59 protein-coding genes, 1 tRNA gene and 1 riboswitch (2 of these 61 cut by a window edge) are annotated in these 55,103 nt (G+C 57.7%); of the genes, 25 read left to right on the forward strand and 35 right to left on the reverse strand.

Annotated features, from left to right (window positions below; genetic code table 11):
• On the reverse strand, positions 1-181 hold the beginning of the coding sequence (locus tag ACJ5NV_RS08865) for a cache domain-containing protein (protein ID WP_411643307.1). 1,259 nt of this gene lie to the left of the window's left edge; 181 of the gene's 1,440 nt are visible here — the first part of the coding sequence; it begins with the start codon at positions 179-181; the stop codon falls past the left edge of the window.
• A gap of 244 nt (positions 182-425) precedes the next feature.
• Between ACJ5NV_RS08865 and ACJ5NV_RS08870 the strand changes: the two genes are divergently transcribed.
• The 6 genes from ACJ5NV_RS08870 to ACJ5NV_RS08895 all read left to right on the forward strand — a co-directional run bounded on the left by ACJ5NV_RS08870 (position 426) and on the right by ACJ5NV_RS08895 (position 7,198).
• Complete coding sequence (locus tag ACJ5NV_RS08870) at positions 426-1,508, forward strand: TRAP transporter substrate-binding protein (RefSeq protein ID WP_411643308.1); 1,083 nt, start codon at positions 426-428, stop codon at positions 1,506-1,508.
• A 115-nt stretch (positions 1,509-1,623) separates the two neighbouring features.
• On the forward strand, positions 1,624-2,628 hold the full coding sequence (locus tag ACJ5NV_RS08875) for a TRAP transporter small permease subunit (protein ID WP_411643309.1): 1,005 nt from the start codon (positions 1,624-1,626) through the stop codon (positions 2,626-2,628).
• 18 nt (positions 2,629-2,646) lie between these two features.
• The gene (locus tag ACJ5NV_RS08880) at positions 2,647-5,001 is read left to right on the forward strand and encodes a TRAP transporter large permease (protein WP_411643310.1); all 2,355 of its coding nucleotides are present in this window, start codon (positions 2,647-2,649) and stop codon (positions 4,999-5,001) included.
• Between the two features lie 140 nt (positions 5,002-5,141).
• The gene (locus tag ACJ5NV_RS08885; protein WP_411643311.1) at positions 5,142-5,834 is read left to right on the forward strand and encodes a phosphatidylserine decarboxylase; all 693 of its coding nucleotides are present in this window, start codon (positions 5,142-5,144) and stop codon (positions 5,832-5,834) included.
• Positions 5,835-5,837: 3 nt separating this feature from the next.
• Complete coding sequence (gene pssA / locus ACJ5NV_RS08890) at positions 5,838-6,575, forward strand: CDP-diacylglycerol--serine O-phosphatidyltransferase (RefSeq protein WP_411643312.1); 738 nt, start codon at positions 5,838-5,840, stop codon at positions 6,573-6,575.
• A 2-nt stretch (positions 6,576-6,577) separates the two neighbouring features.
• Entirely contained in the window at positions 6,578-7,198 is a 621-nt protein-coding gene (locus tag ACJ5NV_RS08895) for a class I SAM-dependent methyltransferase (RefSeq protein WP_411643313.1), read from the forward strand.
• Here ACJ5NV_RS08895 and ACJ5NV_RS08900 read toward each other — a convergent pair.
• From ACJ5NV_RS08900 to ACJ5NV_RS08915, 4 genes are all read right to left on the reverse strand, one after another.
• Positions 7,195-8,001, reverse strand: a complete 807-nt coding sequence (locus tag ACJ5NV_RS08900) for an arginyltransferase (protein ID WP_411643314.1) — start codon at positions 7,999-8,001, stop codon at positions 7,195-7,197. The genes ACJ5NV_RS08895 and ACJ5NV_RS08900 overlap by 4 nt on opposite strands.
• 161 nt (positions 8,002-8,162) lie before the next feature.
• Positions 8,163-8,615, reverse strand: coding sequence for a DUF2852 domain-containing protein (locus ACJ5NV_RS08905; protein WP_411643315.1), 453 nt, complete (start codon positions 8,613-8,615; stop codon positions 8,163-8,165).
• A gap of 57 nt (positions 8,616-8,672) precedes the next feature.
• Positions 8,673-9,110: a DUF2852 domain-containing protein gene (locus ACJ5NV_RS08910; RefSeq protein ID WP_411643316.1), complete on the reverse strand. Its 438-nt coding sequence runs from the start codon at positions 9,108-9,110 to the stop codon at positions 8,673-8,675.
• Between the two features lie 107 nt (positions 9,111-9,217).
• Positions 9,218-9,691, reverse strand: coding sequence for a YbaK/EbsC family protein (locus tag ACJ5NV_RS08915; protein ID WP_411643317.1), 474 nt, complete (start codon positions 9,689-9,691; stop codon positions 9,218-9,220).
• A gap of 74 nt (positions 9,692-9,765) precedes the next feature.
• Between ACJ5NV_RS08915 and ACJ5NV_RS08920 the strand changes: the two genes are divergently transcribed.
• Positions 9,766-12,546: a [protein-PII] uridylyltransferase family protein gene (locus ACJ5NV_RS08920; RefSeq protein ID WP_411643318.1), complete on the forward strand. Its 2,781-nt coding sequence runs from the start codon at positions 9,766-9,768 to the stop codon at positions 12,544-12,546.
• Positions 12,527-12,796, forward strand: a complete 270-nt coding sequence (locus ACJ5NV_RS08925; protein ID WP_411643319.1) for a hypothetical protein — start codon at positions 12,527-12,529, stop codon at positions 12,794-12,796. Before ACJ5NV_RS08920 ends, ACJ5NV_RS08925 begins: the two co-directional genes overlap by 20 nt.
• A gap of 213 nt (positions 12,797-13,009) precedes the next feature.
• Here the strand turns inward: ACJ5NV_RS08925 and ACJ5NV_RS08930 are convergent, their stop codons facing one another.
• The 3 genes from ACJ5NV_RS08930 to edd all read right to left on the reverse strand — a co-directional run bounded on the left by ACJ5NV_RS08930 (position 13,010) and on the right by edd (position 17,859).
• Positions 13,010-15,286, reverse strand: coding sequence for a methyl-accepting chemotaxis protein (locus ACJ5NV_RS08930; protein ID WP_411643320.1), 2,277 nt, complete (start codon positions 15,284-15,286; stop codon positions 13,010-13,012).
• A gap of 91 nt (positions 15,287-15,377) precedes the next feature.
• A complete protein-coding gene (eda, locus tag ACJ5NV_RS08935; protein ID WP_411643321.1) occupies positions 15,378-16,022 on the reverse strand; it encodes a bifunctional 4-hydroxy-2-oxoglutarate aldolase/2-dehydro-3-deoxy-phosphogluconate aldolase in 645 nt (214 codons plus the stop codon).
• A gap of 31 nt (positions 16,023-16,053) precedes the next feature.
• Positions 16,054-17,859: a phosphogluconate dehydratase gene (edd, locus tag ACJ5NV_RS08940; RefSeq protein ID WP_411643322.1), complete on the reverse strand. Its 1,806-nt coding sequence runs from the start codon at positions 17,857-17,859 to the stop codon at positions 16,054-16,056.
• 174 nt (positions 17,860-18,033) lie between these two features.
• On the opposite strand from edd, the gene ACJ5NV_RS08945 reads away from it, so the two are divergent.
• From ACJ5NV_RS08945 to ACJ5NV_RS08955, 3 genes are read left to right on the forward strand one after another with little or no spacing between them, the layout of a single operon-like run.
• The gene (locus tag ACJ5NV_RS08945; protein ID WP_411643323.1) at positions 18,034-18,591 is read left to right on the forward strand and encodes a DUF6778 family protein; all 558 of its coding nucleotides are present in this window, start codon (positions 18,034-18,036) and stop codon (positions 18,589-18,591) included.
• A 44-nt stretch (positions 18,592-18,635) separates the two neighbouring features.
• Positions 18,636-19,838, forward strand: a complete 1,203-nt coding sequence (locus ACJ5NV_RS08950) for an RSP_2647 family RNA methyltransferase (protein WP_411643324.1) — start codon at positions 18,636-18,638, stop codon at positions 19,836-19,838.
• Positions 19,835-20,380: an RSP_2648 family PIN domain-containing protein gene (locus ACJ5NV_RS08955; protein WP_411643325.1), complete on the forward strand. Its 546-nt coding sequence runs from the start codon at positions 19,835-19,837 to the stop codon at positions 20,378-20,380. The genes ACJ5NV_RS08950 and ACJ5NV_RS08955 overlap by 4 nt, the downstream gene beginning before the upstream one ends.
• Before the next feature lie 27 nt (positions 20,381-20,407).
• On the opposite strand, the gene ACJ5NV_RS08960 is transcribed toward ACJ5NV_RS08955, so the two are convergent.
• The 10 genes from ACJ5NV_RS08960 to ACJ5NV_RS09005 form a co-directional block, all read right to left on the reverse strand.
• The gene (locus ACJ5NV_RS08960) at positions 20,408-21,163 is read right to left on the reverse strand and encodes a calcium-binding protein (RefSeq protein ID WP_411643326.1); all 756 of its coding nucleotides are present in this window, start codon (positions 21,161-21,163) and stop codon (positions 20,408-20,410) included.
• Positions 21,164-21,348: 185 nt separating this feature from the next.
• Positions 21,349-22,035, reverse strand: a complete 687-nt coding sequence (locus tag ACJ5NV_RS08965) for a M48 family metallopeptidase (protein ID WP_411643327.1) — start codon at positions 22,033-22,035, stop codon at positions 21,349-21,351.
• Between the two features lie 3 nt (positions 22,036-22,038).
• On the reverse strand, positions 22,039-22,659 hold the full coding sequence (locus tag ACJ5NV_RS08970) for a DedA family protein (protein ID WP_411643328.1): 621 nt from the start codon (positions 22,657-22,659) through the stop codon (positions 22,039-22,041).
• The gene (locus ACJ5NV_RS08975) at positions 22,652-23,017 is read right to left on the reverse strand and encodes a hypothetical protein (RefSeq protein WP_411643329.1); all 366 of its coding nucleotides are present in this window, start codon (positions 23,015-23,017) and stop codon (positions 22,652-22,654) included. The genes ACJ5NV_RS08970 and ACJ5NV_RS08975 overlap by 8 nt, the downstream gene beginning before the upstream one ends.
• 61 nt (positions 23,018-23,078) lie before the next feature.
• Positions 23,079-23,735 (reverse strand): MOSC domain-containing protein, encoded by a 657-nt coding sequence (locus ACJ5NV_RS08980; RefSeq protein WP_411643330.1) that lies wholly within the window; start codon positions 23,733-23,735, stop codon positions 23,079-23,081.
• A complete protein-coding gene (locus ACJ5NV_RS08985) occupies positions 23,732-24,916 on the reverse strand; it encodes a vWA domain-containing protein (RefSeq protein ID WP_411643331.1) in 1,185 nt (394 codons plus the stop codon). The genes ACJ5NV_RS08980 and ACJ5NV_RS08985 overlap by 4 nt, the downstream gene beginning before the upstream one ends.
• Before the next feature lie 4 nt (positions 24,917-24,920).
• Complete coding sequence (locus tag ACJ5NV_RS08990) at positions 24,921-25,091, reverse strand: hypothetical protein (protein WP_411643332.1); 171 nt, start codon at positions 25,089-25,091, stop codon at positions 24,921-24,923.
• 13 nt (positions 25,092-25,104) lie between these two features.
• The gene (locus ACJ5NV_RS08995) at positions 25,105-26,451 is read right to left on the reverse strand and encodes a DUF2927 domain-containing protein (RefSeq protein WP_411643333.1); all 1,347 of its coding nucleotides are present in this window, start codon (positions 26,449-26,451) and stop codon (positions 25,105-25,107) included.
• Positions 26,448-26,906, reverse strand: a complete 459-nt coding sequence (locus ACJ5NV_RS09000) for a GNAT family N-acetyltransferase (RefSeq protein ID WP_411643334.1) — start codon at positions 26,904-26,906, stop codon at positions 26,448-26,450. Before ACJ5NV_RS09000 ends, ACJ5NV_RS08995 begins: the two co-directional genes overlap by 4 nt.
• Before the next feature lie 94 nt (positions 26,907-27,000).
• On the reverse strand, positions 27,001-27,837 hold the full coding sequence (locus ACJ5NV_RS09005) for an AAA family ATPase (protein WP_411643335.1): 837 nt from the start codon (positions 27,835-27,837) through the stop codon (positions 27,001-27,003).
• Positions 27,838-28,017: 180 nt separating this feature from the next.
• On the opposite strand from ACJ5NV_RS09005, the gene dksA reads away from it, so the two are divergent.
• Entirely contained in the window at positions 28,018-28,440 is a 423-nt protein-coding gene (gene dksA, locus ACJ5NV_RS09010; protein ID WP_411643336.1) for an RNA polymerase-binding protein DksA, read from the forward strand.
• Positions 28,388-29,584 carry an FAD-dependent monooxygenase gene (locus ACJ5NV_RS09015; protein WP_411643337.1) on the forward strand — a complete coding sequence of 399 codons (1,197 nt, stop codon included), beginning with the start codon at positions 28,388-28,390 and terminating at the stop codon, positions 29,582-29,584. Before dksA ends, ACJ5NV_RS09015 begins: the two co-directional genes overlap by 53 nt.
• 1 nt (position 29,585) lies before the next feature.
• On the opposite strand, the gene ACJ5NV_RS09020 is transcribed toward ACJ5NV_RS09015, so the two are convergent.
• From ACJ5NV_RS09020 to ACJ5NV_RS09040, 5 genes are all read right to left on the reverse strand, one after another.
• Positions 29,586-29,975, reverse strand: coding sequence for a hypothetical protein (locus ACJ5NV_RS09020; protein WP_411643338.1), 390 nt, complete (start codon positions 29,973-29,975; stop codon positions 29,586-29,588).
• A gap of 67 nt (positions 29,976-30,042) precedes the next feature.
• Positions 30,043-30,843, reverse strand: a complete 801-nt coding sequence (gene xth, locus ACJ5NV_RS09025; RefSeq protein ID WP_411643339.1) for an exodeoxyribonuclease III — start codon at positions 30,841-30,843, stop codon at positions 30,043-30,045.
• A gap of 57 nt (positions 30,844-30,900) precedes the next feature.
• Complete coding sequence (locus ACJ5NV_RS09030; RefSeq protein WP_411643340.1) at positions 30,901-31,095, reverse strand: hypothetical protein; 195 nt, start codon at positions 31,093-31,095, stop codon at positions 30,901-30,903.
• A 61-nt stretch (positions 31,096-31,156) separates the two neighbouring features.
• Positions 31,157-31,627 carry a hypothetical protein gene (locus ACJ5NV_RS09035; RefSeq protein WP_411643341.1) on the reverse strand — a complete coding sequence of 157 codons (471 nt, stop codon included), beginning with the start codon at positions 31,625-31,627 and terminating at the stop codon, positions 31,157-31,159.
• Between the two features lie 32 nt (positions 31,628-31,659).
• Positions 31,660-31,986 (reverse strand): HesB/IscA family protein, encoded by a 327-nt coding sequence (locus tag ACJ5NV_RS09040; protein WP_411643342.1) that lies wholly within the window; start codon positions 31,984-31,986, stop codon positions 31,660-31,662.
• A gap of 73 nt (positions 31,987-32,059) precedes the next feature.
• Between ACJ5NV_RS09040 and ACJ5NV_RS09045 the strand changes: the two genes are divergently transcribed.
• Positions 32,060-33,232 (forward strand): deoxyguanosinetriphosphate triphosphohydrolase, encoded by a 1,173-nt coding sequence (locus ACJ5NV_RS09045; RefSeq protein WP_411643343.1) that lies wholly within the window; start codon positions 32,060-32,062, stop codon positions 33,230-33,232.
• Positions 33,222-35,057, forward strand: a complete 1,836-nt coding sequence (locus tag ACJ5NV_RS09050; RefSeq protein ID WP_411643344.1) for a cation:proton antiporter — start codon at positions 33,222-33,224, stop codon at positions 35,055-35,057. The genes ACJ5NV_RS09045 and ACJ5NV_RS09050 overlap by 11 nt, the downstream gene beginning before the upstream one ends.
• Positions 35,058-35,146: 89 nt before the next feature.
• Here ACJ5NV_RS09050 and ACJ5NV_RS09055 read toward each other — a convergent pair whose 3' ends face one another.
• Positions 35,147-35,839: a class I SAM-dependent DNA methyltransferase gene (locus ACJ5NV_RS09055; protein ID WP_411643345.1), complete on the reverse strand. Its 693-nt coding sequence runs from the start codon at positions 35,837-35,839 to the stop codon at positions 35,147-35,149.
• A gap of 178 nt (positions 35,840-36,017) precedes the next feature.
• Between ACJ5NV_RS09055 and argS the strand changes: the two genes are divergently transcribed.
• The 7 genes from argS to ACJ5NV_RS09090 all read left to right on the forward strand — a co-directional run bounded on the left by argS (position 36,018) and on the right by ACJ5NV_RS09090 (position 45,057).
• Positions 36,018-37,757: an arginine--tRNA ligase gene (gene argS / locus ACJ5NV_RS09060; RefSeq protein ID WP_411643395.1), complete on the forward strand. Its 1,740-nt coding sequence runs from the start codon at positions 36,018-36,020 to the stop codon at positions 37,755-37,757.
• 72 nt (positions 37,758-37,829) lie between these two features.
• Positions 37,830-38,723: an SPOR domain-containing protein gene (locus ACJ5NV_RS09065; protein WP_411643346.1), complete on the forward strand. Its 894-nt coding sequence runs from the start codon at positions 37,830-37,832 to the stop codon at positions 38,721-38,723.
• Entirely contained in the window at positions 38,724-39,713 is a 990-nt protein-coding gene (locus ACJ5NV_RS09070) for a glycoside hydrolase family 3 N-terminal domain-containing protein (protein WP_411643347.1), read from the forward strand.
• Between the two features lie 6 nt (positions 39,714-39,719).
• Positions 39,720-40,514 (forward strand): segregation and condensation protein A, encoded by a 795-nt coding sequence (locus ACJ5NV_RS09075; protein ID WP_411643348.1) that lies wholly within the window; start codon positions 39,720-39,722, stop codon positions 40,512-40,514.
• Positions 40,507-41,154, forward strand: a complete 648-nt coding sequence (scpB, locus tag ACJ5NV_RS09080; RefSeq protein WP_411643349.1) for an SMC-Scp complex subunit ScpB — start codon at positions 40,507-40,509, stop codon at positions 41,152-41,154. Before ACJ5NV_RS09075 ends, scpB begins: the two co-directional genes overlap by 8 nt.
• Positions 41,155-41,584: 430 nt before the next feature.
• Positions 41,585-43,096 (forward strand): GGDEF domain-containing protein, encoded by a 1,512-nt coding sequence (locus tag ACJ5NV_RS09085; protein WP_411643350.1) that lies wholly within the window; start codon positions 41,585-41,587, stop codon positions 43,094-43,096.
• Between the two features lie 506 nt (positions 43,097-43,602).
• Positions 43,603-45,057 carry a GGDEF domain-containing protein gene (locus ACJ5NV_RS09090; RefSeq protein ID WP_411643351.1) on the forward strand — a complete coding sequence of 485 codons (1,455 nt, stop codon included), beginning with the start codon at positions 43,603-43,605 and terminating at the stop codon, positions 45,055-45,057.
• 48 nt (positions 45,058-45,105) lie between these two features.
• On the opposite strand, the gene ACJ5NV_RS09095 is transcribed toward ACJ5NV_RS09090, so the two are convergent.
• The 8 genes from ACJ5NV_RS09095 to ACJ5NV_RS09130 form a co-directional block, all read right to left on the reverse strand.
• Positions 45,106-46,188 carry a 2'-deoxycytidine 5'-triphosphate deaminase gene (locus tag ACJ5NV_RS09095; RefSeq protein ID WP_411643352.1) on the reverse strand — a complete coding sequence of 361 codons (1,083 nt, stop codon included), beginning with the start codon at positions 46,186-46,188 and terminating at the stop codon, positions 45,106-45,108.
• A 62-nt stretch (positions 46,189-46,250) separates the two neighbouring features.
• A tRNA-Pro gene (locus ACJ5NV_RS09100) sits at positions 46,251-46,327 on the reverse strand.
• A 58-nt stretch (positions 46,328-46,385) separates the two neighbouring features.
• A complete protein-coding gene (locus ACJ5NV_RS09105; RefSeq protein ID WP_411643353.1) occupies positions 46,386-47,015 on the reverse strand; it encodes a MerR family transcriptional regulator in 630 nt (209 codons plus the stop codon).
• 2 nt (positions 47,016-47,017) lie between these two features.
• Positions 47,018-47,320 (reverse strand): integration host factor subunit alpha, encoded by a 303-nt coding sequence (gene ihfA, locus ACJ5NV_RS09110; protein WP_411643354.1) that lies wholly within the window; start codon positions 47,318-47,320, stop codon positions 47,018-47,020.
• 96 nt (positions 47,321-47,416) lie between these two features.
• Positions 47,417-48,388, reverse strand: coding sequence for a beta-ketoacyl-ACP synthase III (locus tag ACJ5NV_RS09115; RefSeq protein ID WP_411643355.1), 972 nt, complete (start codon positions 48,386-48,388; stop codon positions 47,417-47,419).
• A gap of 6 nt (positions 48,389-48,394) precedes the next feature.
• Positions 48,395-49,504, reverse strand: coding sequence for a phosphate acyltransferase PlsX (plsX, locus tag ACJ5NV_RS09120; protein WP_411643356.1), 1,110 nt, complete (start codon positions 49,502-49,504; stop codon positions 48,395-48,397).
• A gap of 23 nt (positions 49,505-49,527) precedes the next feature.
• Positions 49,528-49,734: a 50S ribosomal protein L32 gene (gene rpmF, locus ACJ5NV_RS09125; RefSeq protein WP_411643357.1), complete on the reverse strand. Its 207-nt coding sequence runs from the start codon at positions 49,732-49,734 to the stop codon at positions 49,528-49,530.
• 162 nt (positions 49,735-49,896) lie between these two features.
• Positions 49,897-50,442: a YceD family protein gene (locus tag ACJ5NV_RS09130; RefSeq protein WP_411643358.1), complete on the reverse strand. Its 546-nt coding sequence runs from the start codon at positions 50,440-50,442 to the stop codon at positions 49,897-49,899.
• 80 nt (positions 50,443-50,522) lie between these two features.
• Between ACJ5NV_RS09130 and ACJ5NV_RS09135 the strand changes: the two genes are divergently transcribed.
• Positions 50,523-51,008, forward strand: a complete 486-nt coding sequence (locus ACJ5NV_RS09135) for an outer membrane protein assembly factor BamE (protein WP_411643359.1) — start codon at positions 50,523-50,525, stop codon at positions 51,006-51,008.
• A gap of 210 nt (positions 51,009-51,218) precedes the next feature.
• Here the strand turns inward: ACJ5NV_RS09135 and ACJ5NV_RS09140 are convergent, their stop codons facing one another.
• Positions 51,219-51,674 carry a carboxymuconolactone decarboxylase family protein gene (locus ACJ5NV_RS09140; RefSeq protein ID WP_411643360.1) on the reverse strand — a complete coding sequence of 152 codons (456 nt, stop codon included), beginning with the start codon at positions 51,672-51,674 and terminating at the stop codon, positions 51,219-51,221.
• A complete protein-coding gene (locus tag ACJ5NV_RS09145) occupies positions 51,671-52,198 on the reverse strand; it encodes an RrF2 family transcriptional regulator (protein WP_411643361.1) in 528 nt (175 codons plus the stop codon). The genes ACJ5NV_RS09140 and ACJ5NV_RS09145 overlap by 4 nt, the downstream gene beginning before the upstream one ends.
• A 151-nt stretch (positions 52,199-52,349) precedes the next feature.
• Positions 52,350-52,496: riboswitch (FMN riboswitch) on the forward strand.
• 77 nt (positions 52,497-52,573) lie between these two features.
• Here ACJ5NV_RS09145 and ACJ5NV_RS09150 point away from each other — a divergent pair.
• Positions 52,574-53,434 (forward strand): DMT family transporter, encoded by an 861-nt coding sequence (locus ACJ5NV_RS09150; RefSeq protein ID WP_411643362.1) that lies wholly within the window; start codon positions 52,574-52,576, stop codon positions 53,432-53,434.
• Between the two features lie 244 nt (positions 53,435-53,678).
• Here ACJ5NV_RS09150 and ACJ5NV_RS09155 read toward each other — a convergent pair whose 3' ends face one another.
• Positions 53,679-54,215, reverse strand: coding sequence for an SRPBCC family protein (locus tag ACJ5NV_RS09155; protein ID WP_411643363.1), 537 nt, complete (start codon positions 54,213-54,215; stop codon positions 53,679-53,681).
• Positions 54,216-54,406: 191 nt separating this feature from the next.
• Between ACJ5NV_RS09155 and ACJ5NV_RS09160 the strand changes: the two genes are divergently transcribed.
• Positions 54,407-55,103: the 5' portion of an ABC transporter substrate-binding protein gene (locus tag ACJ5NV_RS09160; RefSeq protein ID WP_411643364.1), read on the forward strand. It continues 491 nt past the right edge of the window; 697 of the gene's 1,188 nt are visible here — the first part of the coding sequence; the start codon lies at positions 54,407-54,409; the stop codon falls past the right edge of the window.

The following is a 55,103-nucleotide window of genomic DNA, read 5'->3' on the forward strand; positions in this document are numbered from 1 at the left end:
CGTCTATCAACTGCCGTTCCAGCGCCAGAATTTCCCGTTCGGCGAGTTGACGCGATTGATTGCTGACAACCAGAAAGATTAGGAACACAGCCACGACGAGAGGCAGCGTTGCCAAAAGAAACACCTTCTGTCCGTAACTAATTGATAACATATCGCGCACACGCACAAGAAACGTTGTCATTGGACGGACCGATACGCGGTAATCGCTTGCGAATCAAATCTTAACGGGGTGATGTCTGCAAGTATCTAAAAAGTACCCGCGCATAAAGCTGCGCACTGATTGGTAAAAAATCTCACAATCCACGGTTTATACGCAGTATTGCGTATTTCCCGGGGATAATCTGCGGGCTAGTGTGCGCGCATAAAACCGATCTATCCTTTGCTCACATTGTGCATCGGGGACTAAATAACTGGGAGGTTACTCTATGGATCGTCGTTCTTTTTTGAGAAATTCAGCACTTGGTGGCAGCGCTGCTGCTGCGACTGCGCTTGCCGCACCGGCCTATGCGCAGGGCAACCGGACGCTGACAATGGTAACCACCTGGGGCCGTGGCCTGGCCGGTGTACATGATGCTGCACAGCATGTTGCAGACAACATCACCGCAATGTCTGGTGGGTCGCTGACCATCGACCTGAAAGCCGCAGGCGAGCTTGTTGGCGCGTTCGAAGTGTTTGACGCTGTCACATCCGGTCAGGCGGATATGTACCACGGTGCGGATTATTACTTTGTGAACCAGCACCCTGCCTATGCTTATTTTGCCTCTGTCCCGTTCGGTATGACCGCACAGGAACTGGCGAACTGGTATTACCACGGTGAAGGTCAGGCATTCCACGATGAGCTGGGCCAGATCTTTGGCCTGAAATCATTCTTTGCTGGCAACACGGGCCCACAGTCAGGTGGTTGGTTCGCGAAAGAGATCACTGGCCCGGAAGACTTCCAGGGCTTGCGTTTCCGTATGCCGGGTCTGGGTGGTCAGGCGCTGGGCAAAATGGGTGCCTCAGTGCAGAACCTGCCCGGTGCAGAAGTGTACCAGGCACTGGCATCCGGCGCGATTGACGGCACAGAGTGGATCGGCCCTTGGGCGGATGAGAAAGCTGGTTTTCAGGAAATCACTAAGTTCTACTATACCGCTGGTATGCACGAGCCGGGTCCTGGCCTGACGCTGGCCACGAACTTGGATGTCTGGGATAGCCTGAGCGCTGAGCACAAGAAAATCGTCGAAGTTGCATCTGGTGAAGCGAACCAGTGGAACCTGTCCTTGTTCATGAACAATAATGCTGCTGCGCTGCAACGTTTGCAGGCTGGTGGTGTGAAGGTGCTGGAATTCCCTGACGCCGTCTGGGACGCGATGGGCGATGCCGCACGCGAAACGCTGGACCAATATGCTGGCGACGACATCTTTGACCGTCTGCGCGCGAGCTATGAAGCGTCCATGCAGTCTTCGTCTGGGTGGATCACCCGGTCTGAGGGTGCTTACCGGCTTCAGCGTGACCGGATCATGGGCTAACCCCCATTTATCCAAATCGGAAACGGGCCTACGCAATGCATAGGCCCGTTTCCGGGCGTTTCTGACGCGGTGCGGACCTGATTGGCAGTGGTCCCCGCGTGACGGGAGAATTCCAATGGAAGAAGAAGTGGCATGTGCGGGCTTTTTCAAAGCAACCGCTGACGGCGCGCTGAGCTGTCTTGATGCGTTTCAGGCGAGCGGCTGGGTCCAATTCTTCATCGGCAATCTGATCGAGGCGATCTACAATCTGGGCTATCTGCTTTCGCACCCCGGCGTGTGGCTGTCTTGGGTGCCCTATATCAACGGTCAGATGCCCGATGCAGAGATCAAAGAGGCGCTGGCGCGTTTCATCTATTACGGTGCCTCGGTCGAGCTGTTCTTTGTGGCCCTTCTGATCTTTTTGATTTTCACGATCATCGGTCTGATCCGCAACCGGTTCATGTGGGGCTGTGTGCGGGTGCTGGAAGGGTTCGCCAACAGGGTGGGCCGGTTCTTTGCCTGGGCCGGGCTGTTGATGGTTTTGCAGCAGATCGTGATCATTTTTATGCAGCGGGTGTTTGCGGTGTCTGAAATCAGCGTGGGGTTCGGGGTGTCCTTTACCCGCGATCTGAGCTGGTGGTCCGAAGAGCTGAAGCTTTATAACGCGATGATTGTTTGCCTTTGCGCGACTTATACCTTTGTGCAAGGCGGCCACGTGCGGGTGGATCTTGTTTATTCGGCAGTCAGCTATCGCACCAAAAAGACAATCGACATGATCGGGGCGCTGCTGTTCATGGTCCCTGCGGCGATCCTTGTCTGGCTTTATGGTTGGTTCTTTTTGTGGCGGCATCTGGTTGTCCCGAACCCTTCAGCGTCGGACAGTTTGGAGCGGTTGGTGACCAAGGCCCGCGCGCTGCGCTGGAATGTCGAAACCATCGGGTTTTCGCCCAACGGGTTTGACGCCTATTTCCTGTTCAAGCTTTTGCTCGTCAGTTTCACCGCAATGGTTTTGTTGCAGGCGGTGGCGTTCTTCTATCGCTCTTATCTGGAGCTGAAAGAAGGGCCCAAGAGCGATGGCAAATATCTCGACAAGGACAAGATTGGCGATGCGACCGCCGAGCTTGTTGCTGACATTCACTAATCTGAGGCGATAAACGATATGCTTTTTGGACTTGATGGCGTCGAGATAGGCATCATTATCGTCTTCCTGACGCTGTTTGCAGGGATTTTATCCGGGTTTCCGGTGGCCTTTGCGATCAGCGGTGCGGCGGTGATTTCCTTTGCGATTATTGCGGCGCTGGATAGTTCCGGCCTGCTGATCCACGCTGCTGTGGATACCGGCTCAGACCCGTATAATGCGCTGATCAGCCAAGGCGTCAGGCCGGATGCGATTTCAGTTTTCAACTATCCTGATCTGCCCCGATACGAACATGTCCTGTTCCCGGATGGTTGGGAAACGGCACTGGATCGCAATCTGAGCTTTATGGTCAACCGCATGAACGAGCGTGTGCTGGCCGGGCAGTCGATCGAGACGCTGCTGGCTGTGCTGATGTTCGTGATGATGGGGATCGTGCTGGAACGTTCCCGGATCGCGGATGAGCTGCTGACGACGATGGCCAAGGTGTTTGGTCCGTTGCCCGGCGGTCTGGCCGTGTCCATCGTGATTGTTGGTGCCTTCCTTGCGGCCTCTACCGGGATTGTCGGTGCGACGGTTGTGACGATGGGCCTGCTGGCGCTGCCGACGATGCTGAAGAACGGCTATTCACCGGAGCTGTCCACAGGTGTCATCGCTGCGTCGGGTACATTGGGCCAAATCATTCCGCCCTCTATCGTGATCGTGCTGTTGGGGACATTGGCAGGTGATCTTTATTCCGCCGCACAGGAAGAGCGTGCGCAATTGGTGGGCTGCGGGGATGCGCTGACATTTCTGGGCGAGCCTGCGGTTGTATCCGTGGGCACGCTGTTTCAGGCGGCGATGCTGCCGGGTATCCTGCTGGCCTTGCTATACGCGGGCTATTCATTTGTGTTTGCGCTGCTCAACCCGTCCAAGGCACCGGCGGTGCCGATGGACAATGTGTCCGGCAAGCAGGCTGCACCGGCCGGCAATGCATTTACGTGGTTTCTGGCTGTGCCCATCGTCATGATCGGCCTGTTCATTGGGATGGGGCAAGCCGGGCTTGTCGGCACTCAATCCGTGATCGTCGACAGCTTTACGGATGCAGGCCAGACCGCATCGCTGCGGACCAATGTCAGCGCGGAGTGTCAGGCGGCGATGATTGACCTACATGGCCAAGACGCCTGGGATCAGGCTGCGGCTGAGCAGACGGCGATCAATGACGCAGGCGGTGTGGCACAGGCCCGTGAACTGTCGCCCGAAGAACGTGCAGAGCTGGTGCAAGCCCGTGTTGTGAACGCAGCGCCCATCGGTCCGGGCATTGCCATCACGGCGCTGCTGCTGGGGCTGGCGCTTGCTGTAGCGCGGGGTGTCGCGCCACGTGAAAGCAAGGCACCGCTTTATATCGCAACCGCTGGCGTTGTCCTGCTGCTGCTGGCCGATATCCTGCTGATCGGGCCGTTGACGACGCCGGGCACCACCACCTTGATTATCGCGCTACCGCTTTTGGTGATCTTCATCGGGATGCGCGGCGCGGCACGTTACCTTGCTGCGAATGAGATCTTGCGCGTGGTGTTTCCGCCGTTGGTTCTGATTATCGCGGTGCTTGGGTCGATCCTTGGCGGGATCACGAACCCCACACCGGCGGCGGCGCTGGGTGCGGGTGGTGCGATCCTGCTGGCGGCTTATCGCAAGCTGCATGATCAGGGGCGGTCGGGGCGCATGGTGTTTTTGACCTCGGGTGCGATTGTGCTGATGCTGATTATCGGCGTGAACTTCGACTTACGCATGGGGCAATCGGAGGTTCGGTTTGAAAATCGGCTGGCCTATGTGGCGGCGTTCGCTTGCTTTCTGTTCGCGATCTTTGGGTTGCTTTGGTCCTGCGGGGTGCTGCTGGTCGGTGGCGTGCTGTCTCCTGTGGTCCGCGAGACGGCCAAGGTCACATCAATGGTCTTTACCATCCTGATCGGGTCGCAGCTGTTGAACCTTGTGCTGATCTCTTTTGGTGGCGAGCATTATATCCAGCAGTTCCTGCGGTCTTTCGATGATGAATGGACGGTGTTCCTGCTGGTGATGCTGGTGCTGTTTATATTGGGCTTTGTGCTCGATTTCCTTGAAATCATCTATATTGTGATCCCGATAGTCGGGCCGGTGATCTATGGTGGTTCGTTCGATCCTAAATGGGTCACCATCATGATCGCGGTGAACCTACAGACGTCTTTCCTGACGCCGCCCTTTGGCTTTGCGCTGTTCTATCTGCGCGGTGTGGCGCCACGATCAATCACGACGGGTATGATCTATCGTGGCGTGATCCCGTTTATTGGCATTCAGGTGACGGGGCTCGTGCTGCTTGCGCTGTTCCCGGGCGTTGTCACGATTGTGCCAAATCTGTTGAATTGACAGCTGTTTTAGGATTGTAAGACGGGGCGGTATCAGTGGTATCGCCCCTTTTTTGGTAGAGCGTGAAGGTTTATCGCGCTGAGTTTTTGCTAGTTCTAGGTTGAGAAACATCAATTCAGCAAAAGCGCGGATAGAATATCATGACTATGCTTGGCACGTTCATCAAACCGATGCACCCAGAGGGGCTGCGGTTCGTTGGTATCTTTGCCGTCGCAACGCTCGCCTTGTTTTGGGTGCTGTCGGTGTTGGGTTGGATCGGCGTCGGGCTGACGGTCTGGTGCTACTATTTCTTTCGCGATCCCGTCCGCACCACGCCAGAGCGTGCCGGGCTGATCATCAGCCCTGCTGATGGTGTGGTCTCGCTGATCCAAAAGGCCGTGCCGCCCGCAGAGCTGGGTATGGCCGACGCGCCGTTGACCCGTGTCAGCGTGTTTATGAATGTGTTCAATTGCCATGTGAACCGGATGCCCGTTGGTGGTCGGATTGCTGCGGTTGCTTATCGGCCGGGCAAGTTTTTCAACGCTTCGCTTGATAAGGCAAGCGCTGACAATGAACGTAATTCGCTGGCTATCGAGATGGCGGATGGTCGCCAGATCGCCGTGGTGCAAATTGCAGGGTTGGTTGCGCGCCGTATTGTCTGTTTCGTCGCCCCGGACGCGCATCTTGCCACGGGTGACCGGTTTGGATTGATCCGCTTCGGGTCCCGTGTGGATGTCTATCTGCCTGACGGTGTTGCGCCGCTGGTCGCAGTGGGGCAGGGGATGATCGCGGGGGAGACTGTGCTGGCTGATCTGAACGCGACTGAGCCCGCGCGTACCGGGCGCACGGCGTAGATCATGGCACAGGATGTGCCAAAGCGCACTGAGCTTCCAATTATCGCGCTTTTACCGAACCTTGTGACGCTGGCGGCCATCTGTGCCGGGCTGACGGCGATCCGTTTCGGGTTTCACGGCCATTACGAACGTGCGGTGTTGCTGATCCTTTTGGCCTGTGTTTTCGACGCGGTTGATGGCCGGTTGGCCCGTCTTTTGAAAAGCGAAAGCAAGATGGGGGCGGAGTTGGATTCGCTGGCTGATTTCCTGAATTTCGGGGTTGCCGCGCCGCTTTTGCTGTATCTTTTTGCCCTGCAGGATATGCGCAACGCGGGCTGGATCGCGGCATTGATCTTTGCGCTGTGCTGTGTAATCCGGCTGGCCCGGTTCAACGTGCAAAGCAAGGCCGAGACGGACGACCGGGCCGGACGACATTTTGTTGGGGTCCCTGCACCTGCCGGGGCGATAATTGTGATGTTGCCGATGTTTATGTCTTTTCTTGTCGCAGAAGAGCCTGTCATTCCCGCCACCGCGATTGCCGTCTGGATGGTGATCGTCGGTTTGCTGATGATCAGCACGATCCGCACCTATTCTTTTAAGATGCTGACGATTTCCCGCTCAAATGCGCGGTTCTATCTTTTGGGTGCAATGGTTTTACTGGCTGCCGTGTTAACCTATATTTGGATGACACTTGTCTTGCTTGCTCTGGTTTACATCATCGGCGTTTTCTGGGCCTGGGGAGCAGGCCGAAGGGGGGAATAACCATGGATATCAACGCAGTCAGCACGTCCTATGCCCGGTGGGCACCGGTCTATGACAGAACGTTTGGCCAAGTCACAAATACGGGCCGTCGCCGTACGGTAGATTACATCAATGGCCATGGTCCAAAAGTGCTGGAAGTCGGGGTGGGAACTGGCCTTGCCTTGCGTGAATACAATGCGGATATGGAGGTCACGGGCATTGATTTCAGCGCAGAGATGCTGGCCAAAGCCCGCGCCAAGGTTTCGCAAGAAGCGCTGGGTCATGTGAAAGAACTGCGCCAGATGGACGCGCGGGCGCTGGATTTCCCCGATAATAGTTTCGATACGGTTACGGCGATGCATATTGTGTCGGTGGTGCCGGAGCCTGAAAAGGTTGTCGCGGAAATGGCGCGTGTCTGTAAGCCTGGCGGCAAGGTGGTGATCACCAATCACTTTGCCCGTGACAAAGGTTTTCTGGCATTGGTCGAACGGCTGACCGCACCCTTTGAGAACCTTCTTGGCTGGCATTCAGATTTTGCGAAATCCCGCGTTCTGGGTGAGCAGAGCTTGACGGTGACCGAAGAACGCCGCTTTCCCCCGCTGGGCATGATGACATTTTTGGTGCTGACGAAGTCAGACGCTTAATTGCGTCCATCCGGCAGGTTGATCCGCGCCACCTGTTCGGCGATGGGATCAGTCGAAAGCGGGTGCATATCGGCGTCATAGGCATCCGGGTCATGTAGGGCGGTCCATGTGCCGTCGCGATAGACCTCTAACCCTTTGAAATTGGCTTTATAGCCCATTTTCGGGCTCCCGGGCACCCAATAGCCAAGGTAGACATAAGGCAGGCCAAGGTCGCGGGCGATCATGATGTGATCAAGAATGATATAGGTGCCAAGCGACAGTTTTTCGAATTCCGGATCAAAGAAGGAATAGACCATCGACAGCCCGTCATCGAGAATATCGGTGAGACAGACGGCAATTAGTTTGTCTTCGAGATTATATTCAATGAGGCGGGACCGGATCGGCGTTTCTTCGACCATGGCGGCAAATTCGAACATATCCATATCGGCCATGCCGCCGCTGGCATGCCGCCCATCCAGATATTGACGGAAAAGCGCATATTGTTCTTCGGTCGCCCAGGGTGAGGTCGCCTGACGGTGCAAATGATCGGCCCGTTTCAGAACACGACGCTGGCTGCGGCTGGGGCTGAACATGGATACGTCAATCCGCGCAGACATACAGGCCGAGCATTCTGCACAGGAGGGACGATAGAGCACGTTCTGGCTGCGACGAAAGCCTTGCTTTGACAGGGAGTCGTTCAATTTGGTGGCGATATCACCTTGCAAAGCTGTAAACAATTTCCGTTCCATCCGCCCCTCAAGATAGGGGCAGGGCTGCGGCGCAGTCACATAAAACTGCGGGGCAATGGGGAGCGTGTGGCGCATCGTTTGGTCCGATTGGTTTCCCAAACTTTAACAACCGATTCTCATCAGGCCAAGCCTTTGTGTTCATCATCAGTTAAGCTTTGAATTTTAGGTAAATATCCGCTCGTAGAGCTGGTCATTTTGCGGGCAGTTCTATGCGATCCGCCCGCATTGATCAGATTTTATTGTTCCTGACGCTTTGCTTCGCGTGTGGTACGCATCCGATCTGTCATGAATTTATCGAATTCACCCTTGTCTTTGGCATCGCGCAGGCGGTTCAGAAAGCTTTCGAATTTGGTTTGTTCCTGCTCTAACCGTTGAAGCGTGTTGCTGCGATAGGCGTCGAAACTAGTATTGCCGCTGCTGCGCGCCTGCGCCTCGGGCGAGCGGGGGGCAAGCGTGGCCAGTGATGGGGTGTGACCGCCGTGCCACTGCCCCGGTGCGAAACCGCCGCGCCAGCCCAGAACAAGGGCCACGATCAGCCCTGCGATCCAAGATGCATTGAACGCGAAAATAATAGCGAGAATACCGAATACGCCGAACAATAGCGTCGAAAGAAGCTGCACGGAAACGGGCAGGGGTTTTTCGGTTTTGTGGCGGGGAGGCGTCTGCGTCCCCATGTCTGTGTTTGTCATAATATGTTCCTTCAATATGAAGACGGGCCCCCTGATATCGGGGACCCGCTGGTAACATCAGGCATTGCCGGTGCTGCTTGACTCTGATGCGTCATCGTCTCGGGCCGTTTTGGCGCGTTCATCCATGAACTGGTCAAATTCGGCTTTGTCCTTGGCGTCGCGCAGCCGCTTGAGGAAGGCCTCAAAGTTATCCTGTTCTTCTTCCAGCCGACGCAGCGTTTCGTTTTTATATGAGTCAAACGCACTGTTACCGCTTGATTTATGCATGTGTCGGGTCCGGGTTACGCCGGTGCAGGACGCTTTGAACATACGTTTACTCCATATCATATAGGCAAGAAGGGCAAGGCCGACGGGCCAGATGAAAATGAAACCGAGAAGCATCGCGGCAATCCATGCGCCCTTGCCCTGTTCATCAAGCCAAGCTTCTGCACGGGCGAAAAACCCCGGCTGCCGTGCAGCGCCGTTCATCGGGTAATGGGTTGTGGCAGTGTTCATGTGCGGGCTCCTTCACTGGGTTTATGTAAATGCTGTTTACATGAATAGATATCGGAGGCCGGGTGCTCTGCTTCAAGGGTGAATGTGAATGTTTTTTACATATCTAGCTAAAGTGAAATAAAATCAGCCACTTCCGCACTGTAAATCTGTGCCAGCACCTGCGGATCAATCGAAAAAATATGGCGCGGTGTCCCTGCAGCGGCGTAAACCACCGCAAACGCCAACAGCCGCGGATCGAAAAATGTCCGGATCGGATTGAGATGACCGACGGGAGCCACACCGCCGATTGCAAAGCCTGTTTGACTGCGGATCAGCGTTGCATCTGCCTTGCCTAGCGGCTGGCCTGCCAACACCGTTGCCTTGCTTTGGTCCACGGCGTTACCGCCTGCGGTGATGAACAGAAACAATGCACTTGAAGTCTCGCCTGCGAAAATGATCGACTTGGCAATCTGATCGACGTTGCAATTTACGGCATCCGCCGCCTGCTGGGCAGTCCGGGTCTGCACCGCCATTTCATGCGGGGTGATATCATGCCCGGCGGCCTGTAATACACCGACGACCCGTTTCAGGCTTTTGCTCATAAATCGTGCGCCCCTTCGTTCTGCATGCATTGTTATGATTGACGCTGACCGCTGACAACCGCACTGTGCCGCGCATGTCGTTTACGTCTCGCCTATCCCGCTCGCCCCGCCCTTATGATCCTGACCGGGGCGCTGATGCCGTGGCCGAGCTGCCGGGGCTAGCGCAAGATATTCACTCGCTTATCGCCGGGGCGGCGGGGTGCAGCCCTTATCTGGCCGGGCTGATCAAGAGCGAGGCAGACTGGTTGCCAGAAGCGTTAGAGACGCCGGAGCAGGCTGTCGATGCGTTGATGGCGAAGCTACCCGAAATCGCGCTGGACCGTCTGCCCGCCCATCTGCGCCAGACAAAACGCCGGATTGCGCTCCTGACGGCTTTGGCCGATCTGGGCGGTGTCTGGCCGCTGGAGCAGGTGACGCAGGTTCTGACAGATTTTGCAGATGGTGCTGTTTCGGCCTGCGTCACACGGCTTGTTGCGGCAGAGGTTGCGCGTGGAAAGCTGACCGGCGATGGCGATCCGCATGATGCGGCGGGCATGGTGGTGCTGGCCATGGGCAAGATGGGCGCGCATGAGCTGAATTATTCGTCGGATATTGACCTGATCTGCCTGTTTGATGAAACGCGCTATGATCCCGATGATTATCATGATGTGCGCGCGGCGCTGATCCGCGTGACCCGGCGCATGGCTGCGATCATGTCGGATGTCAAAGAAGGCGGCTATGTCTTTCGGACCGACCTACGGCTGCGCCCGGATGCCTCTGTCACGCCGGTGTGTTTGTCGATGGAGGCGGCAGAGCGCTATTATGAAAGTGTCGGGCGCACCTGGGAACGCGCCGCCTATATCAAGGCGCGCATTTGTGCGGGGGATCAGACGGCTGGTGCGCGGTTTCTTGACACTTTGCGCCCCTTTGTCTGGCGCAAGCATCTGGATTTTGTCGCCATTCAGGACGCCCACGACATGCGCCTGAAAATCCGCGATCACAAGGGGCTGCATGGCAATCTTGTGCTGGAAGACCACAACATGAAGCTGGGCCGTGGCGGCATCCGCGAGATCGAGTTTTTCACGCAAACCCGGCAGTTGATCGCGGGTGGGCGCGACCCGTCATTGCGGGTGCGTGGCACAGGGAACGGGCTGGATCGGCTGGCTGCGGCAGGCTGGATTCCCGTTGAAAGTGCTGCCCAGCTTTATGACCATTACCGACATCACCGCGAGGTGGAGCATCGCTTGCAGATGATCAATGACGCGCAGACGCACCAATTACCCAGCGATGCAGAGGGGTTTGAACGGCTGGCGGCCTTCATGGGGACCGACGTTGCGACGCTTCGCAACGATTTGACCACACGGGTCGAAGCGGTGCATGCCTTGACCGAAGGGTTCTTTGCCCCGGATGCCGCAGCACCTGCGCCACAATCGGATTGGGGCGCGGATGTGCTGGCCCGCTGGCCAAGCTACCCGGCGCTGCGGTCTGCCCGCGCAACCGAGATTTTTGCGCGCCTCCGTCCGGAAATCATGACCCGACTTGCCGAGGCAGCGAAACCGGACGAGGCATTATCACAGTTTGATGGGTTCCTAGCGGGGTTGCCTGCTGGGGTGCAGCTGTTTTCGCTGTTTGAGGCGAACCCGCAGTTAACCCAATTGATCGTCGATATCGCGGCCACGGCCCCGGCGTTGGCGCAATATCTGTCGCGCAATGCGGGGGTGCTGGATGCTGTGATCGCGGGTGAATTCTTTGCCCCATGGCCGGGTGTTGTTGGACTGCGCGAGAAACTGGCGGCGGTTCTGGCTGCGCAGGGTGACTATGAAGCGCAATTGATCGCGGCGCGTCGCTGGGCCAAGGAATGGCATTTCCGTATTGGCGTACATCATCTGCGGGGCCTGATCGATGCAGAGTCCAGCGGTCGCCAATATGCGGATCTGGCAGAGGCGGTGGTCTCGGCGTTGTGGCCGGTGGTTGCGGCAGAGTTCGCGCAGAAATATGGGCCGATGCCGGGCCGGGGCGTTGTGGTGCTGGGCATGGGGTCGCTGGGGGCAGGGCGGTTGAATGCCGCATCCGATCTGGACCTGATCGTGATCTACGATGCAGAAGGTGTGGATCGTTCGGACGGGCCGCGCCCCTTGGAAACGCGCACCTATTTCGCCCGGTTGACCCAGGCTTTGGTAACCGCGTTGAGCGCGCCCATGTCGCAAGGTCGGCTTTATGAGGTCGACATGCGCTTGCGCCCTTCTGGAAAACAGGGGCCGGTGGCGACCTCTTTCGCAGCGTTCAGTAATTATCAGCGCGACGAAGCCTGGACATGGGAACATCTGGCGCTGACTCGCGCCCGTCCGGTTGCTGGGAGTACCGGTCTGTCTGCTGAGATTGAGGCATTCCGCAGGGCGCTTCTGTCCGAAAAGGCGCAAGGTCCGACCGTTTTGTCCGATGTGGCCGAAATGCGCGACCGGATTGCACGTTCAAAGCCGTCGCAAGGAGAATGGGACGCAAAGATCGGTCCGGGACGTTTGCAGGATATTGAGTTATTTGCCCAGACGGCGGCCTTGCGCAGTGGCGCGCCGGCCCATGATCTGAAGGGGCAGTTGCAGGCCGGTGTGGAGAGTGGCTGGGTTGATACGGCCGATGCACATACGGTTGCTGCAACTGCCGGACTTTTGTGGCAGGTGCAGGCCAGTGCCCGATTGCTGACCGGTGGTGTGTTTGACCCGGATGCGCTGGGCGAAGGGGGGCGTCGAATGATATTGCGCGAGACCGGTTGCGATGACATTGATGCGCTCAATACCCGCATGGTGGCGGCGCGGGTGCAGGCCGCTGAAGTGATCAAAAGGTTGTTGGAGAGCGTAGATGGAGAAAGATCCAAATGATCCGCGCGGGCTGATCCGCGAGTCTTTTCGGATTGACGGGATCACGGCTGAAGAGTGTCGGACAATCTTTCTTGATTGGGTGCTGACCATGCCAGCGGAGGCCGATATCAAAACCGTCGTGCGGGCGTTGCTGGCAACTTATGCCGACGCAAACGACTCGCATCCGATGACCGCTACACTGCAAGATGCCTTAGCACAGGTTAATCCTGCCCGCCGACGTGGTGGACGCCGGGCAAGGTTTGAGAACTGACCTGTGGTTGGCTGAGCTGAGGTCACATCGCCCAAGTTAGATAAGCTTCTCGGCTTTTTACGGGTGAATGTTTGAAGTTGACGATGGGTGCGTATCGGATCGGTGCGCGAATTTTGATTTCCACTGCAACCTACGGATAATCTGTCGGGTGAGTTGAGTGACTGCCGTATTTCCCTTACTCAACCGGTTGCAGGTCCGTGACGGTTTCTGAGGTTAGAAATCCTCCCACATCTGGTCGCTGTTATCGCCGTTTGCCACCAGTTTTGCGGGCGCTAAGGGTGGTTCAGGCCGCGCGCTCTCTGCCCAGTTGATATCGGATACATCAGCCGCACTTGTGCTGAAACCTTGTTCAGGTTGCTGGAAGCTGTGGGTGCTGGCAATTGCGGTCGAGAGCGGGTCACTGTCCATCATATTGGTCTGTCTGGCCGCCGGGTAGTTGTCGCCGATTTTGAACGTGGCAACCAATTCAGACAGGTTTTTCACCTCGGTGGCCATGCTTCCCCCGCGATTGCTGGCCTCTTGCACCATGGCGGCATTTTGCTGGGTGACCTGATCGAGTTGGTTCACGCCGGAATTGATTTCCGACAGGCCGATTGATTGTTCAGCCGCGCCACTTGCGATTTGCGAAGTCATCGTCGCGATTTCGTTGACCTGCGCACTGATTGAAGCCAGTGCCTTGCCAGCGTTCCCCACCAGGCGCGTACCGTTTTCAACGTGTTTTCCGCTGTTGGAGATAAGTTCTGATATCTCTTTTGCGGCCTCGGCTGACCGTTGTGCCAGCGCACGTACCTCTGAGGCGACCACGGCAAATCCGCGCCCGGATTCGCCTGCGCGGGCGGCTTCGACCCCGGCATTCAGAGCAAGTAGGTTGGTTTGAAAGGCGATGTCTTCGATCACGTTGATCACCCGGCTGATATGCTTGGACGATTCTGCGATCGATTCCATGGCACTGATCGCGTCAGCGACAACGGTTTCATTTTTCACCGCTTCTGATTTGGCCTTGGTGACCGTGCTATCGACCGATTTGATATGCTCTGCGCCGGTGCGTACGCTTGTGGTGAGTTCATCGAGGGCGGCTGCGGTTTCTTCTAGCGCTGCGGCCTGGTTTTCAGTCCGTTGCGAGAGCGCAGATGTTGCGCTGTTATTTTCGACGGTGCCCGTGCGAATGATTTCTGTGGTTTCGGACACCTGCGCGATCACTGCTTGCAGCGCTTGGACCGTGCGGTTGAAATTCCTGCGCATTTCTTCGTATTGCTGTTCAAACGGCTGGGCGATTTCAATTGTCAGGTCGCCATCTGCTAGGCGCGACAGCTCTGATTGCATGGTCTGCACCACTTGCGCCTGCGCTTCTTGTAATTTGGCGCGCTCCTGTTCCGCATGCGCCCGTTCGACCTGTGCATCGCGGAAGACGCCAAGTGCACGGGCAACCTGACCTAATTCATGCTGATGCGCGGTACCTGTGATTTCGACCGCATTATCACCTTCTGAAAGTCGGGTTGTGACTTTGGCCAATTGCGCGAGCGAGCTGGAAATGGATTTGCTGATGACAAAAGCCAATACAATTGCGGCAAGTGTCGCGATGGCGCTGACCGCTGGCAGGCTGACATTCATGTTTTGGATAATGGACATGCCATCCTCGGCCAAAATTGACTGGCGCGCGATAATCGCGTCTACGATTTCGTCAAAACGGTCCTGCGCTTCGAGTCCGCTGGAGGCCAGCGTATCGTACAGCAGCGTGTCGATCGCTTCTGAAACCTCGCGATGGCTGTTCAAATCTGCTTCAAAGCCGCCTTCCAGCGCTTCGATTTGGGTCAGTAACCTGCCGATTTCGCCACCGGCGAGCACAGATGGCAGGGAGGCGATTTCTGCCCTGAATTCAGCGAAGAGCGTCTGCGCGGTTTCCAGATCCGCCGCCGTGTTTGAACCAAAATAAACCTCAATCGCGACCTGTGAGCGCAGGAATGCCTCTTGTACGAGTCCTGCGATATTGGCGAGTTCCGGGTCAGACCGGCTTAGGCTGGTTTGAAACAGATCACTGGAAAGCTGTTCTAGTGACAGCAATTTGTCCCGAATGGCCGTTTCCAGACCTGTCGCCGTTTCCGTCATTGTGACCATGCGCTCGAAATCTGTTTGATACGCAGTGGTCAGCTGTAAGAGCGCGGAAATCTCGGTCACGCTTGCCGGATCGTCGGCGAATATGTTCCGGTAATCCACGTCGTATAAAATTTCGTTGATATTTTGCAGCACGAAATCACGTGCCGTGTCTGACTGTTCAGCGCCGTATTCGAGCGTGCCGAGCCGTACCTGATAGAGGTCTTCCACGAAGGCATTCACAGCAATCGATTGCTCTGTGTTCTGGTGGTAATCTGTGTAATCCGTGCTGAGCCGCTGCACAGACAGGATGGCCATCGTCGCGAGCGCTATGACCACCAGCGTCACGACCGAAAAACCAATGCCAATACGGCGCGCGACAGACCAACTTTCGAACATTTACTGACTCCATGTATGCACGGAGCCAAGTCCTTAAGCCTGAAATGCTAAGCCTGCGTAAAGAAGCCTGCGAGAGACCGTCGTTAAGGGCTTAACCCTTGCCGAGCTGTGATGCCTCTTGTGCCAGCGCGGTAATCTCGTCCCAGTCCTTTGCGGTCACCTTATCCTGCGGCGCGACCCAAGACCCGCCAACGCAGAGCGTATTGCCCAGTGACAGGTAGTCCATCGCGTTGCCCAGGCTGACGCCGCCGGTGGGGCAGAATTTGACCTGTGGAATTGGCGCGCCGATTGCCTTGAGCGCCTTGGCACCACCATTGGCTTCGGCGGGGAAGAATTTTTGCACGGTGTAACCCCGTTCCAAAAGCCGCATCGCTTCGGACGCGGTGGCTGCGCCAGGTAGCAGGGGCAGCTCATTCGCCTCGCAGGCGTCAAGCAGCACGTCGGTGGCCCCGGGGGAGACACCGAAAGTCGCGCCTGCGGCTTTTGCGGCTTCGACATCTTTCGGCGTCAACAGGGTTCCGGCCCCGACGACGCCACCTGAAACGCTTGCCATTTCACGAATCGCGTCCAGCGCGGCGGGTGTTCGCAGCGTGACCTCGAGTGCGGGCAACCCGCCTGCGACAAGCGCCCGGGCGAGATCGGCAGCAATACTGGCATCGTCAATCACCAGTACCGGTACGACCGGTGCAAGTTGGCAGACGCGGGCGGCAGCGGCAGAGGCTTCTTGAGGTGTCATAAAATCACTTTCCGAAAGTTTTATAGAAGTTTTAAACAACAACGCCCGCGCCGTCGACCGCAAGGCCGACATTCTTGCGAAATGCGTCAAAGAGTTCACGGCCAACGCCTGTACCATTCCCACTGAGATCGGCGATGGCCGGGCTGCGGCTGCTCAGGTCCACGTCCAGCACCTCTAGCGCGCCTTTGGTGGCGTCCATGCGGATCATGTCGCCGTCGCGGATCAGGCTGATCGGGCCGTCATCGGCCGCTTCCGGGCAAACATGGATAGCGGCGGGCACCTTGCCGGATGCGCCGGACATCCGCCCGTCGGTGACCAATGCAACCCGCAGCCCGCGATCCTGCAGGACGGCGAGAGTAGGCGTCAGCCCGTGCAGTTCAGGCATGCCATTGGATTTCGGCCCCTGAAAGCGGACAACGATCACCGTGTCAGATGTGAATTCACCGGCCTTGAACGCGGCTTTCACCGCATCCTGATCGTGGAACACGCGGGCAGGGGCCTGAATGATGTGCCGCTCTTCCGCGACGGCAGAGGTTTTAATCACGCCCCGGCCCAGATTGCCGGACAGTTGAGTCAACCCGCCATGGCTGTTGAAGGGGGTGCTGGCAGGACGCAGGATTTTTTCGTTCAGCGTATGCCCGGCCCCCGGCACATAGGTGATGCGCCCGTCCTTGACCTGCGGTTCTTGCGCATAGCGTTCCAGCCCGTCGCCGGCGACGGTTTTGGTGTCATCATGCAGCAGCCCTGCATTGAGCAGTTCCCCGATCATGAACCCCAGCCCGCCTGCGGCGTGGAAGTGGTTCACATCGGCCAGCCCGTTGGGATAGACCTTGGCCATCAGCGGTGTGACCTCTGACAGGTCACTGAAGTCTTCAAGATCAAGGATGACACCCGCGGCCCGCGCCATCGCGGGCAGGTGCAGCACCAGATTGGTGGAACCGCCCGTTGCCATCAGGCCGACAATGCCGTTCACAAAGGCTTTTTCATCAAGAATGTCGCATACAGGTCTGTAATCATTACCAAGCGCGGTGATGTTCAGCGCCCGTTCGACACCTGCAACGGTCAGCGCATCGCGCAGCGGCGTGCCGGGATTGATGAACGAGGATCCGGGCAGGTGCAGCCCCATGAATTCCATCAGCATCTGGTTGGTGTTGGCTGTGCCGTAGAATGTGCAGGTGCCCGGACCGTGGTAAGAGGCCATCTCGGCCTCCATCAGTTTGTTGCGGCCGACTTCGCCGGTGGCGAATTGCTGGCGGACTTTGGCCTTTTCGTCATTTGGCAGGCCGGTTGTCATCGGTCCCGCAGGGATGAACAGACCGGGGATATAGCCAAAGGTTGCTGCGGCAATCACGAGGCCGGGCACGATCTTGTCGCAGACCCCCAGATAGAGCGCTGCGTCAAAGACGTTGTGCGACAGCCCAACACCTGCGGCTAGCGCGATTACATCGCGCGAAAAGAGCGACAGTTCCATCCCGGTTTGGCCTTGGGTCACGCCGTCACACATGGCGGGCACACCGCCCGCGACCTGTGCTGTGCCACCTGCCGCGCGCGCCGCCGCACGTATCAGATCGGGGTAGCGTTCAAATGGCTGATGCGCCGATAGCATGTCATTGTAAGCGGTGATGATGCCGATGTTGGGCCGCTGCGCCTCGGTCAGTTTATCTTTGTCCCCCCCCATTGCGGCATAGGCATGGGCCTGATTGCCACAGGTCAAATGCGCACGCCGTGGTCCTTCAGCGGCGGCCCGTGTCATGGTGTCCAAGTATTTGGTGCGCGGCCCTTCTGAGCGGGCGCGAATACGGTCGGTGACGGCTGCGATAGTCGGGTGAAGCGGCATAATCATCCTCGTGGCTTGGTCAATTACAGTCTAACACATAATGTTAGCGCTAACAAGGCGGCAATGTTGCCATCAAAACAGCGCGTAACGTATGATTTATTAACGCATTGTTGTCACTCTCACGCAAATGTGCGCAGATGGCGAAATCTGATCCTTAGCAAGGTACCCACCGTGATGTTGAAAGCTTGTCTGTATTTTGTTGCTCTGTTTTTGAGCCTGTCCGCCTGTAGTGGTCCGACATCGGAATACCGCGCCAGCACCCAGGCGCAGATTGTACGGTCTTATGACCTGCGCAGCTTTTCTTTCACTGTGCCGGATGATCTGAGTGTATCAGAAATCGACGGTTATTACCCGATCGCCAATATTGTCTGGCGAGGCGACCCGCGTGGTGATCGCAAGGCGCAAATTACCGAGATGTTTGAGACGGCTGCTGCCCGAAATCAGTCTGTGATTGATGGTCAGGTCCCGGTCGCCGTACATGTGCAACTGAGCCGTTTTCATGGTGTCACGGACAAGACCCGCTATTCTGTGGGCGGCGTCTATAACATCGTCTTTCTGATCACCGTCCGGAATGACCAAACTGGTGAGGTAATCGAACCGACACGGCGTGTGGCGGCCAATCTGGACGCACCGGGCGGAAGCCGGGCCGTCGAGCTGGAACAAAGCGGGCAAACACAAAAGGTGCGGGTGACTGACTTCCTGACCAAAGTGCTGCGCGAAGAACTAACCTAGCTTGCATCTTTCAAGCGGCGCAAAACATAGATAGGAGGGCGGTCATGACAGAGATCGCCCCCACCCGCCCCGTTGTCCGCCTGACCCCCAAAGCAGAAGCCCGCGCCATCCGGCACGGCTTTCCTTGGGTCTATGCCAATGAACTTGTGCTTGACCGTCGGACCAAGGCGCTCGCGCCGGGGACCCTTGCGCAGTTGGAAGACTCAAATCGCACGGCGATGGGGGTGGTTGCCGTCAATCCGGGATCAAAGATCACTTGCCGGATGCTCGACCGCGATCCGGAAGCAGTCATTGATCAGGATTGGTTCGCGGCCAAATTGAACCGTGCGCTGGAGCACCGTGCACGGTTATACGATGCGCCATTCTACCGACTAGTGCACGCAGAGGCGGATGGCCTGCCGGGTGTTGTCATCGACCGCTTTGGTGATGTCGCCGTGGTCCAGCCGAATGCAGCATGGGCAGATCAGTTGATCACGCCGCTGGTCGCCGCATTGCAACAGGTTACCGAGGTTGCAACCGTCATTATGAACGGCACCGGCCGCGCGCGCAGCCTTGAAGGTCTTGATGAACGTACCGAGGTATTGGCAGGCGACGCGCCCGAAGCACCGCTGGCCGTGCCGATGAATGGTGCACACTACATGGCTGATGTCATGGGTGGGCAGAAGACCGGGCTGTTTTTCGATCAGCGTCCGAACCACGCTTTTGCAGCCAGCCTGACAAAGGGTGCGCGGGTGTTGGACATGTTTTCGCACGTCGGCGGCTTCGGGCTGGCCGCATTGGCGGGCGGTGCGGCATCGGTGCTGGCCGTCGATGGCTCTGCCCCGGCACTAGAACTGGCCGCACAGGGTGCGGATGTTATGGGCGTGTCGGACAGGCTTCAGACCCGCAAAGGCGACGCCTTTGATGTGTTGACGGCACTGGCCGAGGAAGGGGCGCAATTTGATGTGATCATTTGCGACCCGCCTGCCTTTGCCCCTTCGCGGAACGCGTTGGAAGCCGGGCTGCGCGCCTATGAGCGGATCGCGCGACTGGCGGCACCGTTGGTGGCCGAGGGCGGGTATCTGGGGTTATGTTCCTGTTCCCATGCGGCTGATCTGACCCGTTTTCGCAATGCATCAGCCCGTGGTATCGGGCGCGCCGGGCGGCGGGGGCAGATCATCCACACCGGTTTTGCCGGACCGGATCACCCGTTGATGCCGCATCTTGCTGAAAGCGGCTATCTGAAGGCGGTGTTCTTTCGCCTATGAGGGTGATGGTCGACGCTTGTGTGCTTTACCCCACGGTGATGCGCGAGATCGTGCTGGGCGTGGCGGGGCAGGGGCTGTTTGAGCCGCGTTGGTCGCCGCGTATTTTAGAAGAATGGGCGCGGGCCACGATCAAGCTGGGGCCGGAGCAAGAGGTGTTCGCGCGGGGGGAGATCGCCGCGTTGCAAGTGCGCTTTCCTAAAGCGTCTGTGAGTTATGATACCGGGATTGAGGCGCGGTTTTGGCTGCCCGATGCGGCGGACGTCCATGTGCTAACCGCAGCGGTGATCGGATCATGCGATGCGATCCTGACAATGAATGCCAAGGATTTCCCGCGAAATATCCTGGCCGAAGAGGGATTGGCCCGGCTTGATCCGGACGGGTTTTTATGCGGGCTGTGTGATGAGGCCCCGGAGCAGGTCCGGAGCGTCGCCGCGCGCGTTTTGGACGAAGCGTGCAGGCTGTCAGGTGAAGGCTGGAGCATGCGGGCCCTGATGAAAAAGGCGCGGTTGCCGCGGTTCGGGAAGATGTTGCGCGACATCTGAAGACGCCGCACAACGCTACTATTGGGTTCAGAACAGGAAGTCGCTCTGGTCCAGTTCCACACCACCTGCATTTTCGATTGCAATAGTGCCGAGACCATCCCCGCTGTCTCGGTCAAAGTATATGTATGTGATGGAGTCACGTCCAAGGGCCAGGGCAATACCCAAATCAATGTCAGCAAAAGCAGTTAGGTCGATCTTATCTGTCCCACGCTTAAAATCAGTCACAACATCATCGCCGAACCCGCTTGTAAATATAAACGTATCTGCCCCTGCGCCACCGGTGAGTATGTCATTGCCTGCCTCACCGATGAGTACGTCATTTCCGCGGCCGCCCTGAAGCGTGTCATTGCCCGATCCACCATAAAGTACATCGTTCCCTACGCCGCCCTTAAGCGTGTCGTTGCCAGCACCACCATCGAGAAAGTCTGAGCCGGTCTGGCCTAGCAACTCATCATGTCCGGTACCGCCATAGAGACGGTCGTTGCCGCCATCGCCGACGAGCTTGTCACTGCCTGAGTCTCCGAACAGCCAGTCATTGCCGGTGCCGCCTTCAGCCTTATCGTCACCAGTGCCGCCCAATAGGACGTCACTCCCGGTATTGCCAAATAGGTTGTCGTTGCCACCATTGCCATAAATGATGTCATTTCCGAGCAAACCACGTTTGGTGTTACCGTTATTGTTAAGTTCGATGATATCGACGTTGCCTCCTGCATTTATTGTGGAATTGATCGCGTCATTGCGTGAAGCATTGTAGCGTTCGGTTTCGTCTGGGATGGTGGACATATGAGTGGTTCCTTAGTTTTTCGATGTTTTCGAAAACAGGTAACTCATTACACTGATTGATTTATTGTCTTGATCTTCGCTGTCAGCAATCAGTGCATTTCAGGGCCGGCAGGATCCCGCCCATCAAGCTGTACAGCTGTGATGGGCAGCCTATTTGGCTAAGGTGATGCGGCTGCGGCTTATGTTTAGGCGCGATCCCACTTTGCTTCATTCGCTTCGATTGCGGCAATCCGTTGCGCTGTTTTCGGATGGCTGAGTAACCAAGCAGGGGTACCGCCACCGGCATCGCCTGTCAGCTTGGGCAATTTATCAAACAGTGATTTCTGGCCATTTGTCCCGATCCCGGATTTCACCAGCAGGGCAGAGGCATAGGCGTCTGCCTCAAATTCATCCTTGCGCGACATGCGGGCCGCCAGAAGTGTCATCAGCCCGTTCGCGATCCAAGGCCCGATCACCGGCAGGATCCTGTTCAGGATCATCCCAAGTGTCATACGCATGGCGTTCTGTCCGGAAAAGTCGATCATCCGGCGGCGCGAATGCCCCAGTGCCACATGCCCCAACTCATGGGCGATCACGCTGGCCATCTCGTCGGCGCTGACCTCACCCTGCCGGTATTTGTCGAAAAAACCGCGCGTGATAAAAATGCGTCCATCGGGGGCGGCGAGCCCGTTGATTGGCGCGATTTCGTATATGTGCACCTTGATCTGTTCAATATCCAGCGCCTGCGCCATCTGGTTGGTCAGAACGCGCAAGACAGGGTCAGCTAGCTCTGTCGATTTTTGATCCAGTTCGCGTGCGGTGCGCCAGACCGAAAACCGGTACATCGCGAAACCGTATAGCAGTGCAAGCAGAATGGGGAGAAACTTGATCATCTGTCAGATATGGGGTGCGGGTGCTGTTTTGCCAGACCGTGCGTCACTGGCGCGCAACAGCCACCTGCCCAGCAGGGCCGCAACAACAGCAGCAGCGAGAAAGCCTGACAGATTGGCAAGCAGGTTGCCAATAAGGGTCATTTGGTCCGCGAATGTATAGCCAAGGCCCACATAAAGCCCGACCCAGACGATTTCACCTGCCAGCCCCCAGAGCGCAAAACGGAGCCAGGAAAATTTGCTCAGCCCACTGACGTAGTTCATGTAGGGGCCCAAAGGGGCGACCAGCCAGCAAGAGAAAAATACGCTCGACCCGCCCCAGCGCTGCATGAAAGCGCGGGAGCGTGTCATCAGCTTGGCCCGTTTGGGCGCGGCGTTCAGCCAGTTTGCCAGCCTGTCCCCCAAGCCCCGCGCGATCCAATAGCCTGTGTTGTCGCCCAGAACCGCACCGCAATACGCGGCGGCGGCGACAGCGATCAGCGACAGATCACCGGTGGCCGCAAAACCACCGCAAGCCAGCATCAGCAGGGATGACGGCACCGGCAAGGCAAGACAGCTGAGAAATGTGACGCAGAAAAGCAGTGCAATACCGTAGTCGGCGGCGAGGGTTAGCACCAACTCAGTCATTGGTACGTTCCCCACCTGCGCGCCAGTCTGTCACAGCGGCGTCAATGCGTACCTGTAGATCGTTGATCGAGACGTTTTGCTCTGCCGCGATTGCGTCCAGCGATATCCGGCGCGGCGGTGCATCCGGGGTCAGAAACAGCGCCGGGCCTGCCACATGGGGTGGGATGTCATAGGATCGGGCCACATAGCGGGGCGTCATCCAACCGTCGAGCGGCTGATCCTGATGCATGGGGTCCGACCAATAGATTGCCTGTCTGACCGTGTGAAACCCGAAGAACCCGGCAATCCCTGTGACCGCGACAAAGGCTATCAGGGCCAGCCGTTGTCGTCGCCACAGATAGGACAGTCGGCGCCGCATCGTGTTTTTCCTTGTCACATTTGCCCGGTCAGAAACCATAAATCGGGCGGTTGATCTTTACTTATACGCTGGTCGGCCCGGTTTCCGGTGCGTGTTTTGAAAGACGTTCCTGTGCCAGCGCGCGCAATTTGTGATGCGCGGGCACCGTCAGCACGCGCGCTAGGAAGTCGGGATCGTCAAAATGGCGCAGATAGTGCCGCGTGCTTTCAATAATGAGGATGCGGTCACCGTTATAAGATGTGAACTCTACCGGTTGCCCCGCAGTGATCTGGACTGTTTGCAGGACCCGCGCATAAGCACCGGGCCGGGCCGCGCGGTAGAATTGTTTGATCGCCTGCGGATCCCCGATATGGGCGGCATAGGTGGCGCAAGGAATGCGCGGTGCCGTGATTTCCAACATGACGTTGCCGATGGTGAGCTTATCACCGACGGCAAGATCGGCACTGAGCAGGTCTGATATCAAAAGGTTTTCGCCAAAGAAACCGGCAGGCAGCTCGCGCCCAAGTTCAGTTTGCCACCACACCCGATCCGGTTCGCCAAACAGGTAGACAGCCTGATCAACGCCGCCGTGGTTATCCAGATCACAGATCGTATCACCCGACAGGCCCAACGGTCCGATTTGCACGGGGCCGGTGACGGGCTTTTTAAAATGGCCGGTCAGGCCGGATTTTGCAGGGGTGGGTTCAGGCTTGCCTGTCTGGATGCTCAGCACGTTCATTTCAGCACCTTCATCCCCCGGCTGATCCCGTCCAGTGTCATTGGCACCATGCGATCTGTGCCGAAAATCTCTTGGATCATCTGGATTGATTGTGTGTAGGGCCAATAGCGTTCATCCAGTGGGTTGATCCACAGGTGATTGGGCCATTGATCGCGGGCGCGTTCAAGCCAAGTCTGGCCTGACTCTTCGTTCCAATGCTCGTTCGCCCCGCCCTTAAAAGCAATTTCATAGGGTGACATGCTCGCATCGCCCACGAAAATGCATTTGTAATCCGGACCATAGGTGCGCAGGATTTCCCATGTGGGGGTCTGGGCGTTCCAGCGGCGGCGGTTGTCCTTCCACACGCCTTCGTAAAGGCAGTTGTGAAAGTAGAAATGCTCAAAGTGTTTGAATTCGGCTTTGGCGGCGCTGAACAGTTCCTCGACCACTTTGATATGCGGGTCCATAGAGCCGCCGATATCAAGAAATAACAGCACCTTGACCGCATTACGCCGTTCGGGGCGGGTCTGCACATCAAGATAGCCATGTTCGGCGGTGGCGCGAATCGTGCCGTTCAGGTCCAATTCGTCGGCCGCCCCGTCGCGTGCCCATTTCCGCAGCCGTTTTAAAGCGACCTTGATGTTGCGGGTGCCCAGTTCGACGCTGTCATCAAGATTGCGGAATTCGCGCTTGTCCCAGACTTTGACCGCGCGCTGGTGACGGCTTTCTTTTTGCCCGATGCGCACGCCTTCGGGGTTATAGCCATAGGCCCCAAAAGGGGAGGTGCCGGCCGTGCCCACCCATTTGCTGCCGCCCTGATGGCGGCTTTTTTGTTCTTCGAGCCGCTTCTTCAACGTCTCCATCAGCTTGTCGAAGCCGCCCATGGCGTCGATTTCGGCTTTCTCGGCCTCGGTCAGGTGCTTTTCGGCCAGTTTTTCCAGCCAGTCGGCGGGGATGTCGACGGCGTTGAGCACCGCCTCTGCCGGGATCGCATCGAGCCCTTCGAAGGTGGTGGCAAAGGCGCGGTCAAACTTATCCAGATGCCGCTCATCCTTGACCATGATCGTGCGGGCCAGAAAATAGAATGCTTCGACGTCGTATGTCGCCAGCCCTGCCTTCATGCCTTCGAGAAACGACAGGAACTCGCGCAGGGAAACCGGGACCCCGGCGCTGCGCAAATTGTCGAAAAAGGGCAGAAACATCGCGCTACACGTAGCTGCGTTCGATAGCGATCAGGATGAACAGACCAATCAGACCAAAGATGATCGCAAAGACCGCGCCCCATTGCAAAAGGTCAAACAGCTTGCCCCCGCGCATCTTTGCGCGCAAAGCCCCAAAAATCGCCCCGAGCAGAAGTCCCGACAGTGGATAGATCATGGTAAGGCCCTTGTCAGCTTGGCGTTTCCTGCGGTGGCAGCGATGCGATTTCGTTCAGCCTGTCGATCACCTCGTCGCGGCTACGAAAGCCGTACCGCGCCCAACCAAGGCTGTCCAGCCGTAAGGCCATGCCTGCGTCAGTGTCACCCTTCAGGTCCAGCGCCTCGGCCTTGAACATCATTAGCAGGGACAGAAGCGACGCATTCTGATGCTCCCGCGCGACCGGGATCGCCTGATCGGTGATGGTGATGGTGGCATCTGCATCGCCGGAATTCAGGGTGAAGGCGGCAAGCTGGACTGCCACATGGGCGGCATGGATATCGGTAACCCGGTTTTGCGAATAAGCCCGGCTGGCGGTGTTGAACGCGCCAAGCGCGACAACGGAATCATTCCCAATCTGCAAACGGCCATAGGCGTAATTGGCAAAGCCTTCGCGCGGTCCGGTCCAGCCAAGGCTTTGTCCGATGGCAATGGCACGCGCTGCCGCCTGACGTCGCCGGTCCGGGCTGGTGCCGCCGCTGAGTGCAGCTTCGATGGAATTGATCCAGATCCGCGATGTGCTGCTGGGGATTTGCCCGCCAGCGCGTTCGCCGCGCGGGTTCAGCCGGGCGAGGATACGGGGCAGGCGTTGCGCGACCTGACCTTTCGACATGCCGCTTTGCAGGTCGGGCGCGTAGTAGGCGCGCAGGATCAGCATGTCGAACCCGGTCAGCACCGCGTGGATATTATCATCGTTAAAGACGGAATCGGGCAGGCGATACAGATCGTTGAGCGGGCCAAGGGCTTGCGCCAGTTCTTCGTGCAGGCAATCGCGGATTTCCTGCGGTGCCACGTTAGACGGTAAAAAGATCGCCGCGCGGGTCCGTGTTCTCAGCCGCGCCCAGTCCAGCGCCGCCGTACCGCGTGCGCGGCGCAGCTCGTCGAAACTGGAGGCATTTGGGACAACGAAACAGGCCGCATTTGGGGCCATCCGTTGCAGGGTGCGGGTCGGCACGCCTTCGATCACGATGTTGGCGGTCTCTGTGCTGGACAGGCTGATGTCGATCCGCGCCTCGTCGCGCAGCCGTTTGAGAAGCGCATCCAGGTCAGACCGCATCGAGGGTGTCACATCGCCGGTTAGCCGCACGGTGATGGGCTGTTCGAACCTGCTGAAGTACGGCAGTTCGCGCCCGCTTTCCATTTGGAACGACAGGTCCATGAAATCCAAGGCGATTTCCGAATTGGGCCGCGATGGACGATCGGGGCTGGCCGCCGCAAAACCGCGCGCTTCGGGAAAGTCGAGCCTGATCGGTTCGGGGCCCTCTGGCAGCTCGGCGCAGGCAGAGGCAAACATCAGTGCGAATGCGATGAGCCGCTTCATGTGGCGCGCTGGTATTTGATGAAATTGGTCAATTGCCCGACCCGGTCATAGAGTTGTCGTCCCGTCACATTATCATCCTGTGTCAGCCAATAAACATTGGGTGCGCCAGCCGCATCGGCGGCGGCATAGACCGCTTCGATCAGTTTCCGCCCAACGCCCTGACCACGCACTGATGGATCAGCATAGAGATCCTGAAGGTAGCACGAATTTTCGATCCGCCAGCAGTGTCGGTGAAATAGGTAGTGGGTCAGGCCGACGGGGGTGCCGTCTACCTCGGCGATCAGGCAATTGAAATCACAGTCGTCATCGCCCAGAAGCCGGGCAAAGGTGGTGGCATAGACCTCTTCCGTGACCGTGCTTTGATAAAACGTCAGATACCCGGTCCAGAGTGCGCGCCAAATGGGTTCGTCTTCCGCGCGCAGGGGGCGGATGATCGTTTCGACATTTTTTGTCATTGTCGTATCGCTCTTGTTTGCCTCAGAGCAACAATACGCTGCTTTGCGCCACTGACCAGTTCAATATCGCATCAATGCGCGGTGGACCGCCCGGTCAGCCACGCCGCGCCATAAAAGCCAGACGTTCGAAAAGATGTACGTCTTGTTCGTTCTTGAGAAGGGCACCATGCAGTTTTGGCAGCGCATTCGCCCCGTCACGTTTGAGATCTTCGGGCGACAGGTCCTCTGCCAGCAACAGTTTCAGCCAGTCCAGAACCTCTGACGTGGACGGTTTCTTTTTCAACCCTGCCGTGTCGCGAATTTCGTAGAATTGGGTCAGCGCGGTGGTGAGTAACGCCTCTTTGATCCCCGGATGATGTACGGTCACGATTTGGCGCATCGTGTCAATGTCGGGAAAGCGGATATAGTGGAAAAAGCAACGGCGCAGAAAAGCGTCGGGCAGTTCCTTTTCATTGTTCGACGTGATGATCACGATGGGCCGGTTGACGGCTTTCACAGTCTCGCCGGTTTCATAGACGTGGAACTCCATTCGGTCGAGTTCCTGTAAGAGATCATTAGGAAATTCGATGTCAGCTTTGTCGACTTCATCAATCAGCAGGACGGTTTTGCCATCCGCAGCAAAGGCCTGCCAAAGCTTGCCGCGTTTGATGTAATTGGCCACATCATGCACGCGTTCTTCACCCAGCTGACTGTCGCGCAAGCGGCTGACGGCGTCGTATTCATAAAGACCTTGCTGCGCCTTGGTGGTCGACTTGATGTGCCACTCGATCATCGGCAGACCCAGTGCCGCTGCCACCTGACGTGCCAGCTCTGTCTTGCCTGTGCCGGGCTCGCCTTTGACGAGTAGCGGGCGTTCAAGCGTGACGGCGGCATTGACCGCCATCGTCAGGTCGTCTGTGGCGACATAGCTGTCTGTGCCGGTGAAATGCATATTTTCTACCTCTGAAACTTGAACGCAACCTAGCAGGTCGTCGCCGATCATCAACACCCTGCTAAAGGCTGAAATGAGGGGGTGACACTGACCTATCAAAAGAGTAAACCGCCCATAAAACAAGATCATGGCGCGGGACGGGTGGCCTGATGTCATGTTGGAGACTTACTGGGTATGACTATGAAAACCGAAGTTTTTTTGCCGGAAGATTATCGTCCTGCCGACAGTGAACCGTTTATGAATGATCGCCAGCTTGAGTATTTTCGCCGCAAGCTGCTGACCTGGAAAGAAGAGCTTCTGGAAGACAGCCGCGATACCGTCGCAGGCATGAAGGACCAGACCCGCAACATCCCCGACATTGCTGATCGCGCTTCTGAGGAAACTGACCGTGCGCTGGAACTGCGGACCCGCGATCGCCAGCGCAAACTGGTCAGCAAGATCGATTCGGCACTGCGCCGCATTGACGAAGGTGAATACGGATATTGTGAAATCACCGGCGAACCGATTTCGCTGAAACGTCTGGATGCGCGCCCCATCGCGACCATGAGCCTTGAGGCGCAAGAGCGCCACGAACGCCGCGAGAAAGTCCATCGCGACGATTGATCATAACGCAGGCCGCACCATCGCCATCATCGGCGGCGGGATCGGTGGCCTGACTGCCGCACTGGCCTTTGCACAGCATGGCGCGATCGTCACCGTCTACGAACAAGCCCCGGCAATCACCGAAGTCGGGGCGGGCATACAGATAACCCCCAATGGTGCGCGCGTCCTGAACCGACTGTTACCTGACGGCGCGCTCGACCGGATCGGGATTACAGCGCAAGCGGTCATGCCGATGGACGGGCTGAGCGGGCGGTCAGTCTCCCGTTTTGATCTGACCGCGCAAACCCCACCTTACCGCTTTTATCATCGTGCGGCGTTGATTGACCTGCTGACAGACGCGTGCAGAGCGGCGCATGTGACCATCAAGCTGAATGCGCGGATCACGGATGTGCAGCCCGATGGCAGCTTTGATACCCCTGATGGCCGGATCAGCCCGCATCTGACAATCGGGGCGGACGGCGTGCATTCCATTGTCCGCCCTGCAATCAATGCTTTGGATGAAGCTTTTTTTACGGGGCAGGTGGCATGGCGCGCGATTATTGACGCGCCCGATGTCGCGCCTGTGGCCCGCATCTGGATGCTGCCCAATCGGCATATGGTCACCTATCCGCTGGCAAATGGCCGGATGAATATCGTCGCCGTGCAGGCCCGTAGGCAATGGGCGGACGAAGGCTGGCATCACGCGGATGAACCGGGAAACCTGCGCAAAGTCTTCGCGGATGCGTGCTGGGGAATCAAAAGCATTCTGGGCGAGGTCAAACATGTCAATCTATGGGGCCTGTTTCGGCACCCCGTCGCGGCGCAGTGGCATCAGGGGAATATTGCGATCCTTGGCGATGCTGCGCATCCGACGCTGCCCTTCCTTGCACAGGGCGCAAATTTGGCGATTGAGGATGCCTATGTTCTGGCGCGTTGCTGCAATGAGAATGCCGCGCTTGAGCCTGCATTATCCGCCTATCAGACGGCGCGTCAGTCCCGCGTGACACGCGCGATTGCCGGTGCAAATGCAAATGCGGTGAATTATCATCTGTCAGGTATCCGCCGGACAGTGGCGCATACAGGGTTGCGTGTGATTGGGCGGGCCGCACCGGGTGCGTTCCTGAACCGGCTTAGCTGGCTTTACGATCACGATGTAACGGGTTGAATTACCAGTTGCGATTGGCCTGATCGGTCACACGCTCCAGCACTTCGTGACTGCGGTAGTCGACGCGATAGATATCATCTTCGATCTGCATATAGACCCAGCCATCGCGCACATCGGGCAAGCCGTAATAGCGGGCGTTCATCATCATGGAATATTCACCACGTTCCAGAAATTCACCGACATCAACCGGGGCAGGACGGGGCGTGCGTGCGACGGCTTTGCAGGCGGTGCCCGGCACTCCGATGCGGCATGATCGTTCCGTTGCGTTTGGCGGCGTCGCCACGGGTACGGTCATACAGGCCACGCCGGGTACATTGATGCGGCACTGTGCGCTCGCAAGCGTAGGGATGGTCGCGCTTAGCGCCAAAAGTGTGATCAGTCTGGAAATCATAAAATTGTCCTTTGTTTCAGGACAGAACTGTGTCTGGATGCGGATCGTTCCCGATATAATCGGTTTTTCAGGCCGCCAAGTCAATCCAGACAGGCACGTGATCCGATGGCTTGTCCTTGCCGCGCATTTCGGATTCGATCCAGCAGTTGTTCAGCAGGTCCGCGCATTGCGGGCTTAGCAGGAAATGGTCAATGCGAATGCCGTCATTTTTATCCCATGCGCCCGCCTGATAATCCCAGAAAGAATAGTGACCGGCACCAGCATCGCGCGCGCGGAAGGCTTCGGTAAAGCCGAGGTTTTGGATGCGCCGGAATGCGTTGCGGCTGTCGTGCAGGAACAGCGCGTCTTTGCGCCATGCATCTGGGCGCGCCGCGTCTTCGGGTTGCGGGATAATGTTGTAATCGCCGGCCATTAGCGCGGGTTCTTCCAGCTTGAGAAGTTCCTCTGCACGGGTCTTGAGCCGTTCCATCCAGCGCAGCTTGTAATCATATTTCGGACCGGGGGCGGGGTTGCCGTTCGGCAGATAAAGCCCACAGATGCGGATCGCCTTTTCCCCGACGACCGTCGCTTCGATATAGCGGGCCTCTTCATCATCGACGCCATCACGCCCGGCACCAGCCGCGCCGGGCAGGCCGCGTGTTACGTCTTCTAACGGGAATTTGGAAAGCAGGGCGACACCGTTGAACCCCTTTTGACCATGGGTTTCCACGTTGTAACCTTTGTCCGCGATCACGTCGCGGGGGAAGCCTTCATCAACTGATTTGATTTCTTGTAGAATCGCCACATCGGGCTGCGCTTCATCAAGCCAGTCGGTCAACGCATCAATGCGGGCCTTAACCCCGTTGATGTTGAAAGTCGCAATCTTCATGGAAATTCCCCTGTCATCGGGGATGTTTTGCCGCACAGCATGGCCATGCACAAGCGGTCAGAGACGTGTTTTTGCCGCTTTGCGGTGCGTGCGCTTGCCCAGCGCGGATAAGGCACCTGTTAATCCGTCAAAGGATTGGCGCGCTTCGGATCGGATCAGGTTTTTACGCAGGTTCATGCAAATAATCGCGCTATTGATCAGGGCGAAACTGACCAAGGCCAGCAACACCCATTCGGTGGACGTGATTATCATGACATCTTGCATCTACTTCACCATTGGTTGGCTACGATCCTAGCGGCTCTTTCTTAACACACTATTTGATGTCTTGCAAAAGCCTGCAGAAGGTCTCGTAGTTGGATTTCTGTACCCGCAAGGCTGAAGCCCTGCGAAACGTGCGCTTACGATAATAGGTAATCGCGATGGTCGTGATTGCAAGCGCCCCGATCAACCCGGCAGAGGTGACAGGGTCGCTTGCACCCGTCGCAAGGGTGACAACAGTGCCGATCACCAACCCCACAAGGCTGCCCAGGGCGAGCCTGCTGGGCAGCAGATCATTTTCCATTTCTGCGATATCTTCGCCTAAATCCCTGATTTCGTCAGACAGGCTTTGTGTGATGACATCAATGATGTCCCTGATCGTGACAGTGTTGCTATCGCGCGCGCCTGCAATCAGCCTGTCGCGCAGATCCAGCCGCGATTGCCCATCGGCAAGGGCGGCCTGCAGCAATCGGGTAAATTCGGCTTCATCAATCTGTATTTGGTAATGACCGTTGATCTGATCCATGATCAGCGCGGTCAGTCTTGTATTGTCGTGCATTACATCGAAAATGACGTGCCGCAGCCGCAGGAGGATGTGGCGTTCGGGTTTTCAATGACAAAACGTGCGCCGATCAATTCCTCGGTGAAATCAATCACGGCATCGGCAAGAAAGGGCAGGGACACGCTGTCGATCACGACGGTTTCCCCGTGATCGGACAGGATCAGATCGTCGTCTTTCGCTTCGTCAAGATCAATTTCATACTGAAATCCAGAGCAGCCGCCCCCTTCGACGGCAACACGCAAGGCTTTGCCCTGCGCCGCAGCGCCGATTTCAGCCAGTCGTTCAAACGCGCGGGGCGTTACCTTGGGTGGGATCGTTAGCATATTGTAACCTATCGGTTCTGTTACAGTTGCAATATAGGGGGGGCAGGCAAAACGAACAAGACAGGCAATCGACATGGCAGCGCCATATGCGACTGATCCCGCAAATGCACGGGGGCGGTTTTATCCCGAAGAAGAAAGTCATTTCCGATCCCCGTTCCAGCGGGACCGGGACCGGATCATCCACGCAAGCGCCTTTCGCCGTCTCAAGCATAAGACGCAGGTGTTTATCGAGCATGAAGGTGATTATTTCCGCACCCGCCTGACACACTCGATCGAGGTGGCACAGGTGGCGCGCACCGTCGCGGCGGCGCTTGATCTGAATGTGGAACTGACCGAAGCGGTGGCGCTGGCCCATGATCTGGGCCACACGCCCTTTGGTCACACCGGAGAAGAGGCGCTGGATGCGCTGATGCAGCCCTATGGCGGGTTTGATCATAATGCGCAGGCCTTGCACATCGTCACAAACCTGGAACGGCATTATGCGGAATGGGACGGGCTGAACCTGACATGGGAGACGCTCGAAGGTATTGCCAAACACAACGGGCCTGTCACAGGGAATATCCCCTATGCGCTGGCCGCCTATAACACGCGGCATGATCTGGAACTGCATACTCATGCCAGTGCAGAGGCGCAGGCAGCAGCCCTAGCCGATGATATTGCTTATAATAACCACGACTTGCATGACGGGCTACGCGCGGAATTGTTCAGCACAGATGATCTGGCAGAGCTGCCGGTGCTGCACGATTGCTTCGCGCGTGTTGACGCGAAATACCCCGGCCTGAACTACTACCGTCGGCGTCACGAGGCGCTGCGCCGCTTCTTTGGTGTGCTGGTCGAGGATGTGATCGCCGTCAGCCGCCAGAACCTGAAAGCGTGCAATCCCGGCTCTGCCTATGACATCCGCCACGCAGGTCGGATGATGGTGCAGTTTTCTCCGGAACTTTGGGCTGATCTGAACGTTATCCGCAAGTTCCTGTTCGAGCGGATGTATCGTGCCCCCGCCGTTGTTGATATGCGTGTGGTGGTGACGAAGATGATTAATGACCTATTTCCGTTCTTCATGACCCATACCGATGAACTGCCCAAGCAATGGCGCAAGGATGTGGCCGATGCGCCGGACGAGACGGCGCTCGCCCGGATGGTGGCGGATTACATCGCAGGGATGACCGACAGGTTTGCAATTCATGAACATAAACGTCTGATTGGCGGCGAAGAAATTCCAGCAGGGGTGATTGATGGCAGTTGAAGCAGCAGGCGACGCAATGGCGCCGGTAATGGCGTTTGCGCTGGTAGGTGCATTGGGTGTGGGGTCACAATGGTTGGCGTGGCGGCTGCGTATGCCGGCCATTGTGTTGATGCTGGTCGCGGGGATCTTGGTTGGGCCAGTGCTTGGCGTCTTTGATCCCGCCCGCGATATCGGCGCTTTGTTGGGCCCTGTGATCACGGTTGCCGTTGCCATCATCTTGTTCGAAGGCGGGCTGACCTTGAATTTCCACTCTTTGAGTGGGGCGGATATCGGGGTCAGGCGTCTGATATTTGTCGGCGCACCGCTGGGCTGGCTGACCTCTGCACTTGCTTTGCATTATGCGGCAGGGCTGAGCTGGGAAAGCTCTGCTGCCTTTGGCGGGATCATGATCGTGACCGGACCGACCGTTATCGCGCCACTGTTGCGCACCGCGCGCTTGTCGAAACGACCCGCCGCGCTGCTGCAATGGGAAGCAATCATCAATGATCCGATTGGTGCATTGGCCGCTGTTCTCGCGTTTGAAGTTGTTCTGGTTCTGAACACCACAACAACGGTCGGAGCTGCGATCTGGGATCTGGCCTTTGGGATCGGTGTTGCGACGCTGCTTGGGTTGGCGGGTGGCTTTGGCATTGCACGCTGTTTCAAGCGCGGCTGGGTGCCTGAGTACATGAAGGTGCCGGTGCTTTTTGCGTCATTGCTAGCGGTCTTTGCTGTTTCGGATACCGCCTTGCATGAAAGCGGGCTACTGGCTGTGACGATCATGGGTATCGTGATCGCCAATGCGAACCTGCCCAGCTACGAAGAACTGCGACGTTTCAAGGAACATGCGACGGTTCTGTTGGTGTCGGGTGTGTTTATCCTGCTGGCCGCCGGACTGAATTTTGACACGCTGTGGCAGTTGGATATCCGGGCGGTTGCCTTTGTACTGCTGGTTATCTTCGTGGCGCGTCCGCTGACGGTGCTTACCTCGCTGATCGGGTCGGGCATTCCCTATCGCGAGCGGCTGCTTGTCGCTTTGACCGGGCCACGCGGTGTCGTTCTGATCGCGGTTGCAGGCTTGTTCGGGGATCGCTTGCTGGGGCTTGGCTTTGAAGACGCCGCGTTGATTTCGCCGCTGGCCTTTGTGCTTGTGGCAGTGACCGTTGTCCTGCATGGGTTCACGCTAGCCCCTTTCGCGCGCTGGCTGGGGCTGGCGGGTGAGGAAACACCGGGTGTGATCATCGTAGGTGGCGCACGGTGGACCACCGCCTTCGCCGAGGCACTGCGTAAGGCGGATATCCCGGTGCTGATGACCGATCCCAATTTCGGGCATTTGCGGTCCGCCCGCACCGCGGGCGTACCGACTTTTTCCGGTGACATCCTATCAGAGGCTGCCGAGCAACGGCTGGAACTGGTCAGCTATGCCACATTGGTGGCGGCGACTGACAATGATGCCTATAACACCCTTGTGGCCACCGACCTTGCGCCGGAATTCGGGCGCGAAAATGTGTTTCAGGTCAAGCGCCAGAAAAATGACAGTGCCCGGCATCAATTGCCCAGCACATTGGGCGGCCGCCGGTTCGGGGCCGAGGAAACCCACGCTGGCTTGGAGCGGCTGATGCGCGAAGGCTGGACCTTTCGGGTAACGCGCCTGACCGAGGCTTACACATATGATGATTGGCGCGCTGAACAGCCGGAATCGTATCTGTTCGGACGCATTTCACCTGCGGGTGACATCAGACTGCTGACCGCAGAGGATGAATTCAAGCCGGTGCCGGAGATGCGCCTGATCACGCTGCGCCCGCCCGAAGCGACGCCGCGCGAACAGCCTCCCGCAGATACCTAAGCGAAAGGTAGAGGTCCCGGATCAAGTCCGGGACGGCGGGGTCTCTGCCGGTCTGAATGGTTTGCGCCAAGTCGAGATATGCGCCCGGCTCAGATGTGTGAATGGGGCTTGTGCCAGTCCGACCAGCGGTGTTCCAGCTCCAGCCCTGCCAGTTTCGCCATCAGGTCCAGCTCGGACGGCCACGTGTAGCGGAACGGGATCGTCAGGGTTTCGACCCTCCCATTTTTGGTGCGCATGTGGTTTGATGTATATTGCTGCGTGGCGCTATCAAAAACATCAATGCCCCAATGATCCGGGGTGCATGCAAAGGCATGGGTGGTTTCGCCGTAAGGGATTTTTTGAAGAGGCGGGATCAGCGTTTCCACGACAAAGCGACCGCCGGGCCGTAGGTGCGCGGCGGCGTTGCGGAAACAGGTGCATTGCGCCTCTTGCGTGGTCAGATTGTCGATGGTGTTGAAAACGAGAAAGACTAGCGCAAAATCTCCCGCGACGCGGGTTGTAGTCATATCGCCAATCGCGACGGGTATCGGTGTGCCGCATTCCTTTTTGCGCATCTCCGCGACCATGGCCGCGGATAGTTCGATCCCTTGGATTGGTACGCCACGTTCCTGAAGAGGCAGCGCGATCCGTCCTGTACCAATTGCAAATTCCAAGGCGGGTCCGTCGGCGGCCAATTTGCACAAGACCTGCGCGGTGGCTGCGATCAGCGCCGGATCGCTGTTGCCGTGCTCGCTGTCATAGACCTGTGCAACGCTTTCGTCGAAATATCCGTTATCATGCATATCGTATCTTTTTCCGGTAAATCCGTAATTCATGACGTGATCTTGTCCTGGGGTCAAAGGCTTTACCCGACAGTGGCCGCTGCCGGGTTCAACAGCCGCTCTCCATTGACCTGCGCCGATAGGGTGGTAAACCCGGCGGACACAAGATTATGCCCGCTGCCGGGACCGAAGGATGACCATGAATCTTTTTGCTGATATCCGCACCCGCGTGCTGTCCTGTCTTGATCAGATGGTGGCCGAAGGCGCGCTGCCCGAAGGGTTGGCTATGCAAGCCGTCACGGTCGAGCCTCCGCGCGATCCGGCCCACGGGGATATGGCCACCAATGCGGCGATGGTGCTCGCCAAACCTGCCAAAATGAACCCGCGGGTGATTGCAGAGACATTGGCGGCCAAGCTGCTTGATGATCCGATGATCACCGTGGCAGAGGTCGCAGGGCCAGGCTTTTTGAACATGCGGCTGGAGCCGGGTGTTTGGCAGGGGGTGATCAAAACGGTCTTGTCCGATGACAGCTTTGGCCAGTCTGACATGGGGCAGGGCGAAAAAGTCATGGTCGAATATGTGTCGGCCAACCCGACCGGTCCGCTGCATGTGGGCCATACACGTGGTGCCGTATTTGGCGATGCGCTGGCCAGCCTGCTGGACTACGCGGGCTATGATGTGACCCGTGAGTATTATATCAATGATGGTGGAGCGCAGGTCGATGTGCTCGCCCGGTCGGTCTATCTGCGCTATCTCGAAGCGCATGACCTGAGCGTCGATTGGCCTGAGGGCAGCTATCCCGGAGACTATTTGATCGATGTCGGCGATGCGCTGAAGGCCAAGGTGGGTGACAAGTTCATCGACAAGGGCGAACAGTTCTGGCTCGACGAGGTCCGGGAATTTGCCACCGACGCGATGATGAACCTGATCCGCGAAGATCTTGCGCAATTAAATGTGCGGATGGACAGTTTCTTTTCCGAAAAATCGCTTTATGGCACTGGCCTGATCGAAAAGGCGATTGCGGAACTGGATGAAAAGGGTCTGATCTATCTCGGCACGCTAGAGCCGCCCAAGGGCAAGCTGCCTGAAGATTGGGAACCGCGCGAGCAGACCCTGTTCAAATCGACCGCTCATGGTGACGACGTGGACCGGCCGGTCAAGAAATCGGACGGGGCCTGGACCTATTTCGCGCCCGACATCGCGTATCACTATGACAAGGTAAAGCGCGGCTATGATCAGCTGATTGACGTCTTTGGCGCCGATCACGGTGGGTATGTGAAACGGATGAAGGCCGCAGTCTCTGCCTTATCAGACGGCAAAGTGCCGCTGGATGTTAAACTGACCCAGCTGGTGAAATTGTACAAGAACGGTGAGCCGTTTAAAATGTCCAAGCGGGCAGGGACCTTTGTGACACTGCGCGATGTGGTCGATCAGGTTGGCCCGGATGTGACCCGGTTCCATATGCTGACCCGCAAGAATGATGCGCCGCTTGATTTCGATTTTGACAAGGTGCTGGAGCAGTCCAAGGACAACCCGGTTTTCTACGTCAACTACGCCTATGCGCGGATTAATTCGGCGACAAAGAAGGCCGCCGCGTTTGCGCAGGTTGGCGACGCAGAGCTGACTGGCGTTGATCTGTCCGGGCTGACAGATGTGTCCGAACTGGCGCTGATCAAAAAGCTGGCCGAATGGCCGCGCCTGATTGAGATTGCGAGCAAAAGTCACGAACCGCACCGTGTGGCCTTCTATCTTTACGACCTCGCCTCGGACTTTCACGCGCTTTACAACAAGGGAAATGATCAACCCACATTGCGTTTTGTGCAAGAGGGTGACGCAGATGCAACACAGGCGAAAATTGCCCTGATTCGCGCCGTAGCGATTGTTATTTCGCATGGTCTTGGTATCCTTGGCGTCACTCCGGCGGAAGAGATGCGCTAAACGCACCGCTGCCGGGGTCGAGCAGAAAACAACGACCCACGAAGCCAAAACGGCACGGGCAGTGAGGCAGATATGGCAGTTTATGAAGAGGGATTCGTTCCTTCAGGTGGCGCGTCGCGTGCCGGTTTATTCGTCAACTATGCTGGAGCCGCAATGTCACTGGCGCTGATCGCCGGTGTCAGTTTTTGGGGCTACAAGCTGATTATGCGTGATGTCAGCGGAATCCCCGTGGTGCGCGCCATGGCAGGCGAAATGCGGGTCGCGCCCGATAATCCGGGCGGTGATGTGGCGTCGCATGTTGGGCTTTCAGTCAATGAAGTCGCCGCAGAAGGTGAGGCCGGCGGTCCAGAGGATCGTCTGGTGCTGGCACCCGCGACGGCAGGGCTGACCCAAGAAGACCTTGATGTGCAGCCCATGGCCGAAGCGGATGAACCGCGTGCTTTTGCCCAGACACGGGTGAGCCCGGCGATTGCGGATGCCGATGCACCCGTCACTGCCGAAAATGCGGCGTTGACCGCCGATGATATTATTGCGCTAGCAGACCAGATCGCCGATGGGGTGGAACCCTTCGCGCCGCAACAGATCGCGGCATCTGTACCCGGCGTCGCCCGCTCGCTGCGTCCGGTCATTCGTCCGGCGGTCTTGCGCCGTGCTGCGCCCACTGTTGCAGCGCAAAGCGCTGATGACGTCGCTGTCAGCACCGTGGCTTTCCCCGCAGGGACAGACCTTGTCCAGCTTGGTGCCTTTCGGTCGCCCGATCTTGCTGGCGAAGAATGGACGCGCTTGCAGCGCCGTTTCGGTCAACTGATGAGCGGGCGTGACCGTGTCATTCAGGTTGCAAACCAATCCAACGGCACATGGTATCGTCTGCGTGCCAGCGGCTTTGACGACCGGGCCGATGCCCGTCGTTTCTGCGCCGCGCTTGAGGCCGAAGGCGCGGATTGCATTGCTGTGGTGGTTGACTAGGTGACGCCGACCGCCGCGATTTTCGGACCAGAAGCGCTGGCACTGACCGGCTGGGAGCGCGGGTTTTTCCGTGATGTGCAACCGCTTGGGTTTATTCTGTTTGGGCGGAACATCGACACGCCGGATCAGCTGCGACGGCTGACCGACGCGCTGCGCGAAACGGTGGGGCGCGATGCGCCGATTTTGATTGATCAAGAAGGCGGGCGGGTGCAGCGGATGCGCAGCCCCCATTGGCGGGATCACCTGCCTGCGCTGGATCAGATGACCCGCGCCAGTGATCCTCTGCGTGCGCAATGGATTCGTAACCGGCTGATCGCGGCAGAGCTGCATGACGTGGGAATCGACGTGAACTGTGCCCCTCTGGCGGATCTGGTCGAGGATGCAACACATCCGGTGCTGCGGAACCGACTTTATGGTGCGGATGTCGATACTGTCGTGGCTGCTGCCCGTGTCTGTGCGGATGCGCATCTTGCGGGCGGCGTGCTGCCGGTCCTGAAACATATCCCGGGTTACGGCCGCGCCGCGGTCGATAGCCACAAGGATCTGCCCACGGTCGCGGCGCAGCAAGCGGCGCTCAAGGCACGTGATTTTGCACCATTTCAGGCGCTGAACGATATCGCGATGGGCATGACGGCCCATATCGTTTTCTCTGCCATTGATTCGGATGCGCCGGCCACGACCTCGCCCCGGATGATGCAGGTGATCCGCGAAGATATCGGATTTGACGGGTTGATTATGACGGATGACCTGTCGATGGACGCGCTTTCCGGCACCGCGGCAGAGCGTGCAACCGCATCAATCGCTGCGGGCTGCGATGTCATCTTGCACTGCAATGGCGAACAAAAAGAGATGACAGCGGTCGCTGATGCCGCAGGCGCGATGACCGCGCAGGCGCAGACTCGCGCAATTCGCGCGCTGGCGCAACGGCGCGCCCCTGAAAACATTGACATCCCCAGTCTGGAAGCCGAACTTACAGCGCTACTAGGCTGAGGGCAGATGCAGGGCGAAGAGTTTCAGGAAGACACGGTCAGTGTAAGCGAACGCATGGCTGCGGAGGCGCTGATTGTTGATGTCGGTGCTTTTGAGGGCCCGCTTGACCTGTTGCTGACCCTGTCGCGGACCCAAAAAGTTGATCTGCGCCAAATCTCTATTTTGGCATTGGCCGAGCAGTATCTGTCCTTTATCGAAAAAGCTAAGCAGTTGCGGCTGGAACTGGCGGCGGATTATCTAGTGATGGCGGCTTGGCTGGCCTTCCTGAAGTCGCGTCTGCTGCTGCCCCCCGATCCATCAGAAGAGGGGCCGTCGGGCGAAGAACTGGCCGCACACCTTGCCTTTCAGCTGGAGCGGCTGGAAGCGATGCGTAACGCAGCCGCGCAGTTAATGGCCCGTGACCAGCTGGGGCGTGATTTCTTTGCGCGGGGTATCACCGAAGATGTGCAGCGGGTGCGCCGCGTGACCTATACAGCAACCTTGCTGGACCTGATGCAGGGGTATGCACGTATCCGCACCCGTGACGATTTCCGCCCCTTTGTCATGGATCGCCAGCATGTCATGACGATGGAACAGGCGCTGGAACGGATGCGAACGCTGATCGGTTTTGCGGGCGACTGGACGGATATTTCCAGCTATATGCCCGATGGCTGGGACGCGGACCCGCAGCGCCGCCGGTCCACCACCGCTGCGACCTTTGCTGCCTCGCTTGAACTGGCCAAGGAAGGCAAGATCGAAATCCGGCAGGGCGAAAACTTCGCCCCGATCCAGATCCGTAAGAGAGAACCGCGTGATGAGTAAGCCTGAGAATGACAGCCTGTTCGAGGCGCCGCCGATGGGCGAACAGGAACGTATGGTCGAAGCGATCCTATTTGCGACAGCGGACCCGGTGACGGTCACCGAACTGACAGGCCGGATGCCACATGGCTGTGACCCGGCAGAGGCAATCGCGCATCTGCGCAAACGCTACGAAGGGCGCGGCGTGAATATCGTGCGGATCGACAATGCATGGGCCTTCCGCACCGCGCCCGATCTTGGCTTTCTGATGCAAAAGGAAACGATCGAAACGCGCAAACTGTCCCGCGCCGCGATTGAGACTCTGGCGATCGTCGCCTATCATCAGCCCGTAACACGGGCCGAGATCGAGGAAATCCGCGGCGTCAGCGTCAGCCGGGGCACGGTGGATCAACTGATCGAAATGGAATGGATCCGGCTGGGGCGGCGCAAGATGACGCCGGGCCGGCCTGTGACATTTGTGGTCACGCAAGGGTTTCTGGACCATTTCGGGTTGGAAAATGCGCGCGATCTGCCGGGGCTCAAAGAACTGCGTGCGGCAGGGCTACTGGAAAACCGGCCACCGCCCGGTGCTGGCGCTGCTTTGACCGAAGCCACAGACGGAACAGACGAAGACGATGATCAGAGCGAACTGTTTGACGAGTGAGTCTGCGCGACCTGAACGCATACAATTTGCGTCGAAGTCAGCGGAGTTGCTGATTTGATCCCGGCTACGGCTCACCTACATTTAACCATTACTGAGAGTGGAGAGAAAAATGCAACGGATTATGAATATGGCGATGCGCATGTTGATGCGTCACGGGCTGAGCGGGCTGATGAACCGGGCGGCGCACCGGGGCCGCAACCCAGAAGACATGACGCCAGAGGAACGTCGCGCTGCGCGTGATACCAGCCAGCGAGGGCAGCGTATGATACGCGTTCTCCGACGATTTATGAGATAAATATTACTCTTATTTTAACGACCTAATCTCGAAAATTTTCGAGATTTACAAATCAATTTCACAGCGCGATTTTACAGATAATTATCCTACGGTGGCCCATTTTTGAATAAATCTTTTTGAATAGGGTTTCGTAGAATGACCGATTCATATCTCTCAGGTGATCCGTCCGAAACGGACGATCCCAATCAAACGTATCTTGGATCGTATACACGTGTGGCCATTCTCGCACGGCCTTGGCTTGGTTTGCTTGCGATTTTTCTGGTGGTGATCACTGCGATGCTGGGCTTTTTGTGGTCCATCAGCTTTGGACCCGGCGATGCGGCCACCTCACCAATGACATTCGCGTCAATATTGTTGGTGGGTTTCGGATATGTGCAGCGGCGTTTCGGAAAACCGCTTCCGACGTTTTGGAAAGGCGCTGCACTGATGCTGTGCCTGCTTCTATTGGAATCCTTGCTGACATTTTTTGATCCTGACCGCATTCCGCTGATTGCTGAATACATCAATCGCCAGGTGGTTTTGGCACTGGGGCTAGAGGTCCGCGGCCATCTGGGCCCGGATACCGGCCTAATCCTGCTGGCGCTGACTGTCACCCTGCTTGCAGGTAAAAAACACTGTAAAATATCCCTTTATGCAACGGTCTTTTCGGTGTTTGTGACCTTTGAAAGCCTTGTTCAATTGCTCAATGGGATCAGTTTCTTTGGTGGTCACATGGCGTGGACAACGGTCATCTGCATGGTGCCGCTGTCGCTTGCTGCGCTGACGTTGCATGCGCGCCACCCCATCCTGCGCAGGGTGTTGCTGAAGGGCGCAGCTGGGCGGCGGTTGCGCATTCAGATTTTGGCGGCACTGTCGATCCCGTCGCTTACCAGCATTTTACTGCGTTTATCTGGCGATGGCGTCGTCCTTGATAGCCAGCTTGACGCAATTATCGTTTCGGCCATCAGTTGGGTGATCGTTCTCTATCTACTTGGCAACGACCGGGCCCATGCCGATCTGTGGCAGCGGGAACGCAACATGATCTCGCGACTGTCGGCGCAATCCGTGACGGACAAGTTGACCGGAGCATTGAACCGGCGCGGGCTAGAGGATCGGTTGGCAGAAAGCTGGTCGGGGTATCGCCGCAACGGACAGCTTTATGCGGTGGCGATGCTCGATCTGGATCATTTCAAACGGATCAACGACACCTGTGGTCACCTATTAGGTGATCGGGTGCTGACCCGCACCGGTGAAATCTTGCGCGACAGTCTGCGGTTAGGGGACCGGATCGGGCGGTGGGGCGGGGAAGAATTTGTCCTGCTCTTACATGTTGAAAACCTGACAGAAGTGAATGTTCTGGCAGAGCGTCTGCGTATGGCGATTGCGCAAATTAAACTATACGATCTGTTGCCGGACATCGCTGATTTGGCAGAGACGGCTGATTTGAAGGTCACGGCCTCTTTCGGAATCAGCGCTTTTGCACAAGGGGATCGTGGGTATTCTGATGCAATAGATCGGGCCGATGCGCTCCTTTACCGGGCCAAAAATGCCGGGCGCAACCGTGTTGAAATAGACCGAGATCCCTTTGTCGCGGTTGAAGCGTGCAATTCTGCTGCGACTGTAACCGCGACCTCAGGTCATCGGATCGCGCTGGTCGCAAACAAGTAAATGCAGTGCCCGAATGTGCGGGCGTGCTTTACCCATACATGCTCAATGATTGGGTGTATCCGGCGCATGCGTCACCGTGGTGGTTATCCAGCCGTCCGCAGCAGCTTTGCGAAAACCCCTGTATTACATGGTGTAATCTTGCGCTGCGACTCTGGAACTGATCATGTGAGTTAACCATTTTTGGGGTGTATGGATTAGTTTGTTCGTGTTATGCGTGTGCTGCGGGCGGAAATTCAAGTTCGTAATGGAATCAACTGCGCGATTTATTCGCACGTCACTAAGGCGATACATGACGGAAACCCCGTCACTTCCAATCTAGGTTCGGTGAGGCAGCTATTTCGTGCCACTAAGCCAACCCTGGCACCTCATATCGGTGCGCAACGATGAACGTAGAATGTAAGTAGAATGCGCCCATTTTTCGAACAGGCGCGATCTAAAAGGTCATTTTGACGGGCGGTGGTATTTACCTGCCCGGTCGTCACGAAAGGTGCATGAATTTAGGACCGATGATGATTGAAACCAGCTTAATTGAACCTCTGCCGCGACGACGTGTCTCGGACAAGCCGCGTGTGACTGGAACTTATGCACGCCCTGTGGTCATTGCTCGGCGCTATTTGGGCGCATGTGCCATTATCTTCGTGCTGCTGACGACGGCGGCCAATTTTGGCTACCTTCCTGAAGCTTTTGATCTTGGGCCAGCGGGTGCTGCCACATCCGCCATGACAACGCTCGCGCTGCTTTTGCTGGGAGTAGCCTTTCTTTTACTGCGGCCCGGAAAATCGCTGTCGTTCTGGTGGAAATTTCCAACAATCGTGGTGGTGATGATCCTGCTCGATTCACTCGCCACATTATGGCAACCGGACCGTCTCCCGCTTTTGGTGCAGACCTTGAACGAACGCGTGTCAGCGCTGTTCGGCATCTCCGCAGCGGGAAATATGGGGGGCGATACCGGTCTGATCTTGCTGGCCCTGTCAATCGCCGTGTTAACGCGGAACCTCTATCGTAACCTGTCGTTTGGCGCCGCAATCTTTGCCACCGTCATGACATTCAACGGCTTTGTCACACTGGTGAACGAGGTCAGCTTTTTTGGTGGGCATATGGCTTGGTCGACAGCGCTGACATTGCTGCCCTTGTCGCTGGCCGCGCTCACCCTGCATACCCGCCACTCGATGCTCCGCCTTGTGCTGCAAAAAAACCAGATCGGGTGTCGGCTGCGGTGGCAGATCGCGGCTGGTGCGCTTATTCCCCTGCTGGCCGCAGTCTATTTTCGCATGTCGGCTGACCTTAGCATGATGGACAGACAGATTGACGCTGCCCTGATCACAATTATCAGTTGGAGCATCATCCTCGCGGCTTTCCGCTCTGCCCGGATTGATTCAGAGGCGCGGCATGTCCGGCACAAGCTGTTGATCAACATGTCAGGCAAAATGATAACGGATACGCTGACCGAGGTTTTAAACCGGCGCGGGCTGGAAAAGATGCTTGAAGATCGCTGGGCACGCTTTCAGCACAAGCAGTGCAAAGTGGCAGTTTTGATGCTCGATCTGGATCATTTCAAAGCAATCAATGACACCTATGGCCATCTGGCTGGTGACTATGTGCTGAGTCAGGTCGGGAAAGTTCTGCGCGATAACCTGCGGATCGAAGACTGCGCCGGACGCTGGGGTGGCGATGAATTCATGGTGCTGTTAAAGATCGAAAAACGCGCCGATGTCATCGCCATGGCTGAACGTGTGCGCAACGCCGTGCAGCAAATCAGACTACCGCGAAGCAGTGATGGGCCAGGCGGGGCCGAGCTCTTGGGGGTGCGGATCACAGCCTCTTGCGGGATTAGCGCCTTCAGGTCGGGAGACCGCGATTTTCGCGATGCATTGAAACGTGCGGATGAGGCGCTGTATCAAGCTAAGCACGCAGGGCGGAACCTCATCAAGGTGGATCTAAGCACATTAAACGCTGCGTGAGCCAAGATCAACGCGCTGCGAAAGTGGTGCGGAAAACGCGCTAACATGTCACGGCGCGCGGAAATGCTTGGACAGTTTTAACCCTTGACCCTGATAGTTCGACTTGATCGCACTACCGTAAAGCGTGTCGGGCAGGGCGGACATATGTTCATAGACCAGCCGCCCGACAACCTGCCCATGTTCCAGCACGAAAGGGGCCTCGTGGCAGCGCACTTCAAGCACACCACGCGATCCGGCCCCGCCTGCATCAGCATAGCCAAAGCCCGGATCGAAGAAACCCGCATAATGCACCCTGAATTCACCGACCATGGCCAAATAGGGCGCCATTTCAGCGGCTTGCATCGGGGGGATCACAATCGCCTCGCGGCTGACAAGGATGTAGAAAGCACCGGGGTCGAGGATGATCCAGCCGGTGTCCGTATGTACGGGTTCCCAGAATTCCGCTGGATCGTAATGGTTCAGCTTCGACAGATCGACCACACCCGTATGCGGCTTTGCGCGGTAGCCGACCAAGCTGCCCTCTGCCGGTTTCAGATCCACCGAAAAGCCCAGCCCATCCGAGATGACTGGATCGTCAGAGACAATCGGCGTCTGCGCGTGAAGGGCCCGCAGGTCGTCATCGCTCATCAGTGTTTTGCCGTGGCGAAAAATAATCTGGTTGAGCATCTGCCCGGGTTGCACCACAACCGAAAAGGACCGCGGGCAGATTTCCACGTATAGCGGGCCGCTATAGCCTTCGGGCACCCTGTCGAACTCTACCCCGTGATCGGTGATGATACGTGTCAGCAGGTCAAGCCGCCCGATCGAGGATTTTGCGCTTGCCGCCGCCGTCATGCCGTCCGGCAAGGACAGTCCCTCCATCAAGGGCACCACATAAACGCAGCCCTTTTCCAGCACAGCGCCACCATCAAGCGTGATTTCATGCATGGTCACATCGGCCAGCCGTTCCTTGACCGTGCGCTGCCGCCCGGCAAGGAAAGAGGCGCGGACGCGGTAGGCCACGCCGCCGAGCCGCAAATCCAATGATGCGGGTTGAATCTGATCCGCCGTGATATCAGCAAGGGCGGTTATCGCGCCGGATGAGATCATCTCGCGAATTTGGTGATCTGCCAAAACGCCTGATCGGGTCATGTGCACGCTCCTATAGATACCAAAACGCCCGCCGTGCCAGTGCACAAGCGGGCGGTTGTGATTGGTCGGGCTAGCAGGACTCGAACCTGCGACCTTCCGTCCCCCAGACGGACGCGCTACCAGGCTGCGCTATAGCCCGACTTGGGGCTGTCATATCGAAATTGTCCGTGGGGGCAAGCCGAAAATACGCCAAATTTCTATTGCGCCCTGATCCTGTCGCGTAGCTGTTCAAGGCGGCTTAGCAATGGTGCGATTTCGGCGGCGCGCGCGTGAAGCGCGTTTGCACCAACCGGCGCGCGGCCCAAAAGACGTGCCGACATCTGCGGCAAATCTTCGGGGGGAAGGGGCAGGTCAATCCGGAACGGCGTCGTCTCGGCCACTGTTTCGGACGTATCTGCGGGCTCTGGCACAGTTTCTGCGCTCACCACCTCTTGTGATGGCTCATCGAAATCCAAAGCGCTTTGCTGCGGCGGCGCTGTGGGTGCAGGATCAACCGGGGGCGGCAGTTCAGGCGATGTTTCCGCAGAAGGCGCGGAAACCTTTGCCGGAGCGGTCATGCTCAAACCAAGGCCCGCCACATGTTTGACACCTTTTTCGCGCAACATCTTCTGGGTGCCTTTGATGGTCATCCCGTCTTCGTGCAGCAGATGCTTGATCCCGCCCAACAGATCCATGTCGGTGGGGCGATAGTAGCGTCGGCCGCCCGCACCTTTGACAGGTTTAATCTGGGAAAATTTGCTTTCCCAGAAACGCAAAACATGTGTCGGCGTATCCAGCCAGTCGGCGACTTCGCTGATCGTTCGGAAGGCGTCTTTGGCTTTGCTCATATCTAGCGTTTATTCCCGGCGGCGACACGATCTTTCATCAGATGCGACGGACGGAAGGTCAGAACCCGGCGCGGATGAATCGGCACCTCTTGCCCGGTTTTCGGATTACGGCCCACGCGTGCTGCTTTTTCGCGCACCGAGAATGTCCCAAAGGATGAAACCTTTACGGTTTCCCCCCGGACCAAAGCGTCTGATACATGGTTCAGCACACTTTCCACCAGATCGGCACTGTCATTTCGTGACAAACCCACCTGATTATGAACCGCGTCGGCTAAATCCATACGCGTCAACGTTTTTACTGTCATAAATGTCTCCCTGAATATGTTAAGAACAATACGCGTGTGGCATTTTCAGAGTCAATAACAAGGACTTGGCAATTCGGTTCCCAAATCATATTTTGCTTACCACCGCAGGACGACTGCGCCCCACGCCAAGCCACCGCCGATTGCTTCTGTGACAACCAGATCACCTTTTTTGATCTGACCATTCTTTAGCCCGACCGAAAGCGCGAGCGGGATTGATGCGGCAGAGGTGTTGCCGTGATCCTGTACCGTCACAACAACCCGGTCCATCCCAACGCCAAGTTTCTTGGCGGTGGATTGAATGATACGGATATTAGCCTGATGTGGCACGACCCAATTGACGTCTTCAGCGGTCAAACCAACCTTATCGAGCGCCTTGTCCGCGGTTTGGGCCAGTTTTTCGACCGCGTGACGGAAAACTTCTTTGCCTTCCATCCGCAGCATACCGGTGTTTTGCGTGGCAACGCCGCCATCCACGTAAAGCAAATCCTTGTAGCGCCCGTCAGAGTTCAGATCGGTCGATAAAATACCGCGATCATCGGTGGTGCCTGCGCCGTCTTCGGCCTGAAGGATCAGCGCGCCCGCGCCGTCGCCGAACAAGACGCAGGTGGAACGGTCGGTCCAGTCCATGATGCGGCTAAAGGTTTCGGCCCCGATCACCAGCACCCGGTCGGCCTGACCAGAGGCGATCAGCGCATTTGCATTTGAAAGTGCGTAAACGAAACCCGCGCAAACTGCTTGCACATCAAAGGCATAGCCAGTGGTGTTGCCAATCGCATGCTGCACCATCGTCGCGGCAGAAGGGAAGGTCATATCAGCGGTGGAGGTCGCAAGGATGATGGCGTCGATATCTTCGGCGTCCATGCCTGCCATGTCCAGCGCAGCCTTGGCGGCGTGGGTCGCCAGTTCTGATGTGGTTTCGCCCGGGGCGGCAAAGTGGCGACGTTCGATTCCCGACCGTGCCTTGATCCATTCGTCCGACGTGTCGAGCGTCTTTTCAAACTCGGTGTTTGGCACAATCCGCTCTGGCAGATAATGGCCCACACCTTTTACAACTGCACGACGTACCATGATATTTTAGCCTGTATTGGTGTCGCTTGTCCCTGCGTCACCTTCTTGGTGTGCATCTTGGGCAAGCGATGCGGCAGATGCAACCCGTGCTGCCAGTTTATCGGAAAAACCGTTTCTCGCCAATTGATAAGCAAGATCCAGCGCCGCTGCGACGCCGGTTTCATCAGCCGATCCGTGACTTTTGATCACAGTGTGGTTCAGTCCCAGAAACACACCGCCATTGACCCGCCGTGGGTCGATCCGCTTGCCCAGTCGACGCAGTGAACCGCGTGCAAGAAGGGCCGCCAGCATCGACAGCGGTGTTTTCATCAGCGCGCCGCGCAGCAGCTCGGATATCAGATTTGCGGTGCCTTCACCGGTTTTCAACGCGACATTGCCGGTGAAGCCGTCGGTGACGATCACATCAACTTTATCAGACGGCAAATCGCCGCCCTCGACAAAACCGACATAGTTGAAATCGCCTCTTTCGGCGGCGTTGCCAATAAGTTCATGCGCGACTTTCAGTTCGGCACGGCCTTTGTGTTCTTCTGTCCCGACGTTCAGCAGCCCGATACGCGGATAGGCGATGTCCAGCCCGTTGCGCGCATAAGAGGCGCCCATGAGCGCGTAGGTCAGCAGGTCGTCCTGATCGGCGCGGATGTCGGCCCCAGCGTCCAGCATCACATTGAAACCCGATGGATTGCGTGACGGCCAGAGACAGGCAATGGCGGGGCGGTTCACCCCTTCGGCCTTGCGCAGGCGCAACATCGACATGGCCATCAGCGCGCCGGTATTACCGCAGCTCACGCAGACTGCGGCATTGTCGCCGCGTACGGCCTCAATCGCGGACCACATGGATGTGCCCTTGCCCTGGCGCAGCGCGTTGCTAGGCTTATCCGTCATCTTCACAACATCCCGCGCGTCGTGAATCGTCACGCGGTCTGCGATTTTGTGCTTTGATAGCAGCGGCTTGAGCTCTGATTCGGGCCCATGCAGCAGTGCAGATGCCTCGGGCTGCCGACGTAGAAACACAGCAAGGCCCGCAACGACAGTTGCAGGCCCTTTATCGCCGCCCATAGCATCCACAGAAAGCACATGTGCCGTGGTCGGATCGGTGACCGTTTGGCTATTTGTCATCTGCGAAATGCCCGAAGCGCAGCTTATGCTGCGTCTTCGTCCAGGTCGATTTCAGTGGTGTCAGCGATCACTTCGCGTGTCGCGTAATGTCCGCAAGACGGGCAGACATGGTGCGGGCGCTTCAGCTCTCCGCAGTTGTCGCATTCGTTACGGTTCGCCGCGACCAGAGAGTCGTGCGCACGCCGGTTGTTGCGGCGGGATTTGGATACTTTATTCTGCTGGACAGCCATGTCTCAACCCTATCTGTTCGGGCCGATGGCCCTGTTTTTCCTGCGTCTCTCGGGGTCCTACGCCATTGCGGCAGCCCTGTCGAGACGCGATGTAAAAGAGGCCGCGAACATACTGCGATTCCCCTTTTGTGCAAGCCCTTTTCAACGCCTTATTACGCAGGGCTAATCACCTTTGTTTTCAAGGCTGTCACGCAGCCCTGCCAGACCCGCGAAAGGTTTGGCCTGTTCGTCGGTCATGGCCTGTTTGCCCGGCTCTGTATAGACCGTTTCGCCCAGATCGGCCCCTTCCGCACGCGGATAGGGGGGCAGGGCGAGGGCCAGCGCCTCGATCATCACTGCCGCAAGGTCGAGCGCTGCGGGCAGTGCTTCGATTGTGTCGTCTTCGGGCATTTCGATTTCATTGGCTTCGACGTCTGGCAAATCGGCCATATAGCTGCGCCGCACCGCTTCGTCGATGCGGGTTGCGACCGGATCCAGCGTGACCACGCAGGCCTGTACGACGGTTGCACCAATGTCGCCTTTAAGTTCCCAGTCGCTGCGTCCCAAGGGGGCTAATGTACCGGAAAAACGCAATTTTCTGATGCCGATGATTCCTAGAGCGTCCGCCACGGCGGCGCGTTCCTGGGCCGTGGGGGACAGATCAAAGGCAGTGGGTTCCCGGCTGCTCAGATCCGCCAGCCGGAGATGGGATGAAGGGAGTTGGGCCAAGATGCTTCCATTCTTGAACAGGGCAGGGTGGTGATGTAGGGGGGATAAAAGGCGAAAGACGCCAAAGCAAGAGGGCTGTCATGGGCAGGCAAACTGGCAAGACATTTACATGGTTGCGTGCGGCGGGTCTGACGGGCTTGCTGTTGGCCACGGCCTGTTCGCCGATCAACCGCTATCACGGCTTTACCCCGACCGCGGCAGAGTTGTCGCGTGTGCAGGTGGGGCAGTCCACGCGGGAAAGTGTGGCCGAACGGCTTGGGCCGCCGACTTCTGAAGGGTTGTTGGAAAACAACAGTTTTTACTATGTTTCCAGCCAGTTCCGCACCATTGGCCCCTTTGCCCCCGAAGAGTTAAACCGTGAGGTTCTGGCGATCCGCTTTAGCCCGTCAGGTGTCGTGCGCAATGTGGAGCGTTACGGTCTGGAGGATGGCCGTGTCATCGCCCTAGACCGCCGCGTGACCGAGGATGGCATCAATGATGTGACCTTCCTTGGTCAGTTGCTGGGCAGCTTTGGCCGGATTGATGCGGGCACCTTGCTGGGTGAGACTGGCGGCAGCGACTTCTAGCAACGTTCGGTGGGGGTACCCTGTGTGTGCAACACCGCGATTGCGAATCGCAGGTTAACGACTGCGATAGTGGCGTTTTGACCTGCGGGTGGCGCGTCGGAAAGGCGTCGGACTTCTATCGGACCTCAACCGCGATTTAGCGGGATGAATGCAGCGTACGGCCCAAAGGTAAACGTGGCGTTCATATTTGGGCCGCGTGCAATGTTCGGCTCAGGCGGCGACATCAACCGGGTGTGGGGTCCGAAAGCCGACCGCCAGCCGGTTCCAAATGTTGATCGTCCCGATGGCAAGACTAAGCTTTGCGATTTCCTCTTCTGAAAACTGCGCGCGCATCAGGTCGTAGTCGGCATCCGGCGCGTTGGTGGTGCTGACCAATGTCAGCGCTTCGGTCCAAGCGAGCAGGGCGCGTTCGCGGGCGTCGAAAACGCTTGCTTCGCGCCAGACGCTGACGAGCGCGATCCATTGTTCGCTGAGCCCATCGGCCCGCGCCTCTTTCGTGTGCATATCGACGCAATAGGCGCAGCCGTTGATTTGCGAGGCGCGCAGCTTGAGCAGATGGATCAATCGCGGATCCAGCCCGGCTTTGGTCGCCACGTAGTGTTCAAGGCCAAGCAAGGCCTGCAACCCATCGGGGGCTGCTTTCATATAATCGAGACGTTGTGTCATGTGCGTGTCCTTTGCGGGTTTGAAATGGGTTTGGCGCGTCGGAGGTGCTGTTCGGCGAAGGCGCAGCCGCGCGCGGCAATAGTTCCGTCGTCATGTTCTGTCAGGTCGCGCAGCAATTGGGCGACGGTGACTTTTGCAAGCTCCTGCCGGTAAGCCCGTTCGGCGCGCAGCATGGCTGCGTTAATCTCGCAGGGTCGGGTGTATTTTTCACGCGGCAGTGGGCTTGGGCCTTGTTGTCGGATTTCCTTGCACCGAAAGGCGGGCGCGGGTCCTTCGACGGCCAGAACAATATCCAGCAGGCTGATATCACGCGCGGCGCGTGCCAATTGATAACCGCCTGCGGGTCCGGGTGTGGTGCTGAGAATACCAGCGCCTGAAAGGGATTGAAGATGTTTGAGCAGGTAGCTTTTGGAGACACCGTGGAAATCGGCCAGTGCCGCTGCCGATATCACCCCGTCTTGCGGCATCCCGCCCAGCAGGGTGACCACATGGATTGCCTGTTCTACGCCGTCGCCGAGTTTCATACATTGCCTCACCTTCGAATCATGGATAAATAGTATCCACGAATAATATGCCGTCAATACCGTCCTTTTGGTGGCCGTGGCGATCCAATGCGCATTGCTATTGATGGGAACGGATTGCTGCATTATCTGGGAATGGTCCCCGGTGACGGGGGCACGTTCTCAGGGCGGGGCGCAATTCCCCACCGGCGGTATGCCTGAACAGGCGAGCCCGCGAGCGCCTTTGACACTGTCACAGGGTCCAGCAGATCAGGTGAGATGCCTGAGCCGACGGTCATAGTCCGGATGAAAGAGAGCGGGTCAAAGCCGGGTGCAATTGCGCCCGGTCTGTCCTGTTTTTGCCTTGGGTCTATCGCGAGGAAGAAAAGGACAGATGCGATGATCCAGATGAATATCACGACGCGGGGCGCGATTGCCGGCCCGTTCTATTTCGTAATCGCCGGGGCGCTGTTTGCTGGCGCAAATACGGCGGTGCAGGGGGCGGGGATGCTGTATGGCGTGCCATCCCCGACAATTGCGTTTTGGCAATATACATTGGCTTGTGTGGCGGCGCTGCCGCTGGTGTGGCGTGCCCCTTGGCGGACGGACCGCCCGTGGATGCATTTGCTGCGCGTGGTGCTGGGGGCCATAGGTGTGCAGCTTTGGGTGGCCGGGCTGGTTGTGGTGCCGATCTGGCAGGCGGTGGCGCTGATCCTGACCTCGCCCTTGTTTGTGACGCTGGGGGCGGGGCTGTTGCTGGGGGAGCGGCTGACCGTATCGCGAATGCTGGCGGTGCTGCTGGGTGCCCTTGGCGGTGTGCTGATCCTGGCCCCATGGGAAGAGGCGTTCAGCTGGGCTGCGTTGCTGCCTGTCGCTGCGGCGGCGTTTTGGGCGGGGGCGTCGCTTGCGACCAAGCGCCTGACCGATACAGAGGATGCAGGCACGCTGACGCTGGCTTTGCTGTTGCTGCTGGTTCCGGTGAACGGGGTTGCGGCGCTGGGTGCGGGTTTTGCCGTGGCACCTGCGGCCCTGTGGCTGGTGGCCTTATCCGGGCTGCTGGTGGCCGGTGCGCAATATCTGCTGGCACGGGCCTATGTGGTGGCTGACGCGGCTTATTTGCAACCTTTTGACCATCTGAAGCTGCCGCTGAATGTGGGGCTGGGCTTGGTGTTCTTTGGCTTTGCCCCGCCCGGTCTGATGTGGCTGGGGGCTGGTGTGATCATCGCCGCGAGCGCTTGGGTGATGCGCGAAGAGGTCTAGCGCGACGGTGTGCCGGGCTTGACCCGGCACCCTGCTTTGGCGCGCGGCCAGATCGCTGCTGCTATGGTTGGTGACAAATACGAAATTGCCCGCCGCGACCGAAGTCGCGACGAGCCCTGGGAGAAGTGAGTGGCACAGTTGTTTACAGCGTTTCGATTTATCCTTGGATCACAATTCGCTGCCTCTTCCTAACGGTCGAACGCGATTTGTGATGCTTAATGTCTCAAGTTTAAATCGAAATGCTTTAGTTCGTTGCAAAGCGTGCCGTCAGTGCGTCGAGCCCTGCTTGGTAGACGGCTGAGACGGCGGTAATCGCGGCTTCGTCGTTCAGTTCTGGCGGTGGGTCGTTGTTGGGGTAGCCCCGATAAAAGGCCCCCCGCCATTCCACGATGCTGCCGCCCGCGTCATTTGGCAGGACGGTCAGATGGGATGAATAGTTTGTGACCGGCAGGGTTTCGACCGCAACGGCGGTGATGCGGTAGGAATAGCTCATCTTCTCGGCGGAATATTTATAAAGCACCTCATCAATGGTCGGCCCATCCGCGGCCCCAAGCACCAGTTGCCGGGTGGCGTCGATGTCGTTTCCGCCGGTGCCGGTGTTGGAAAAGACCGCCGGGTGCCAGCGCATGTCCTGGAAATTACCGATGACCGCCCAGACCTCTGCCGGGGGCGCGTTTACCTCGGTCGTCAAGGTGATTTTCTGACGGGTGGGCCCGTGGGCTTGTGCCGTCAGGGGCAGGCAGATGGTTGCCAGAATAAGGAATCTTCGACCGAGGTTCATGGGTGTTTTCTTTTGAATAGGGTGAGTGATCCACCGTGAGTTGCATGTTGAAGGAAACCCTAAGGCCCGCCTGTTTGCTCGCGCAATAAGCCAAAGGTCTTGGTTTTGTTTTCTGATCAATTCAGTGCACCATTCCTGCGGGAGGAGCCGGGCGGTGTGTCTGGCGGCATAAAACGGGGGGCGCCGGACGGATGGCACCAGTTCCGCGACTGCTATGGGCAGTGATTTTGCTATGTTTGTCAGCGAGCACTGCTGTGGCCTTGGACATCAAGGTAACGGTCCTGCGGGTGGATTATCCACGTCTTGCCCCGATCTCTCGGTTCGATCTGACCCCGGAGGATCTGGGTTTTGCCGGGGCCGCGCTGGCGGATGAGGATAATCAGACAACGGGTAATTTTCTGGGCCTGAATTTCGCGACTGAAATTGTCGCGGTCGCCCCGGATGATATCGGTCAGGCGACTGACGATATTCTGGCCGGGGGCGTTGATTTGTTGGTGGTCATGGCTGAAGCCAGTGACCTGCTGGCGGTCGCCGACAACGCCGGACCGGATGTGCTGGTCATCAACGCGCTGGCCCGTGATCCGGCGCTGCGTGATGATCAATGTCGCGCCAATATCCTGCATGTGGCACCCAGCCAGAACATGCTGGCGGATGCTGTTGTGCAGTTTGCCATGTGGAAACAGTGGCGCGCAATTTTTCTGATCCAGGGGTCTAACCCCGCAGATCGTGCGCTGGGTGATGCTTATCGCCGTGCGGCGACGAAATTTGGCGCGCGGATCGTGGAACAGCGCGAATTTGAAGATACTGGCGGGTCGCGCCGGACCGATACCGGTCATGTGCTGGTGCAACGCCAGATCCCGGTTTTTACGCAGGAGGCCGAAGATCATG

This window comes from Loktanella agnita (assembly GCF_046640325.1).
In the GTDB taxonomy this organism is placed as follows: Bacteria; Pseudomonadota; Alphaproteobacteria; order Rhodobacterales; family Rhodobacteraceae; genus Yoonia; species Yoonia agnita.

Coding starts and splice junctions, on each gene's coding strand:
- ACJ5NV_RS08870 (WP_411643308.1), top strand. CDS start 426: ATGGATCGTCGTTCTTTTTTGAGAAATTCAGCACTTGGTGGCAGCGCT.
- ACJ5NV_RS08875 (WP_411643309.1), top strand. CDS start 1,624: ATGGAAGAAGAAGTGGCATGTGCGGGCTTTTTCAAAGCAACCGCTGAC.
- ACJ5NV_RS08880 (WP_411643310.1), top strand. CDS start 2,647: ATGCTTTTTGGACTTGATGGCGTCGAGATAGGCATCATTATCGTCTTC.
- ACJ5NV_RS08885 (WP_411643311.1), top strand. CDS start 5,142: ATGACTATGCTTGGCACGTTCATCAAACCGATGCACCCAGAGGGGCTG.
- pssA (WP_411643312.1), top strand. CDS start 5,838: ATGGCACAGGATGTGCCAAAGCGCACTGAGCTTCCAATTATCGCGCTT.
- ACJ5NV_RS08895 (WP_411643313.1), top strand. CDS start 6,578: ATGGATATCAACGCAGTCAGCACGTCCTATGCCCGGTGGGCACCGGTC.
- ACJ5NV_RS08900 (WP_411643314.1), bottom strand. CDS start 8,001: ATGCGCCACACGCTCCCCATTGCCCCGCAGTTTTATGTGACTGCGCCG.
- ACJ5NV_RS08905 (WP_411643315.1), bottom strand. CDS start 8,615: ATGACAAACACAGACATGGGGACGCAGACGCCTCCCCGCCACAAAACC.
- ACJ5NV_RS08910 (WP_411643316.1), bottom strand. CDS start 9,110: ATGAACACTGCCACAACCCATTACCCGATGAACGGCGCTGCACGGCAG.
- ACJ5NV_RS08915 (WP_411643317.1), bottom strand. CDS start 9,691: ATGAGCAAAAGCCTGAAACGGGTCGTCGGTGTATTACAGGCCGCCGGG.
- ACJ5NV_RS08920 (WP_411643318.1), top strand. CDS start 9,766: ATGTCGTTTACGTCTCGCCTATCCCGCTCGCCCCGCCCTTATGATCCT.
- ACJ5NV_RS08925 (WP_411643319.1), top strand. CDS start 12,527: ATGGAGAAAGATCCAAATGATCCGCGCGGGCTGATCCGCGAGTCTTTT.
- ACJ5NV_RS08930 (WP_411643320.1), bottom strand. CDS start 15,286: ATGTTCGAAAGTTGGTCTGTCGCGCGCCGTATTGGCATTGGTTTTTCG.
- eda (WP_411643321.1), bottom strand. CDS start 16,022: ATGACACCTCAAGAAGCCTCTGCCGCTGCCGCCCGCGTCTGCCAACTT.
- edd (WP_411643322.1), bottom strand. CDS start 17,859: ATGCCGCTTCACCCGACTATCGCAGCCGTCACCGACCGTATTCGCGCC.
- ACJ5NV_RS08945 (WP_411643323.1), top strand. CDS start 18,034: ATGTTGAAAGCTTGTCTGTATTTTGTTGCTCTGTTTTTGAGCCTGTCC.
- ACJ5NV_RS08950 (WP_411643324.1), top strand. CDS start 18,636: ATGACAGAGATCGCCCCCACCCGCCCCGTTGTCCGCCTGACCCCCAAA.
- ACJ5NV_RS08955 (WP_411643325.1), top strand. CDS start 19,835: ATGAGGGTGATGGTCGACGCTTGTGTGCTTTACCCCACGGTGATGCGC.
- ACJ5NV_RS08960 (WP_411643326.1), bottom strand. CDS start 21,163: ATGTCCACCATCCCAGACGAAACCGAACGCTACAATGCTTCACGCAAT.
- ACJ5NV_RS08965 (WP_411643327.1), bottom strand. CDS start 22,035: ATGATCAAGTTTCTCCCCATTCTGCTTGCACTGCTATACGGTTTCGCG.
- ACJ5NV_RS08970 (WP_411643328.1), bottom strand. CDS start 22,659: ATGACTGAGTTGGTGCTAACCCTCGCCGCCGACTACGGTATTGCACTG.
- ACJ5NV_RS08975 (WP_411643329.1), bottom strand. CDS start 23,017: ATGCGGCGCCGACTGTCCTATCTGTGGCGACGACAACGGCTGGCCCTG.
- ACJ5NV_RS08980 (WP_411643330.1), bottom strand. CDS start 23,735: ATGAACGTGCTGAGCATCCAGACAGGCAAGCCTGAACCCACCCCTGCA.
- ACJ5NV_RS08985 (WP_411643331.1), bottom strand. CDS start 24,916: ATGTTTCTGCCCTTTTTCGACAATTTGCGCAGCGCCGGGGTCCCGGTT.
- ACJ5NV_RS08990 (WP_411643332.1), bottom strand. CDS start 25,091: ATGATCTATCCACTGTCGGGACTTCTGCTCGGGGCGATTTTTGGGGCT.
- ACJ5NV_RS08995 (WP_411643333.1), bottom strand. CDS start 26,451: ATGAAGCGGCTCATCGCATTCGCACTGATGTTTGCCTCTGCCTGCGCC.
- ACJ5NV_RS09000 (WP_411643334.1), bottom strand. CDS start 26,906: ATGACAAAAAATGTCGAAACGATCATCCGCCCCCTGCGCGCGGAAGAC.
- ACJ5NV_RS09005 (WP_411643335.1), bottom strand. CDS start 27,837: ATGCATTTCACCGGCACAGACAGCTATGTCGCCACAGACGACCTGACG.
- dksA (WP_411643336.1), top strand. CDS start 28,018: ATGAAAACCGAAGTTTTTTTGCCGGAAGATTATCGTCCTGCCGACAGT.
- ACJ5NV_RS09020 (WP_411643338.1), bottom strand. CDS start 29,975: ATGATTTCCAGACTGATCACACTTTTGGCGCTAAGCGCGACCATCCCT.
- xth (WP_411643339.1), bottom strand. CDS start 30,843: ATGAAGATTGCGACTTTCAACATCAACGGGGTTAAGGCCCGCATTGAT.
- ACJ5NV_RS09030 (WP_411643340.1), bottom strand. CDS start 31,095: ATGATAATCACGTCCACCGAATGGGTGTTGCTGGCCTTGGTCAGTTTC.
- ACJ5NV_RS09035 (WP_411643341.1), bottom strand. CDS start 31,627: ATGGATCAGATCAACGGTCATTACCAAATACAGATTGATGAAGCCGAA.
- ACJ5NV_RS09040 (WP_411643342.1), bottom strand. CDS start 31,986: ATGCTAACGATCCCACCCAAGGTAACGCCCCGCGCGTTTGAACGACTG.
- ACJ5NV_RS09045 (WP_411643343.1), top strand. CDS start 32,060: ATGGCAGCGCCATATGCGACTGATCCCGCAAATGCACGGGGGCGGTTT.
- ACJ5NV_RS09050 (WP_411643344.1), top strand. CDS start 33,222: ATGGCAGTTGAAGCAGCAGGCGACGCAATGGCGCCGGTAATGGCGTTT.
- ACJ5NV_RS09055 (WP_411643345.1), bottom strand. CDS start 35,839: ATGCATGATAACGGATATTTCGACGAAAGCGTTGCACAGGTCTATGAC.
- argS (WP_411643395.1), top strand. CDS start 36,018: ATGAATCTTTTTGCTGATATCCGCACCCGCGTGCTGTCCTGTCTTGAT.
- ACJ5NV_RS09065 (WP_411643346.1), top strand. CDS start 37,830: ATGGCAGTTTATGAAGAGGGATTCGTTCCTTCAGGTGGCGCGTCGCGT.
- ACJ5NV_RS09075 (WP_411643348.1), top strand. CDS start 39,720: ATGCAGGGCGAAGAGTTTCAGGAAGACACGGTCAGTGTAAGCGAACGC.
- scpB (WP_411643349.1), top strand. CDS start 40,507: ATGAGTAAGCCTGAGAATGACAGCCTGTTCGAGGCGCCGCCGATGGGC.
- ACJ5NV_RS09085 (WP_411643350.1), top strand. CDS start 41,585: ATGACCGATTCATATCTCTCAGGTGATCCGTCCGAAACGGACGATCCC.
- ACJ5NV_RS09090 (WP_411643351.1), top strand. CDS start 43,603: ATGATGATTGAAACCAGCTTAATTGAACCTCTGCCGCGACGACGTGTC.
- ACJ5NV_RS09095 (WP_411643352.1), bottom strand. CDS start 46,188: ATGACCCGATCAGGCGTTTTGGCAGATCACCAAATTCGCGAGATGATC.
- ACJ5NV_RS09105 (WP_411643353.1), bottom strand. CDS start 47,015: ATGAGCAAAGCCAAAGACGCCTTCCGAACGATCAGCGAAGTCGCCGAC.
- ihfA (WP_411643354.1), bottom strand. CDS start 47,320: ATGACAGTAAAAACGTTGACGCGTATGGATTTAGCCGACGCGGTTCAT.
- ACJ5NV_RS09115 (WP_411643355.1), bottom strand. CDS start 48,388: ATGGTACGTCGTGCAGTTGTAAAAGGTGTGGGCCATTATCTGCCAGAG.
- plsX (WP_411643356.1), bottom strand. CDS start 49,504: ATGACAAATAGCCAAACGGTCACCGATCCGACCACGGCACATGTGCTT.
- rpmF (WP_411643357.1), bottom strand. CDS start 49,734: ATGGCTGTCCAGCAGAATAAAGTATCCAAATCCCGCCGCAACAACCGG.
- ACJ5NV_RS09135 (WP_411643359.1), top strand. CDS start 50,523: ATGGGCAGGCAAACTGGCAAGACATTTACATGGTTGCGTGCGGCGGGT.
- ACJ5NV_RS09140 (WP_411643360.1), bottom strand. CDS start 51,674: ATGACACAACGTCTCGATTATATGAAAGCAGCCCCCGATGGGTTGCAG.
- ACJ5NV_RS09145 (WP_411643361.1), bottom strand. CDS start 52,198: ATGAAACTCGGCGACGGCGTAGAACAGGCAATCCATGTGGTCACCCTG.
- ACJ5NV_RS09150 (WP_411643362.1), top strand. CDS start 52,574: ATGATCCAGATGAATATCACGACGCGGGGCGCGATTGCCGGCCCGTTC.
- ACJ5NV_RS09155 (WP_411643363.1), bottom strand. CDS start 54,215: ATGAACCTCGGTCGAAGATTCCTTATTCTGGCAACCATCTGCCTGCCC.